This is a genomic window from Pseudoalteromonas sp. 2CM39R, from assembly GCF_023161845.1.
The window spans coordinates 1-57,671 of sequence record NZ_JALNTM010000021.1; the positions used below are offsets into that span (position 1 = coordinate 1).

51 protein-coding genes (1 of these 51 running past the window's edge) are annotated in these 57,671 nt (G+C 41.6%); 26 read left to right on the top strand and 25 right to left on the bottom strand.

All coding sequences use genetic code 11. The annotated features are described in order from the left end of the window. Window positions 1-157, top strand: a 157-nt coding sequence (locus MTF66_RS38670) for a pentapeptide repeat-containing protein (protein WP_374237610.1), incomplete at its 5' end; no start/stop codon positions are given. Between the two features lie 67 nt (window positions 158-224). Here MTF66_RS38670 and MTF66_RS30880 read toward each other — a convergent pair. Together MTF66_RS30880 and MTF66_RS30885 are read right to left on the bottom strand one after the other, a co-directional pair. Then, window positions 225-2,342 carry a TonB-dependent siderophore receptor gene (locus MTF66_RS30880; protein WP_248529549.1) on the bottom strand — a complete coding sequence of 706 codons (2,118 nt, stop codon included), beginning with the start codon at window positions 2,340-2,342 and terminating at the stop codon, window positions 225-227. Window positions 2,343-2,534: 192 nt separating this feature from the next. Next, the gene (locus tag MTF66_RS30885) at window positions 2,535-3,701 is read right to left on the bottom strand and encodes a DcaP family trimeric outer membrane transporter (RefSeq protein ID WP_054560892.1); all 1,167 of its coding nucleotides are present in this window, start codon (window positions 3,699-3,701) and stop codon (window positions 2,535-2,537) included. 282 nt (window positions 3,702-3,983) lie between these two features. Between MTF66_RS30885 and acs the strand changes: the two genes are divergently transcribed. Together acs and MTF66_RS30895 are read left to right on the top strand one after the other, a co-directional pair. Further along, window positions 3,984-5,924, top strand: a complete 1,941-nt coding sequence (gene acs / locus MTF66_RS30890; protein WP_248529550.1) for an acetate--CoA ligase — start codon at window positions 3,984-3,986, stop codon at window positions 5,922-5,924. 96 nt (window positions 5,925-6,020) lie between these two features. Beyond that, window positions 6,021-6,671, top strand: coding sequence for a response regulator transcription factor (locus MTF66_RS30895; protein ID WP_054551155.1), 651 nt, complete (start codon window positions 6,021-6,023; stop codon window positions 6,669-6,671). A 52-nt stretch (window positions 6,672-6,723) separates the two neighbouring features. Here the strand turns inward: MTF66_RS30895 and purU are convergent, their stop codons facing one another. Continuing rightward, window positions 6,724-7,554: a formyltetrahydrofolate deformylase gene (purU, locus tag MTF66_RS30900; RefSeq protein ID WP_248529551.1), complete on the bottom strand. Its 831-nt coding sequence runs from the start codon at window positions 7,552-7,554 to the stop codon at window positions 6,724-6,726. Between the two features lie 340 nt (window positions 7,555-7,894). On the opposite strand from purU, the gene MTF66_RS30905 reads away from it, so the two are divergent. Both MTF66_RS30905 and MTF66_RS30910 read left to right on the top strand, forming a co-directional pair. Then, a complete protein-coding gene (locus MTF66_RS30905; RefSeq protein ID WP_248529552.1) occupies window positions 7,895-9,256 on the top strand; it encodes a hypothetical protein in 1,362 nt (453 codons plus the stop codon). Window positions 9,257-9,361: 105 nt separating this feature from the next. Then, complete coding sequence (locus MTF66_RS30910; protein ID WP_248529553.1) at window positions 9,362-11,965, top strand: DUF2339 domain-containing protein; 2,604 nt, start codon at window positions 9,362-9,364, stop codon at window positions 11,963-11,965. Window positions 11,966-12,001: 36 nt separating this feature from the next. Here MTF66_RS30910 and MTF66_RS30915 read toward each other — a convergent pair whose 3' ends face one another. Further along, window positions 12,002-15,442: a PAS-domain containing protein gene (locus MTF66_RS30915; protein WP_248529554.1), complete on the bottom strand. Its 3,441-nt coding sequence runs from the start codon at window positions 15,440-15,442 to the stop codon at window positions 12,002-12,004. Window positions 15,443-15,829: 387 nt separating this feature from the next. On the opposite strand from MTF66_RS30915, the gene MTF66_RS30920 reads away from it, so the two are divergent. From MTF66_RS30920 to MTF66_RS30975, 12 genes are all read left to right on the top strand, one after another. Then, window positions 15,830-16,093: a DUF4212 domain-containing protein gene (locus MTF66_RS30920; protein ID WP_054551160.1), complete on the top strand. Its 264-nt coding sequence runs from the start codon at window positions 15,830-15,832 to the stop codon at window positions 16,091-16,093. A 10-nt stretch (window positions 16,094-16,103) separates the two neighbouring features. Continuing rightward, a complete protein-coding gene (locus MTF66_RS30925) occupies window positions 16,104-17,828 on the top strand; it encodes a sodium:solute symporter family protein (protein ID WP_062564846.1) in 1,725 nt (574 codons plus the stop codon). 119 nt (window positions 17,829-17,947) lie between these two features. After that, window positions 17,948-19,786, top strand: a complete 1,839-nt coding sequence (locus tag MTF66_RS30930; protein ID WP_248529555.1) for a DUF294 nucleotidyltransferase-like domain-containing protein — start codon at window positions 17,948-17,950, stop codon at window positions 19,784-19,786. A gap of 8 nt (window positions 19,787-19,794) precedes the next feature. Further along, window positions 19,795-20,418, top strand: coding sequence for a 3'-5' exonuclease (locus MTF66_RS30935; RefSeq protein ID WP_054560884.1), 624 nt, complete (start codon window positions 19,795-19,797; stop codon window positions 20,416-20,418). After that, complete coding sequence (locus MTF66_RS30940; RefSeq protein ID WP_248529556.1) at window positions 20,415-20,876, top strand: isoprenylcysteine carboxylmethyltransferase family protein; 462 nt, start codon at window positions 20,415-20,417, stop codon at window positions 20,874-20,876. The genes MTF66_RS30935 and MTF66_RS30940 overlap by 4 nt, the downstream gene beginning before the upstream one ends. 300 nt (window positions 20,877-21,176) lie before the next feature. Continuing rightward, entirely contained in the window at window positions 21,177-22,193 is a 1,017-nt protein-coding gene (gene epd / locus MTF66_RS30945; RefSeq protein WP_054551164.1) for an erythrose-4-phosphate dehydrogenase, read from the top strand. A 42-nt stretch (window positions 22,194-22,235) separates the two neighbouring features. Next, on the top strand, window positions 22,236-23,411 hold the full coding sequence (locus MTF66_RS30950) for a phosphoglycerate kinase (RefSeq protein WP_058585757.1): 1,176 nt from the start codon (window positions 22,236-22,238) through the stop codon (window positions 23,409-23,411). Window positions 23,412-23,608: 197 nt separating this feature from the next. After that, on the top strand, window positions 23,609-24,673 hold the full coding sequence (fba, locus tag MTF66_RS30955; RefSeq protein ID WP_054560883.1) for a class II fructose-bisphosphate aldolase: 1,065 nt from the start codon (window positions 23,609-23,611) through the stop codon (window positions 24,671-24,673). 399 nt (window positions 24,674-25,072) lie between these two features. Further along, complete coding sequence (locus tag MTF66_RS30960) at window positions 25,073-26,023, top strand: porin (RefSeq protein ID WP_248529557.1); 951 nt, start codon at window positions 25,073-25,075, stop codon at window positions 26,021-26,023. Window positions 26,024-26,169: 146 nt separating this feature from the next. Next, window positions 26,170-26,859: a phosphate regulon transcriptional regulator PhoB gene (gene phoB, locus MTF66_RS30965; RefSeq protein ID WP_054551169.1), complete on the top strand. Its 690-nt coding sequence runs from the start codon at window positions 26,170-26,172 to the stop codon at window positions 26,857-26,859. A 56-nt stretch (window positions 26,860-26,915) separates the two neighbouring features. After that, complete coding sequence (phoR, locus tag MTF66_RS30970; protein ID WP_248529558.1) at window positions 26,916-28,247, top strand: phosphate regulon sensor histidine kinase PhoR; 1,332 nt, start codon at window positions 26,916-26,918, stop codon at window positions 28,245-28,247. A gap of 91 nt (window positions 28,248-28,338) precedes the next feature. Beyond that, on the top strand, window positions 28,339-29,307 hold the full coding sequence (locus MTF66_RS30975) for a PstS family phosphate ABC transporter substrate-binding protein (protein WP_054560880.1): 969 nt from the start codon (window positions 28,339-28,341) through the stop codon (window positions 29,305-29,307). A gap of 52 nt (window positions 29,308-29,359) precedes the next feature. On the opposite strand, the gene mdoH is transcribed toward MTF66_RS30975, so the two are convergent. The 10 genes from mdoH to sfsA form a co-directional block, all read right to left on the bottom strand. Continuing rightward, a complete protein-coding gene (mdoH, locus tag MTF66_RS30980) occupies window positions 29,360-31,342 on the bottom strand; it encodes a glucans biosynthesis glucosyltransferase MdoH (protein ID WP_248529559.1) in 1,983 nt (660 codons plus the stop codon). Continuing rightward, complete coding sequence (locus tag MTF66_RS30985; protein WP_248529560.1) at window positions 31,314-33,032, bottom strand: glucan biosynthesis protein; 1,719 nt, start codon at window positions 33,030-33,032, stop codon at window positions 31,314-31,316. The genes mdoH and MTF66_RS30985 overlap by 29 nt, the downstream gene beginning before the upstream one ends. A gap of 346 nt (window positions 33,033-33,378) precedes the next feature. Continuing rightward, window positions 33,379-33,618 carry a hypothetical protein gene (locus MTF66_RS30990; RefSeq protein ID WP_058585751.1) on the bottom strand — a complete coding sequence of 80 codons (240 nt, stop codon included), beginning with the start codon at window positions 33,616-33,618 and terminating at the stop codon, window positions 33,379-33,381. Between the two features lie 57 nt (window positions 33,619-33,675). Then, window positions 33,676-34,527, bottom strand: coding sequence for a pantoate--beta-alanine ligase (panC, locus tag MTF66_RS30995; protein ID WP_248529561.1), 852 nt, complete (start codon window positions 34,525-34,527; stop codon window positions 33,676-33,678). After that, entirely contained in the window at window positions 34,528-35,322 is a 795-nt protein-coding gene (gene panB / locus MTF66_RS31000) for a 3-methyl-2-oxobutanoate hydroxymethyltransferase (RefSeq protein ID WP_248529562.1), read from the bottom strand. A gap of 29 nt (window positions 35,323-35,351) precedes the next feature. Beyond that, the gene (gene folK, locus MTF66_RS31005; protein ID WP_248529563.1) at window positions 35,352-35,840 is read right to left on the bottom strand and encodes a 2-amino-4-hydroxy-6-hydroxymethyldihydropteridine diphosphokinase; all 489 of its coding nucleotides are present in this window, start codon (window positions 35,838-35,840) and stop codon (window positions 35,352-35,354) included. A 2-nt stretch (window positions 35,841-35,842) separates the two neighbouring features. Then, window positions 35,843-37,129, bottom strand: coding sequence for a polynucleotide adenylyltransferase PcnB (gene pcnB / locus MTF66_RS31010; RefSeq protein WP_248529605.1), 1,287 nt, complete (start codon window positions 37,127-37,129; stop codon window positions 35,843-35,845). A 292-nt stretch (window positions 37,130-37,421) separates the two neighbouring features. Continuing rightward, a complete protein-coding gene (gluQRS, locus tag MTF66_RS31015; RefSeq protein ID WP_248529564.1) occupies window positions 37,422-38,366 on the bottom strand; it encodes a tRNA glutamyl-Q(34) synthetase GluQRS in 945 nt (314 codons plus the stop codon). Window positions 38,367-38,386: 20 nt separating this feature from the next. Further along, window positions 38,387-38,830, bottom strand: a complete 444-nt coding sequence (gene dksA, locus MTF66_RS31020) for an RNA polymerase-binding protein DksA (protein WP_058585746.1) — start codon at window positions 38,828-38,830, stop codon at window positions 38,387-38,389. Window positions 38,831-39,082: 252 nt separating this feature from the next. Continuing rightward, the gene (gene sfsA / locus MTF66_RS31025) at window positions 39,083-39,802 is read right to left on the bottom strand and encodes a DNA/RNA nuclease SfsA (RefSeq protein WP_248529606.1); all 720 of its coding nucleotides are present in this window, start codon (window positions 39,800-39,802) and stop codon (window positions 39,083-39,085) included. Window positions 39,803-39,951: 149 nt separating this feature from the next. On the opposite strand from sfsA, the gene pepB reads away from it, so the two are divergent. Both pepB and MTF66_RS31035 read left to right on the top strand, forming a co-directional pair. Continuing rightward, on the top strand, window positions 39,952-41,247 hold the full coding sequence (gene pepB / locus MTF66_RS31030; protein ID WP_054560873.1) for an aminopeptidase PepB: 1,296 nt from the start codon (window positions 39,952-39,954) through the stop codon (window positions 41,245-41,247). Between the two features lie 199 nt (window positions 41,248-41,446). Further along, window positions 41,447-42,013 carry a phosphoribosyltransferase gene (locus tag MTF66_RS31035; protein ID WP_054560872.1) on the top strand — a complete coding sequence of 189 codons (567 nt, stop codon included), beginning with the start codon at window positions 41,447-41,449 and terminating at the stop codon, window positions 42,011-42,013. Between the two features lie 216 nt (window positions 42,014-42,229). On the opposite strand, the gene MTF66_RS31040 is transcribed toward MTF66_RS31035, so the two are convergent. Beyond that, window positions 42,230-44,158 (bottom strand): hypothetical protein, encoded by a 1,929-nt coding sequence (locus MTF66_RS31040; protein WP_248529565.1) that lies wholly within the window; start codon window positions 44,156-44,158, stop codon window positions 42,230-42,232. Between the two features lie 361 nt (window positions 44,159-44,519). Beyond that, on the bottom strand, window positions 44,520-45,176 hold the full coding sequence (locus MTF66_RS31045; protein WP_054560870.1) for a Crp/Fnr family transcriptional regulator: 657 nt from the start codon (window positions 45,174-45,176) through the stop codon (window positions 44,520-44,522). A 268-nt stretch (window positions 45,177-45,444) separates the two neighbouring features. Between MTF66_RS31045 and MTF66_RS31050 the strand changes: the two genes are divergently transcribed. Next, on the top strand, window positions 45,445-45,675 hold the full coding sequence (locus MTF66_RS31050; RefSeq protein ID WP_054560869.1) for a YgjV family protein: 231 nt from the start codon (window positions 45,445-45,447) through the stop codon (window positions 45,673-45,675). A 12-nt stretch (window positions 45,676-45,687) separates the two neighbouring features. Here the strand turns inward: MTF66_RS31050 and MTF66_RS31055 are convergent, their stop codons facing one another. The 5 genes from MTF66_RS31055 to MTF66_RS31075 form a co-directional block, all read right to left on the bottom strand. Further along, window positions 45,688-47,328, bottom strand: a complete 1,641-nt coding sequence (locus MTF66_RS31055) for an amidohydrolase (RefSeq protein WP_248529566.1) — start codon at window positions 47,326-47,328, stop codon at window positions 45,688-45,690. Between the two features lie 93 nt (window positions 47,329-47,421). After that, window positions 47,422-47,655 (bottom strand): EF-hand domain-containing protein, encoded by a 234-nt coding sequence (locus tag MTF66_RS31060; RefSeq protein ID WP_054560867.1) that lies wholly within the window; start codon window positions 47,653-47,655, stop codon window positions 47,422-47,424. 4 nt (window positions 47,656-47,659) lie between these two features. After that, window positions 47,660-47,923, bottom strand: a complete 264-nt coding sequence (locus tag MTF66_RS31065; RefSeq protein WP_308200273.1) for an EF-hand domain-containing protein — start codon at window positions 47,921-47,923, stop codon at window positions 47,660-47,662. Between the two features lie 68 nt (window positions 47,924-47,991). Continuing rightward, window positions 47,992-48,219 carry a hypothetical protein gene (locus MTF66_RS31070; protein ID WP_054551189.1) on the bottom strand — a complete coding sequence of 76 codons (228 nt, stop codon included), beginning with the start codon at window positions 48,217-48,219 and terminating at the stop codon, window positions 47,992-47,994. A gap of 9 nt (window positions 48,220-48,228) precedes the next feature. Beyond that, complete coding sequence (locus MTF66_RS31075; protein WP_248529567.1) at window positions 48,229-48,456, bottom strand: EF-hand domain-containing protein; 228 nt, start codon at window positions 48,454-48,456, stop codon at window positions 48,229-48,231. 312 nt (window positions 48,457-48,768) lie between these two features. On the opposite strand from MTF66_RS31075, the gene MTF66_RS31080 reads away from it, so the two are divergent. The 4 genes from MTF66_RS31080 to MTF66_RS31095 are packed head-to-tail and all read left to right on the top strand — an operon-like array spanning window position 48,769 to window position 52,610. Beyond that, complete coding sequence (locus tag MTF66_RS31080) at window positions 48,769-50,226, top strand: HAMP domain-containing sensor histidine kinase (protein ID WP_248529568.1); 1,458 nt, start codon at window positions 48,769-48,771, stop codon at window positions 50,224-50,226. A gap of 1 nt (window position 50,227) precedes the next feature. After that, window positions 50,228-50,755: a hypothetical protein gene (locus tag MTF66_RS31085; RefSeq protein ID WP_248529569.1), complete on the top strand. Its 528-nt coding sequence runs from the start codon at window positions 50,228-50,230 to the stop codon at window positions 50,753-50,755. A gap of 2 nt (window positions 50,756-50,757) precedes the next feature. Next, window positions 50,758-52,101, top strand: a complete 1,344-nt coding sequence (locus tag MTF66_RS31090) for a sigma 54-interacting transcriptional regulator (RefSeq protein ID WP_248529570.1) — start codon at window positions 50,758-50,760, stop codon at window positions 52,099-52,101. An 8-nt stretch (window positions 52,102-52,109) separates the two neighbouring features. Next, window positions 52,110-52,610 (top strand): DUF1543 domain-containing protein, encoded by a 501-nt coding sequence (locus MTF66_RS31095; protein ID WP_058585737.1) that lies wholly within the window; start codon window positions 52,110-52,112, stop codon window positions 52,608-52,610. A gap of 164 nt (window positions 52,611-52,774) precedes the next feature. Here the strand turns inward: MTF66_RS31095 and MTF66_RS31100 are convergent, their stop codons facing one another. The 4 genes from MTF66_RS31100 to pdsR form a co-directional block, all read right to left on the bottom strand. Next, complete coding sequence (locus MTF66_RS31100; protein ID WP_054551195.1) at window positions 52,775-52,984, bottom strand: hypothetical protein; 210 nt, start codon at window positions 52,982-52,984, stop codon at window positions 52,775-52,777. A 50-nt stretch (window positions 52,985-53,034) separates the two neighbouring features. Continuing rightward, window positions 53,035-53,205 carry a hypothetical protein gene (locus MTF66_RS31105; RefSeq protein ID WP_156426462.1) on the bottom strand — a complete coding sequence of 57 codons (171 nt, stop codon included), beginning with the start codon at window positions 53,203-53,205 and terminating at the stop codon, window positions 53,035-53,037. 113 nt (window positions 53,206-53,318) lie between these two features. Beyond that, window positions 53,319-55,445: a proteobacterial dedicated sortase system histidine kinase gene (pdsS, locus tag MTF66_RS31110; RefSeq protein WP_248529571.1), complete on the bottom strand. Its 2,127-nt coding sequence runs from the start codon at window positions 55,443-55,445 to the stop codon at window positions 53,319-53,321. Next, a complete protein-coding gene (pdsR, locus tag MTF66_RS31115) occupies window positions 55,445-56,134 on the bottom strand; it encodes a proteobacterial dedicated sortase system response regulator (protein WP_248529572.1) in 690 nt (229 codons plus the stop codon). The genes pdsS and pdsR overlap by 1 nt, the downstream gene beginning before the upstream one ends. Window positions 56,135-56,353: 219 nt before the next feature. Between pdsR and pdsO the strand changes: the two genes are divergently transcribed. Both pdsO and MTF66_RS31125 read left to right on the top strand, forming a co-directional pair. Further along, window positions 56,354-57,091, top strand: a complete 738-nt coding sequence (pdsO, locus tag MTF66_RS31120; RefSeq protein WP_248529573.1) for a sortase-associated OmpA-like protein PdsO — start codon at window positions 56,354-56,356, stop codon at window positions 57,089-57,091. 26 nt (window positions 57,092-57,117) lie between these two features. After that, on the top strand, window positions 57,118-57,671 hold the beginning of the coding sequence (locus MTF66_RS31125) for a marine proteobacterial sortase target protein (RefSeq protein ID WP_248529574.1). The gene runs 1,447 nt beyond the window's last position; only the first 554 of its 2,001 coding nucleotides appear in the window; the start codon lies at window positions 57,118-57,120; its stop codon lies beyond the right edge, outside the window.

Genomic DNA, 57,671 nt, shown 5'->3' on the forward strand with positions numbered 1-57,671 from the left:
AGAAAGAGTAAAGTTAGAAAGAGTAAAGTTAGAAAGAGTAAAGTTAGAAAGAGTAAAGTTAGAAAGAGTAAAGTTAGCGAGAGTAAAGTTAGCGAGAGTAAAGTTAGCAAGGGGAAAGTTAGAAAGGGTAAACTTTACTCTTGCAACTATTACATGAAAAAGCCGCATATGATGCGGCTTTTTATGTACTTAAAGCTTAAAAATTGTAGCTTCTAGATCAAAACTTATAGCTGCCAGTTGAAAGACACTGAGTAACTACGCGGTGCGCCGTAATAACCTTGCTCCCAGAAAAGACTGTGGATGTACTTTTCGTTGGTTACGTTATTAACGTTTAAGTTAACGCTCATGTGGTCGTTAATATCGTATGTTGCCATTAGGTTTAATAAGCCGTAAGCATCTTGCTTGGTAACCGGAACAACCCCTGACGCTTGTGTAGGTTGTACGCGTTTTGTATCGTCTTGCCAGCGGTAATTTAAGCCAAAGGTTAAACCATCAATCTCAGGTACTTTATGAGTTACAGCAAGTTTGTATTGGTTTTCAGGTGTGTAGTTTTTTACTAATTCATCACCATCAATGTTTAGGTTACTGTAGCTAAAGCTCGCACTCAGTGTTTCGTTGATTTGACCACTAAGTTCTACTTCAATACCGTCGCTGTTAATGCCATCTGCGCCATAGTAGCGAGTGTCATCAGGTAATGAATCTGGTATGGCAACAGCAAGGCCAACTTGTTTAGCGTCAAAGTAAGCAACTGTTACAAATAAGTCGTCATCAAGTAGCTGTGCTTTCACACCAATTTCACTGCTTTTACCTGTGATTGGATCTAAGTAATCACCATTGATGTCACGCTCAGTTTGCGGCACGAAGGTTTCTGTGTAGCTTGCGTAAGTTGAGAAGTTTTCGTTGATATCATAAACAACACCGAAGTATGGCACTGTTTGGTCGCTGTCTTTGTCTTTAGCAACGCCATATGAATCACCTTCAGTTTCCCAGTTAACTTGGCTTACACCCGCTAAAATACTGAAAGCGTCAGTTGCGCGAATGCGAGTTGAAATATACGCTGAGCGTTGACGACTAGTGATATCAGCTCCTGTTAAACCATCAGTAAGTGTTGGTACTGGCGCAACACCGTCCCAGCCACCTAGCTCAGGCATTGCAGGAAAACCATTGCCTGTAGTGTAGTCATATAATGATTTATCTTTGTTATCCATATCTGCTTGGTTTACACCAAATGACAGATCATGTTCCATACCAAATAAATCAAATTTACCTGTTGCGTAGATATCTAAAATGTCGTGCTTATCTTTGTGGTCATATTCACTGGCATAACCAGTTAGGCCAAGACCTGTTTCTCTGTCTGGTGTGCCGTAAACATAGAAAAGCTCTGAATCTTGCTCATTTTCTAAGTGCGCGTAGCTAGCTTTTAAGAACCAAGTATTGGTGATTGCTTGCTCAATTGATAAGAACAGCTGCTCAGTTGTGTTATTCCAGTATGACCAATCAGACGCTGTGCTAGTTGAAGCGTCAAAGTTTGTTGCTGAACCATCGCTGTAATAAAGCGGTAAGGCACCCCACAGTGGGCTATCAGCATCTTTCTTTTGATTTACATAGTTTGCAGTTACTACTGTGCTATCAGTTAGCTGGCCTTCGTAGGCTAGGTAATAAATTGTTTTATCTTGCTCGTAACGGTCAAGGTATGACTCAGTTTTGTGCTTGGTGAATACAGCACGTACAGCGTGGTTTTCGTTGATAGCAGTTGAAGCGTCAAGCTCTAAACGCTTGTTGTCCCAAGAACCATACGATACAGATGCATTTACTTGCGTTTGATAAGTAGGGCGCTTTAGAACCATGTTGACTGTTGCTGATGGGTTACCAGCACCTGTCATTAAACCATTGGCACCACGTACAATTTCAACACTATCGAAAATAGAAGTATCTAGAGTACCTTGGATTGAACCGTTGTCTTGCGGCATACCCATGCCATTAACTTGGAAGTTGGTGATCTCAAAACCACGAGCTTTAAAATAAGTACGGTCAGTTTCGATTTGCTCAACAGTGACACCCGGTGTGCTTTCAAGTACAGCGTTTAAATTATCGAGTGAGAAGTCATCCATTAGCGCACGTGATACAACAGAGATTGACTGTGGTGTCTCTTTAATTGTTAGCCCTAATTTGGTTGCTGACTGTGCTTCTTCAGTGATGTAGTTTTTATGATGCTGGCCATACACGGCAATTTTTTCAATTGCTTGTTCTTCTTTTTGTTGTTCTGCAAAAGCGTGGCCACTTAAAAGTGCTGACGTCACAAGGCTTAATTGAGATAAGCGCAAAAATTTTGTTGATGACATGCAAAGTTCCAATTAGTTCAATGAATAGTGAAATTAATGCGTAATTTAATCTAAATGAAAATAATTTGCAATTAGGTCTTGCTGTTTTGGTGAGTAATTGTTTGCAAAAAAGTTTAAAGGGCACAGAAATATAAAAAGGAGATATAAAAAAAGCGGCCGAAGCCGCTTCAGGAAGTAAAATAAGTTTAAATCTTAAAACACGTATTTTGCAGAGAACTGTAGACGGTCCATATCACCGTCTGCACCGCTTTCTAACTCACGCTCAGCATGTTTAAACTCAACACCAAATGTAAGCTTTTTAACAGGCGAATATAAAAGGTTGGCACTATAGCTTTGGCTCATTTCTGTAGGGTCGCCAGTCACAGCAAGTAAATCTGTGTTGTTATCTGCTGAAAAGAATGAATAAAGGAAAGTTGAGCGCCATTGGCTGTTCCAGTGTTGTTGATAGGCAATAAAACCTGATGTTGAATCAATTGCATCTAAATCATCACCATCAAGCACAGCACCATGAGCGACATTTAAACCAACATAACGGCCTAAGCCTGTGCCTTGAGTTAGCATGAATTTAAGGTTATTTTGTCCAAAATTTACTTTACCAGATGCACTGATACCGAACGATGATGTATCTGCATCAATGCCATTTTGTTTATAAGTTAACTGACGAGCAAGACCGGTAAATACTAATTCACCCCAGTCAGCTTTATGTGCGTAACGTGCTGTAAAGTCAGGCATTGATGCATCATCAGTGGCTACACGTGCGCCGCCAACTGTGACTGTGCTCTCTGGGTTTTCGATAGAGAATGACCAATTACCGGTAGTGTAACGTGCCTGTGCTTGACGTACGAACACAGTACCTTCTGCAGGACCAACGAAGTCGAGTGTTTCTGGTAATGCACCTACGTTTTGAAAGTTTGACCAAGCTTGACCAAATAACCAACCATCATAAGTCACAAATGCTTGACGAATACGAGGCGCGTAAGAGTTACTAACACGCTCGTTACCGCCTGGCGCTGAAGCAATAAAGTCTATTTCAATTTTAGTTTTGATGGTTTTACCATCGTCTAATTTTGTTGCTGTACCTAGGTTAAAGCGAGATTGGCGTGCATGCATGTCAAATACTGCATCGCTGTCGCTGTCTGCGCCTACCGGTGTTGTACCTGGTACATAGAAGTCACGGCCAATGCTGCCGCCAGCTGGTACGCCTGCAGAGTAATCACTCCACATAGCATCAAGTTTTACATAGCCACCATAAGAGACGTCAGTGTTACCAATGGTTGCGGCGTTAGCGGTACCTGCAAGTGCACATAAAACAGCTGAAGCTGTGAGTGTTTTTAATGCGGTTACTTTTGTTGTTGTCATAATGTGTATTCCTGTCGAAGCTACTTGTTGATTGCATTAATGTTGTTGTATCACTGTTGTTTAAGAAATGACTTCTCTCAATTATCTATTGGTCTATTAGACTAAGGTGGAATGGGTAGTTAAATCGCATCCAACCTAACATTGGACTAGATTATAGAAGGCAATTTCGAAGTTTTTTGTTAAATGACAAGATATACAACTAAGGTCTAATACTTTCAGGGGCTTTGCTGAGTGATCCTTGAAGCAGGCCGTAGGCAAGTAATTAAAATGGAGACGACAACAATGTCAGAAAGTATCTATCCAGTACCAGCGCATATCAAGAATGCAGCACTAGTTGATAACGATAAATATAATACACTGTACAAGCAATCTATTGATGACCCTGAAGGATTTTGGCGAGAGCACGGTAAACGCCTTGATTGGTCAACTCCTTATAACAAAGTAAAGAACACCTCATTCGACAAAGGCCACATCAGCATTCGCTGGTATGAAGACGGTCAACTTAATGCATCTTACAACTGTATTGACCGCCACCTTGCCACTAAAGCCGATAAAACAGCCCTCATTTGGGAAGGCGATAACCCTGAACACAACGAAAATATTAGCTACCAACAGCTTCACGACGAAGTAGCTAAACTGGCCAACGGCCTTAAAAAATTAGGCGTATCAAAAGGTGACCGTGTTGCTATTTATATGCCAATGACACCGCAGGCTATTTACGCTATGCAAGCGTGTGCGCGTATTGGTGCTATTCACTCTGTAGTATTTGGTGGTTTCTCTCCATCAGCGATTGCTGACCGAATTAATGACTCAGGCGCCAAAGTGGTAATTACTTCAGACGAAGGTCGCCGTGCTGGCAACTGTGTACCACTTAAAGCAAATGTTGATGAAGCGGTATCACAAGACTCAGTAACCACCGTTGAGCACGTTATTGTTCATCAGCTAACGGGTGGTGAAGTTGAATGGAATAGTCATGATGTTTGGTGGCATGAGCTTGTCGCTGACTTACCAGCTGAGTGCGAACCAGAGCCAATGAATGCAGAAGATCCGCTTTTCATTCTTTATACTTCAGGCTCAACGGGTCAACCAAAAGGTGTGGTTCATACTACCGGTGGTTACCTTGTTTATGCATCGATGACACATGAATATGTGTTTGATCTTAAAGAAGAGGATATTTTCTGGTGTAGTGCCGATGTGGGCTGGATCACAGGTCACAGCTACATTGCTTATGGCCCATTAGTGAATGGCTGCACACAAGTCGTATTTGAAGGTGTACCAACTTACCCAACAGCGGGCCGTATGGGTGAAGTAATTGATAAGCACAACGTGACTATCCTTTACACAGCACCAACTGCTATTCGTGCTCTAATGGCGAAAGGCGATGAGCCAACAGCGACTTCAACTCGTAAAAGTCTTCGTGTTATGGGTTCTGTAGGTGAGCCAATTAATCCGGAAGCGTGGGCATGGTATTACGAGCACATTGGTAACGAAAACTGCCCAATCGTAGATACCTGGTGGCAAACAGAGACTGGTGGCATCATGATCACACCATTACCAGGTGCGACAGATATGAAGCCAGGCTCAGCAACACGTCCATTCTTTGGTATTGCACCAGCACTATTTGATGCTGAAGGTAATACACTAGAAGGCGCGGTTGACGGTAACCTTGTTATTTTAGATAGCTGGCCATCACAAGCACGTACAGTTTATGGCGACCATGAACGCTTTGAACAAACTTATTTCTCAGCATACCCTGGCGTGTACTTCACAGGTGATGGTTGTCGTCGTGATGAAGATGGCTACTACTGGATCACAGGCCGTGTAGATGACGTACTTAACGTATCAGGTCACCGCCTAGGTACTGCAGAAATCGAAAGTGCATTGGTTGCTCACGAAGCAGTAGCAGAAGCTGCAGTCGTAGGTTACCCACATGATATTAAAGGTCAGGGCATCTATGTTTACATCACTCCAAATGAGGGGATTGTAGTAAGCGATGAACTAACAAAAGAGGTACGTAACTGGGTTCGTAAAGAATTAAGCCCAATTGCTTCACCAGATATGATCCAATGGTCTCCAGGTTTACCGAAAACTCGTTCTGGTAAGATCATGCGTCGAATTTTACGTAAAATTGCGGCAAATGAGCACCAACAGCTTGGAGATACTTCTACACTAGCCGATCCGAGCGTTGTTGATGAGCTAATCGAAAACCGATTAAATCGTTAAAATCGCGTTAAAAACTTGATTAGAAGTTGATTCTAAACGTAGTATATCGGCTGTCACTTAGAAATAGGTGTCAGCCGAATTTATTAGGAGTGAACCATGAGTCAGTTTTTAATAGCGGACGATCATCCGTTATTTCGTGAAGCGCTGAAAGGGGCATTGAGTGCTAAGTTCGCTGATTTAGAAGTGTTTGAATCGGAAAACTTTGATACCACCTTGCAGGTGCTGAGCGAGCAAGAAGATCTTGATATCTTACTACTAGACCTTCACATGCCAGGCAATGGCGATTTATACGGCCTTATTCGCATTCGCGAAGACTATCCAAGCTTACCAATAGCTGTTGTTTCTGGCAGCGAAGACATCAACGTAGTTTCTAAAGTAATGGGTTATGGTGCGATGGGATTTATTCCTAAATCATCTTCATCAGATGATATTGCGCTGGCAATTAACCACATTCTTGAAGGCGATGTTTGGCTTCCACTTGAACTTAAAGATAAAGTGGCTGCCGTAGATGGCGAAGACAAGGAAATCGCAGCGCAAGTGGCTTCACTGACGCCGCAGCAATACAAGGTGTTGCAATACTTACACGAAGGCTTGTTAAACAAACAGATTGCTTACGAGTTACATATCTCTGAAGCAACAGTCAAAGCACACATTACAGCAATTTTTAGAAAGCTAGGTGTGTATAACCGTACTCAAGCGGTATTAATTGCCTCTAAGTTACAATTAGAGCCTATTGAGTCGGCATAACAAAAGATAATAAAAACAATAAAGAGGCCATTCAGCCTCTTCATTTTATTGCTTAAGCGAACACCACGGTTCGATTACCATTGATAAACAGTTTATGTTCAGATGCGAGTTGCAGCGCTTTGCAGAACACTGTTTTCTCAACATCTTTACCCATTTTTGCCATCATCTCTGCGGTATCAGCATGACTGACATGCGTCACATCTTGTAAAATAATCGGCCCTTCATCGAGCTCATTATTAACAAAGTGAGCGGTCGCACCAATAATTTTTACACCGCGCTCAAATGCCTGATGGTAAGGCTTTGCACCAATAAAGGCAGGCAAAAATGAATGGTGAATATTAATAATTTTACCTTCAAAGCGCGCCACAAATTCAGGGCTTAAAATACGCATATATTTAGCAAGGCCGATGATATCAGGCTGATAGCTAGCAATTAAATCACCAACTTGTTGATCATGCTCGGCACGGCTTAAGCCTTCGTGCGATACCACATGAAATGGCACATCAAAGCCTGCAGCCAGTGGCGCTAAGTCGGCGTAGTTGGCAATCACAGCCAGTACTTCGATGTTTAATGCTTTTTCGAATTGCTTTAGTAATACACCACCTAAACAGTGCGCTTCTTTGGTGGCAAGCAATACCACTTTCGTTTTTTCGCTGCTATGCAGGGCAAGCTCTGCGCCATCAGGAAGTAGATCAGCAAGACTTGGTAAAAAGTCATCTGAAATAACGCCGGTTAACTCTGTACGCATAAAAAAGCGTTTAGCATCTTTATCTACAAATTCGTTATTACGTGTAATGTTTAAATTATGCTGATGACAAAGGCCGGTGATCTTGGCAATTAGACCAACATCATCATCGCATTGTGTGGTTAAAATCGTGTTCATAGTCCTCATTCTAATCCCGTTTGTGTGAACACCATTATTTGCTAATTTTTTTGTGCTGCATAGCGCAAATTTAACTATCTAATAATTTATCTGATTTGATTGCATAAGCGCCTTAAATGTAATCAATATTTACTTTTCGTGTAAAAGTAAGCTGCTTTCACTATAAATGTGATTTTCTGTCCATAATTATGATTAACTAAGTGCTTTTCTACATTATTTCCTACACTTTTTAACCTTATCGTAAGTAACTGTAAGTTAAGGTAATAGTTTGTAAAACATAGAATTTTTTCGCACTATTCGAGTCAGAATGGGGTATTACAAACAATAAGGAAAAAATTCCATGAAAAGCACTCTGCTTAAAACAATTGTTGCCTCAAGTTTGCTTTCGGTACTGGCTGCCTGTTCAAGCGATGACAGCAGCAGTAGCAACAGTGGCTATGTGCAACTGTACAATGGCTCTTACAACAGCCCATACACACGTTTATTTGTTGATGACACTGAACGTTCGGGGGCAGATTTTGGTGATGTATCAACTCGTCATAACTACAGTTCGGGGGAGTATGATCTCAGTTTTGAATATGTTGATGCCAACGATAGTTATATCACCATCGACGAAGAAACCATCAAAATTAAAAATGATCAAACTCAGTTGCTAGTAATGAATGGTGATTTTGCTGAACCAATTTTTACTGAGCTCAGTGTTCCGACGTCAAGCGATGAAGATGAATTCAATGTTGGCTTTTTTAATATCGTTGGCGAAGATAACCTTTACGATGTATACGTTGCTACTGATGACGGGTTATTTGATACCGCTGAGTTATTAATGACTTCGCAATACCTCGTTGAGCCAGAATTAGCGACGCTTGAGGAAGGTTATTACACTATTTATATTACCGCTAGCGGCAGCACTGATGTGATTTTTGAATCACCAACCGTGTACTTTAATGATGAAGCAACGTACATGGCGATGATCCGCCCAAGTTATGCAACAGAAGAAGATGGCATTACGCTTGATGTTGTGACGGCTAGTAGCTCAGTAACACAACTAAACCACCAAGACGCGCAAGGTCAGCTGCGTTTTATCAATACCATCGATGATTACACACAAACCCAGTTTAAAGTAACCCGAGGCACAACGGCGACCAACACCGAAGTTGTTAGCAACGATACTTACTCAGAATACATGAGCATGTCGCCAAATAGTTATAGCGTCGCAATGTTAGATGAAGCGGGTGACACAATTGTCGATAACTTCTTAATGACATTAGAGCGTGAGCAAAGTGCGGTTGGTCTTTTCTACAATGATAAAGATTATGGCCCTCGTATGATGACCATTGAAGAAAACCTAACTCCAAGCAGCTACAGTCACGCAGTTACTGTGGTTAACTTAATTGATAGCTATGCAGGGCAAGAGATTGACGAAGTTGATGTGTACTTCACCCTCAATGGTGAAACGGTTGAAGATACCAGCAATGTTGTTGAAGGGTTAGATCAATACGACCAACAAGAACAGGTGGTTGATAACGAAGTTTATACTACTTATGTGGTGTTTGAAGATAACGGTCAACAGATTGTGCTCTTGCAACAAAGCGATATGGACTTTACCGAAGAAGGTAACTATATCTTAGTGATTGAACACGATGAAACCACAGACTCAGGTTTTAAAATGACCTTAGAGCGTACGGTGACTGAACAGTCTTAACCGGCTAAAACGCAATATCGTTGTTTATTTACTCTTGCTAAGTGTTTATTGTATAAACAATTAAGGCTTTTGCTTTTTTGTTTAAAGCGTACACAAGGAGAGAGTATGGATGGCGGTATTGCGTTACTAGTATTACTAGCACTAGTTGTTGTAGGTGGCTCCATTGCGGGTATTTTTGCCTTTTTTCAACTCTCCAGTTTAAAGCGAGAAGTAGCTGCTCTTCGAGTCAAACTTAACGCGACATATTCCCATAATCCACAAGCAAATACTGCAAACCAGTTTGATAATTCAAACGAAAATCTGACTGACACAGCAAAATTTGAACCAGAGCCTGTAATCATTAGTAAGCCGATTGAGGCTATCCCTAAAAAGCCAGAGCAAACAAAACCCATGCCTGCGACTTTAAATCCGCTAGTAAGCCAACTCGTTACACAAATCAAAGCTAATTGGTTAACTTGGGTAGGAGCGGTTGCACTTGCCTTTGGCGGTATCTTTTTAGCCCGCTATTCACTGGAGGCAGGCTTATTATCCGAAACCATGCGACTCACGCTTGGCGCTATTTTTGGTTTGAGCTTAATTGTTGCGGCGGAGGTTTTACATCGTAAAGGTATTATCTTTGATGGGTTTAGCAACTATATTCCCGCGGCGCTGGCAAGTGGCGGCTTTATTAGTTGTTTTGCATTGACCTTGCTGGCCTACAGCCATTATGGCTTACTGCAAGCTTTACCAGCATTTAGCATTTTAACCTTAGTTTCTGTAGCAGCCAGCTGGATGGCACTGCGTTTTGGTCCTGTGCTTGCGGTCATTGGTATTATTGGCGCCTACAGTGTGCCGGTTTGGGTCAATACCGGGAGCAATGACTTTATAGCACTGCTAACCTATGTTGCGTTTGTCAGTGTATCGGCTTCGCTAGTCGCGCATTACGTAAAACGGCATTGGTTGTGGTATCTGTTATGGGCAGGTCATTTAGGCTGGTATTACTTAGTTGCGATGAGTGCAGCTAAAAACCTGCATTGGTTTATTAATCTTTATGCTCTATTTAGCATCGTATTGTTAATTGCGATTCCGCGTCTCGGACTGAGTATTAAGCAAATTGAACACCGCCCACACCGCTTTAAAACGCTACTGAAACAACTGCCCGACAACCCTCTGTTGATAGCTGTAGTCGTGCCACTTTACCTTTTACTCATCAGTCATAATGATCTGCTTACTTGGCAGCTTAGTATATTGTCGTTAGTGGCTTTACTGTTATTTTTGGTATTAAAAAACAGTGCATGGGATCACTGGCTGATACTAGCTGTCGTGAGTGTAATGTGTTTGCTTACAGGGCAATATAATGCTGTTGACTACTCTGAGCAGCTTTTTGTATTTCGGCAAAATTACGGAGCAGGGCTGTTTTTTATTGCTTTGTTTGCGGGTTATGGGTTTTTGTTTGGTCGTAAATACCCCAAACGCTTAGGTTTTGCTTTACTCGATTCACTTTCAAGTTTTGTAATTATTAGCTGCTTATATGTCATCACTCCCGATCATGCCTTGATGACGGCGTATCCGGTTTGGTGCTTTGTATTACTGGCACTGTCTGCTTGGTTATTTAAGTTATCAATCAATAGCACAAACCTAATGCGAGTATTTAGTTACTGGCTTGGCGGCAATGCCAATATTAGTTTAGCGTTAACCATGCTACTTGAAGGCAGTAGCTTAACCTTAGCGCTTGCTGCGCAAGTGTTGTTGATCAGTTTTTATGTCAATAAACAGTCACTCAGCATTCCTACTTGGCCGCTTAAGGGCTTAGTTGGCGCTTTACTTGTAAGGTTAAGTTTTGCGCCTTGGTCAGCTGAGTACAGTGATGCGCTGCTGCTCGGTGTGCACTGGAGTTTGGTTGTATACCCAGTATGCGTTTGCTTATTTTACTTGGCAGCGAGGCACTGGCAGCAGCAATCTGTTCGGGTGTGGCTAGAAGGTGCAACGCTTCATTGCATTGCTTTATTTATTACCACAGAGACGAGCTATCAGTTGGTGGGGCAATACCCTGACTTTGAGAACTTGTCTGTGTATGAGCATATTTTATTAACCTGTAACTGGGGTATATTAGGTTGTGTTTATTTACTGCGTTCACGCTTTACTGCGCAATTGGCAAAACTCTATCAAGTAGCAGGTTTTGCGTTATTAACACTGAGTGGCTTACTAATACTGAAAAGCTTTACCGCTGTAAATCCGTTTTTTGAGCCGATAAATATAGGCAGTTGGCCGATTATTAACTGGTTACTATTACTTTGGTTAGTCCCCGCCTGTATTGCAATTTGGGCAAGCAAACTGACCAAGTCTCATCACTATTTACAAAAGCTGTTTACAGCACTTGCAGGTGTGATGAGTGTTTTATATATCAATGCGGAAATTCGTCATAACTGGCAAGGCGAGTTTATAAACCTTGCTTTGCCGACCTCAGATGCCGAGCTTTACAGTTATTCTTTAGTTTGGCTTGTTATCGGTGCCTTGGTGGTTGTGGTGGGGCAGTTAAGAACCATTACGGTATTACAAAAGCTCGGCCTTGGCTTATTGGCGTTGGTGGTGCTAAAAGTGTTCTTGATTGATATGGCAAACTTAACCGGATTGCTGCGGGCTATTTCGTTTATCGGCTTAGGCTTGTCGTTAGTTGGGCTTAGTTGGTTGTTCCAAAAATTTAAGGCAAAGCCTACTGCTTTGCCTTAAATCGATGTTGTTAAATACGTTGGTTAAGCACTATTGTTAAGTACTGTGGTTAAGCAGTGCTTTGAGTTTTGCGGGCTTAACGGGTTTACTAAGGTAATGAATTTGCTCTTCTTTGGTTTGCTGTTTTAGGGCTTCATCACGCACCGCTGTGATTAAAATGGCTGGCACTGGGCTTTGCCAAATTTCTCTTAGGGTTTTAATAAGCGTTATGCCATCGCAATCATGACCCAACTGGTAATCCATTAAGATAACATCGGGTGCTCGGTGCTCTTTGGCATAGGCCATCACGGTTTCAACTTGATCAAAGAGCTGATAATTGGCCTGCCACTTTTGCAATAGGCTTGCCATGGCATTAAGGTTTTCAGGGTCATCATCCACTGCAATAATGTTCATCGCACTGCGGTTCTCAACCCCTTTTTTAGGCGTATCTTTTTGTTGAATAAATTGGCTTTCACCATAAGGTACTTCAATACTAAAGCGGCTACCTTTGCCAGGCGTTGATCTTACATCTAAACGTAAAGAGAGTAAGTCGGCCATTCGTTTTACAACTCCTAAGCCAAGGCCAACCCCTTTGTTATCTCCCGCTTCAATACGGTAAAAGTCATTGAAGATTTTCGCTTGCTCTACTTCTGTAATGCCGGGGCCTGTGTCCCATACTTCAATCCGTAAATGATGTTTGCGTTTGCGACAAGCAATTAAAACTCGGCCACTATCGGTGTATTTAACCGCATTTGACACCAAGTTTTGAATAATTCGTCGTAAGTAAGTGATATCACTGTGAACGATAACTCCCTTTGAACGCACTGTCAGTTTTAAGCCTTTTTCGCTCGACATAATGGCGTATTCATTTTTCAGCGGGGCAAGTATGTCATCAATACTAAAGTGACGTGGGGTAGGGGTCATTGCTCCTTGCTCGAGCTTGGCAATTTCTAACAGCGCCGACATCAAATGCACCGTTGAATCTAAGCTTGCACCCAGCTTTTCAAAGTTATTTAAGTTGTTGCTCGAAAGGGTTTTATCATCAATAGCTGCAAGATATAGGCGCGCCGCATTCAGCGGTTGTAAAATATCGTGGCTTGCTAAGGCTAAAAATCGCGTTTTACTGTCATTAGCTTGTTCAGCCTCTTTTTTAGCTAAAGTAAGTGCTTGCTCAGTTTGTACTCGGCTATCGATTTGTGCTTGTAAATCTTTATTGATAGTACGGATTTCTTGAGTACGCGCTTCAATGCGGTTTTCAAGATCCATGTTTACTTCTTCAAGCGCATTTTGCGTTTCGATATGCGTGGTAATATCAGAGAAACTTGTCACAAAGCCGCCATCTGGTAGTGGGTTACCAATCATTTCGAACACTTGGCCATTACGGCGGTGGCGAATAAAGTGATGGGGCGTGCCGTTTTTAAGATGCTGTACACGCTTTTCTACATGGCGCTCAACTTCACCGGGGCCACATTCACCGCGTTCGGCATTGTATCTAAGCACATCTTCAATTGGTTGGCCTACTTCGAGAAAGTCATCTGGGTAGGCAAACATCTCTGCGTAGCGCTTATTCCACGCCACTAAATTAAGCTCTTTATCAACAACCGAAATACCATGGCTGAGGTTTTCAAGAGAGGTAAATAATAAGTTTTGGTTAAATTGCAGGGCTTGTGTGGTTTCATCAAAAAAGTTAACCACTTCTTCAAAGGCCATGCGTTTACCAGAAGCAACCGTGTGGATCAGCGCTTGTGCTGAAGATGCGCCGAGTACACCAGTTAAGGCGCGCTCACAATAAGCAATAAACTCGGGCTCAGGGTGCGCGTTGTTATCATCTAAGTTATTCGATAACGCAAAATGAGCCAGCACTTGCTGCGAGCGCTGCACGCCTAAGAAGGTTTGCAGCAGTACTTTAAAGTCGTAAACGGTGGCTTTAACGTTTTTATTTAAACGTCTGGCGAATACGGCTTGCTCTTTTGGATTTACAAAGGCAGCTGCCTGAATTTTATCAATTAAACGCTCATCTGCACCGAGCGAAAAACTAATGTAACAGCCAATATTGGCAAACAAGGCGATTAGGGTGCCACGAGTAATAAGTGTTTGTTGCAGCTCTGCGTTTAAGGTATTGCCTGCATCTAAAATAGGCAGCATTAAGAATAAGACCCAGCAAATAAAGCCTGCTAATAACCCGGCATAAACCCCATACGCATGGCCTTTTCGCCAATAAAGACCACCTACAATAGCTGGGAGTAATTGCGATACCAAAGAAAAGGCCACTAAACCCATACTAGCCAGCGCTTTACCATGGCCAAACCATTGCTGGTAGAAATACGACAAAATCAAAATGCCAGCAATTGTGAAGCGTCTCACTAACAGGATTTGCGACTTATAGCTGCTAGTAATCAGGTTACGTTTAAACTTACGACGCAGCATTAACGGCAACACTACATCGTTTGAAATCATGGTACTGAGCGTGAGTGTGGCTACAACAATCATTGCCGTAGCCGCTGATAGACCCCCGATAAATACAAAGGTCGTTAAAAAGGCGTTTTCGTGCATCAGCGGTAGAGCTAATACAAAACTATCTGGTGAGAAGCCACTGCCAATGCCTGGGTGAATAGCTGCCGTTGCAATAGGGAAAATCATTGCAGCAGTTAGTAACAAATACAGGGGGAATGCCCAGCGGGCTGTATAAAGGTGGCGTTTATCTTGGTTATCGACCACAGTTACGTGGAATTGCCTAGGTAAACAGATGATGGCTGCTGCTGCCATTAATGACTGGCCGATAAAGTTAAAGCTAAAAAAGTCGAAGTTCTGCCAATGTTGCCAAATTGAGCCCGTTAGCTGCTCGGTCTGCACCGTTGTTAAATTAAATAATGTGTATAAAGCAAGCCCCGCTACGGCCGCCAAAGCTAATAACTTAATCATAGATTCAAAGGCGACAGCGAGCATTAGCCCTGAGCGATATTCGGTTACATCGACTTTACGAGTACCAAAGAATATCGCAAACATTGCCATAATGAGTGTCGCCGAAAGGGCCAGCATAGAGCCTGAAATACGATCGTCGTTTTGCAGTAGTAAGAAGCTGCTACTCAGTGCTTTTAATTGCAGCGCGATATACGGGATCGTCGCCAATAAAGCGATAATTGTTACCATAATGGCGGTGGTTTGCCGTTTACCATAGCGAGCTGAAATAAAGTCGGCGATGGTCGTGATGTTTTGCTTTTTACTGACCAGTACTAATTTACGTAAAAACCCTTGGCCGAAGAAAAAAAGCAACGCAGGGCCAATTAAAATAGGTAAGTAATTCCAACTGCTGGTGGCTGCTGTACCAACTGAACCATAGTAGGTCCAAGACGTACAGTAAATCCCTAATGAAAAAGAATAAACAAATGGGTGGTGACTAATTCTTTTAGCAAGAGGAGTGGTTTTGTCTCCCCAATTTGCCAACCAAAACAACACGCCAATATAGGCGAGTGCAACAAATAAAAGCGCAGCTGTCATGTTTAAATTCAGTAATTATTGTAATAACACTACCTTACCAGAATTATGCGCGATTTCGATGGCAAGATTTTTTGCAATAATAATTAATGAAATACAAGTTATTGAAAATTAATGAATAGTACTGTTTTATGTATCTTTATTAGACTAATGTCGCAGATCATTCGTTTTTACTATTTTCGTTATTTCGTAAATTTATCTTTGTAGGTTAAGTTGTTGTTAAATATTGTTTTTTACTATTCGTTAACAAATGGTGTTTTACAGTTTACGTAAACGTAAACTGGCTGTTACGACTATGGTCTCAATTCCATAAATCAGAACCCTTGCTAACTTAGTTAATGACAACTAATACCACTCATTACTTTCTTGTAATGCATAAGGGGATAAAAAATGGCTTTTAAAGATGAAGAACAAGCAAAAGCTTATTGGGCGGAAAACCTCGCACTGCTATTTAAATTATTAGCAATTTGGTTTGTCGTGTCATTTGGCTTCGGCATTTTACTGGTAGACGTACTAAATGAGATACGTTTCTTTGGGTTTAAACTCGGCTTCTGGTTCTCCCAGCAAGGCGCTATTTACACCTTTGTTGCTTTGATTTTTGTTTACGTTTTCAAAATGAATACGTTAGATAAAAAATACGGCGTAGACGAATAGGAGCTAAGCAATGGATGTTCAAACACTCACGTTTATTATCGTCGGTTTAAGCTTTGCGCTTTATATCGGCATCGCAATCTGGGCTCGTGCTGGGTCTACAAATGAATTCTATGTTGCAGGTGGTGGTGTTCCGCCGCTAGCGAATGGTATGGCAACCGCTGCTGACTGGATGAGTGCGGCATCGTTTATCTCAATGGCGGGTATTATCTCGTTTGCGGGTTATGACGGTGGTGTATATCTAATGGGTTGGACAGGTGGTTATGTACTACTTGCACTTTGTTTAGCACCTTACCTACGTAAGTTTGGTAAGTTCACGGTGCCAGATTTCATCGGTGACCGTTATTACTCACAAGCTGCACGTGTTGTTGCAATTTTATGTGCCATCTTTATCTGTTTCACATACATCGCAGGTCAAATGCGTGGTGTAGGTGTGGTTTTCTCTCGCTTCTTAGAAGTAGATATTGAGACCGGTGTTTACATTGGTATGGTGATTGTATTCTTCTACGCTGTATTAGGCGGTATGAAGGGGATTACTTACACGCAAGTAGCTCAGTACTGTGTACTAGTATTTGCTTACCTTGTTCCAGCAATCTTCATTTCAATGATGATGACAGGTCACTTCTTCCCACAAACAGGTTTTGGTGCAACGCTTAGCGATGGCTCAGGACAGTTTGTACTCGATAAACTAGATGGGCTCAGTACGGAGCTTGGCTTTGCGCAGTACACCGAAGGCTCGAAGAGCATGATTGATGTATTCGCAATCACAGGCGCGTTAATGGTTGGTACTGCAGGTTTACCGCACGTAATCGTTCGTTTCTTCACTGTTCCACGTGTTAAAGACACGCGTATCTCAGCTGCATGGACACTTGTTTTCATTGCAATTGTTTATACAACAGCACCAGCAGTAGCGTCATTCGCTCGTGTAAACATGATTGATACAATTAACGGTAAAGACGGTAGCGGTACAGAGTACGCTGAAGCACCAGCTTGGGTTAAAAACTGGGAAAGAACAGGCCTAATCACCTTTAATGATAAAAATGGTGACGGCAAAATGTTCTACTCAGCAGGTAAGATTGATGATCCAAACAGCGCAAACGAAGTTAAAGTTGACCGCGACATCATGGTACTTGCAAACCCTGAGATTGCAGACTTACCAGCATGGGTGATTGCATTAGTAGCAGCAGGTGGTATCGCAGCAGCGCTATCAACAACAGCAGGCTTACTATTGGTGATCTCGACCTCGGTATCGCATGACTTATTAAAACGTACCTTAAAACCAGATATAAGTGACAAACAAGAGCTACTTGCAGCGCGCTTAGCTGCGATGATAGCGATTGTGATTTCAGCTTACTTTGGTATTAATCCGCCAGGATTCGTGGCCTCGGTTGTTGCCTTCGCCTTCGGCTTAGCAGCGGCGAGCTTCTTCCCAGCTATCATTATGGGTATCTTCTCTAAGAAGATGAATAAAGAAGGTGCGATTGCGGGTATGGTGACAGGTATTACATTCACAGCGGCTTATATTATCTACTTCAAGTTCGTAAGCCCTGAATTGAACGCACCTGCAAACTGGTTATTTGGTATTTCACCAGAGGGTATCGGTCTAGTCGGTATGATTGTTAACTTTGTGGTTGCAGCTATCGTACTTAAACTAACGGCTGAAACACCAGTTGAAATCCAAGAAATGGTTGAAGGTATCCGTAACCCTAAGGGTTCGAGCGCAGCACACGCGCACTAATAAAACCATTTTATAAGAACACACTCTTGAAGTTCAAAAGCCCGACTTAAGTCGGGCTTTTTATTTATTTCAAACAGGGGTAGTGTAGATATTGTCTCTATTTTATAGCGAGAATGACCATGAATACCGAGCAACAGGAAGTCGCCCAATTTGTGATGCAGCAAACGCCATTTAATCAGCTAGATGGCGCTGCTAGTGAGTATTTTGTAAACCATCTCGATATTATTTACCTAACCCGTGAGAATCAAAATCAGTGGTTAAGTTCGGATAATCTAAGATTATTTTTAATTCGCTCTGGCGATTATGATTTAGTCGACCCAAAAGGTGATGTGATCACTAAGTTATCGAGTGGTGATTACTTTGGTTTTCCTTCACTGTTAACTGGCGAAGCGATTCAAAATAGCATTTCAGTGCAAAAGGAAGGCATTGTTTACATGCTAAACCAAGTGGCATTTGATTACTTACGGCGTGAGTATAAAGTGTTTGAGCAATACTTTGTTCGCGCCCACAAAAACCGTTTATTGTCGTCTCATTATAAAAGTCAAAACGACAGTTGGTCGGAGAAGAAAATTTGTGAATTGATGAATCGCAAAGCCGTTACCTTGGCACCAGATGCAAGTATTCGTCAAACCGCTAAAAAAATGAAACAACAGGGTGTTTCGTCGATTATGCTAACTGAACATGATCGCCTCGTTGGGGTTGTCACTGACAGAGACTTGCGCAATCGCGTATTGGCCGATGAGGTTGACCCACAAGAGTCAGTAAGCAGCATCATGACGTGTAAACCCAAGTTTATTTTTGAAAATAACCGCGTGTTTTCGGCGCTGCACTTAATGCTTAAGCACAATATTCACCATTTACCAGTGCTTGATGAACATCACAAACCCCTAGGTATGCTCACCAGTACTGATTTACTGCGTCAGCAAAAAAGCGACCCAGTACAATTGATTGGGCGAATATACAAAGCGCACAGCGTGGTTGATTTAAAGCGTTATTCGCAAGAGATACCCGGCTTGTTAAAAGGCTTTTCGAACAATATTGATGATATCTCCTTGATTGGTAAATTATTAAGTGGCTTAACCGATGCACTGACTTCGCGTTTGATCCGTTTGTTTCAAGAAGATAATGGCGCGGCACCAACCAGCTTTAGTTTTATTTGTTTTGGTTCACAAGCAAGGGAAGAGCAAACGCTGCATTCAGACCAAGATAATGGCCTGTTGCTACCTGATGATTTAACAGAAGAACAACACGATTACTTTAAGCGCATGGGCGAGTATGTCTGTGAGAATTTAATTGAGTGCGGTATAAAACGTTGTCCTGGTAATATTATGGCGAGCAATGCAGCGTGTAGAATGGGCATTAACGATTGGACAGAAAAGTTTCATAAGTGGATCACCTCACCTACACCAGAGGCGATGCTCAATTGTAAGATATTTTTTGATCTACGCTTTATTGAAGGCTCAACCACCTTATATGCGCGCTTTTGTGAGCAGCTAAAGCGCATTTCTAAAAATGACTTATTCTATGCAGCTATGGCGAGTGACATTAAAAATACGCCAGTGCCCATTGGTTTGTTTAATCAATTTAAATTAGAAACTGACGAAAAACAGCATAAGTACCTCGACTTAAAAAAACGTGGTGTGGTGATCATCAACGACATAGTACGTTTATATTCCCTTAAAGCGGGTATTCAGCGCGCTAATACGCAAGAGCGTATTGATGCGTTAATGAAATTTTCGCTACTCAACAAAGATGACTTATATAACCTAAAAGACTGTTGGCGCTTTTTAACTCAGCTGCGTTTAGGCACGCAAATTAACGAAGAGGGATTGCCTAGCAACTGTATTAACCCAAATGCTTTGAATTCATTAGAGCGACATCAATTAAAAGAAGCATTTTATTTGGTTAAACAGGCACAGCAAGCCGCCGCCTTTAAGTTTGCTCGTGGTAGTTTATAGGAGGCGTTATGGTTAAACGCTGGTTAAGTCGGTATTTAGCGCGCAAGCAACTTTTGGCAGCCGATGCTTATAAAGAGCGCTATGTAGTGATAGACATGGAATTAACGGGCCTTGACCCTCGCCAGCACGAAATTGTCTCGGTGGCGTGGGTAATGATTGAAGATCAGTGCATCAAACTCAGCGGTGCGCAGCACTTAATAAATAAAGACGTGCAAAGCTTAGAGCAAAGCCCGATTTATCACGGTATTGCAAAACAAGACATAGATACTGGTGAAAGCCTCGAAACCATTCTTGGCAAGCTGCATCAGCATTTTGGTGAGTGCATTTTAGTGTTTCATAACGCGGCACTTGATTGGGGGTTTTTAAAACAGGCCTGCAGAACGCTTGGCTTAGATGCAAAAGCGCGTTTAATTCTTGACACCTTTGTTATTGAAAAAAAACGCCTGCACCAGCAAGGCCACGAAATTGGCCACGATGATTTAACACTTAGCGAATGCCGTAAACGCTACAACTTACCGCATTACAGCTCGCACCATGCCCTTACTGATGCCATGGCAACGGCGGAGTTATTCTTAGCCCAGTGTCATCAAATTAGTCGTGGTAAGGCATTGAAAGTAGGGGAGCTTGTGTGAATCAGTTAGAATTAAAAATTCCTCCTGTCGCGCTGCTGCTGATCATTGCGTTGATGATGTGGGGCATAGCAGACTTGTTTATGAGTTTTATCTTCTCGTTTTTCGCATCATCTTTTGTAGCACTACTCATTGCATTTTTAGGTGTGGTGTTTGCTTTATTAGGTGTTTATCAATTTCGTAAGCAAGGTACGACTGTTGACCCTCGAATTCCAGAAAAGTCGGCGAGCCTTGTTACAAGTGGTGTTTATCAATTTAGCCGTAACCCAATGTATGTTGGTATGTTATTAATGCTAGTTGGTTGGGGAATTTATCTTGGTAATATTGTGAGTTTTATAATGCTGCCGGTATTTATTCTCTATATGAATCGATTTCAAATTATGCCAGAAGAAACGTTTATGGCAGATAAGTTTGGGTCAGCATACCAGCAATACCAAAAATCTGTTCGTCGCTGGCTATAAAGTAATACAGAAAGCTATATGAGGTCGCTAAAGCAGTTTTACTTACCTTGCCCTCTTATAATAATGTGTAAGGTCGATTACCAAAACTGCGCCATCTAAAACATACTAAGCAATTTTTATTTTGGCTGGCCTCTTATAAAAACTTCAAAGGTCGATTACCAAAATTGAGCCATCTAAAACACGCTAAGCAATTTTTATTTTGGCTGACCTCTTATAAAAACTTTTCAGGTCGATTACAATACCGCCATCTAAAAGGCAGCTGCCTTTATCTGCAAGCAAATAGAGTGGATTTTCTTCTTCATGGCAATCAAACTTGCAATTAATGGTTTTGGTCGAATCGGGCGCAATATCGTCCGTGCACTGTATGAATCAGGGCTTGAAGATCAAATCAAAATTGTCGCTATTAACGAATTAGCCGACCCTAAGGGCATTGCCCATCTCCTTAAATACGATACATCTCACGGCCGCTTTTCATTTCCAGTTAATCTTGGCGAAGATACTTTAACGGTTGCTAACGACTCTATAGCCTTATTTGCAGAAGAAAACCCTGCAGAACTACCTTGGCAAACTCTTGATGTTGATGTGGTTCTTGAATGTACTGGGGTGTATCACTCTCGTGAACATGCAGAACTACACTTAGCTGCTGGTGCAAAAAAAGTATTGTTTTCACAGCCTGCAGATGCTGATGTTGATGCCACAATTGTGTATGGTATTAACGATGATGAGCTAAAAGCTGAACATACGATTGTTTCAAACGGTTCATGTACCACAAACTGTATTGTGCCAGTGATTAAAGTGCTGGATGACGCATTTTCGATTGAATCTGGAGCTATTACAACGATTCATGCCTCGATGCATGATCAGCAAGTGATTGATGCGTATCATCATGATTTACGTCGTACTCGCGCTGCAAGCCAGTCTATTATTCCGGTAGATACAAAGCTTGCTCGTGGTATTGAGCGTATTTTGCCTAAGTTTCATAGTCGCTTTGAAGCCATTGCTGTTAGGGTACCAACTATCAATGTGACGGCGATGGATTTAAGTGTAACTGTGAATACCGATGTGAATTTAGCGACTGTCAATCAAGCACTTAAGTTAGCTGCAAAAGACCGCCTTGACGGTATTTTAAGCTACACAGAAGAGCCATTGGTATCGGTAGATTTTAATCATGACCCACATTCTTGTATCATAGATGGCACTCAGACACGTGTTAGTCATAAACGACTGATAAAGTTGTTAGTGTGGTGCGATAATGAGTGGGGCTTTGCGAATCGTATGCTCGACACTGCGCGTGCGATGATGGCTGTAAGCCAATAATTTATAAATATAATATTAGTATCGTTAACTAAGGAGAAGTCCATGTCGGTCATTAAAATGGCAGATTTAGATTTAAACGGCAAACGCGTGTTAATTCGTGAAGATTTAAATGTGCCTGTAAAAGAAGGTAAAGTGACCTCTGATGCGCGTATTCGTGCAGCATTACCAACTATCAAATTAGCGTTAGAAAAAGGCGCTAAAGTAATGGTGATGTCACACCTTGGCCGCCCTACGGAAGGGGAATATGAAGAAGCGTTTTCACTTGCCCCTGTGGTTAATTATTTAAATGATGCCCTTGAGCAAACAGTTCGTCTTGAAAAAGACTACCTAGAAGGCGTAGACGTTGCTGATAACGAAGTGGTTGTTTTCGAAAACGTGCGTTTTAACGCTGGCGAAAAGAAAAACGACGAAGCACTGTCTAAAAAACTAGCTGCATTATGTGATGTTTACGTAATGGACGCATTTGGTACGGCTCACCGTGCACAAGCATCGACTCACGGTGTGGGTTTATTTGCTGATGTTGCATGTGCAGGTCCACTACTTGCGGCAGAGCTAGACGCACTAGGTAAAGCGCTTGATAACCCAGCTCGTCCTTTGGTTGCTATCGTTGGTGGCTCTAAAGTATCGACTAAGTTAACTGTACTTGATTCACTTTCGAAAGTGGTTGACCAACTTGTAACGGGTGGTGGTATCGCTAATACCTTCATCGCAGCGGCAGGTCACCCAGTAGGTAAATCTTTATTTGAAGCTGATTTAATTGATGAAGCAAACAAATTAAGTGCTGCGGCAAAAGCTAATAACGGTGAAATCCCGGTACCAACTGATGTTGTTGTAGGTAATGAGTTCTCTGAGTCTGCAGTGGCAACATTAAAAGATGTGAATGAAGTAACAGACGAAGACATGATCTTCGATATTGGTCCTGATACAGCAAACCAATTAGCAAAAATCATTGCTAATGCGGGCACTGTTGTATGGAATGGTCCAGTTGGTGTATTTGAATTTGACCAATTTGGTAACGGCACACGTGCTATTGCTGATGCGATTGCTAACTCAAGTGCATTCTCGATTGCTGGTGGCGGTGATACGCTTGCAGCGATTGATAAATACGGCATTGCCGATAAAGTTTCTTACATTTCAACCGGTGGTGGTGCTTTCCTTGAATTTTTAGAAGGGAAAAAATTACCAGCAGTTGCTATGCTTGAAGAACGTGCTAAGTAATTAGTGCGTATACCAGCGTAGTTATTAGGTAATTACGCTGGTTTGGCTGTTAATAAAATACCTCTCACCCTCGTTTTATTTACAGCTGTTACGGTAGGCGCGAGCTTTTCGTGATGCAGTGATGCATCAAAAAAATAACTTATCCGTTCAAACTAGATAGTAGGGAACTACTGTCGATACAATTTGGAGAATACCAAATGGCTTTAATCAGTATGCGACAACTTCTTGATCATGCAGCTGAAAATGGTTACGGCGTACCTGCGTTTAACGTTAATAACCAAGAGCAAATGCGTGCAATTATGGAAGCGGCTGACAAAACGAACAGCCCGGTAATTGTACAAGGTTCAGCAGGCGCACGTGCCTATGCTGGTGCCCCTTTTATTCGTCATATGATTTTAGCAGCCGTTGAAGAATGGCCTCATATCCCAGTTGTAATGCACCAAGACCACGGAACTTCACCAGGTGTATGTCAGCGCTCAATCCAGTTAGGCTTTTCATCAGTTATGATGGATGGCTCATTAATGTCTGATGGTAAAACTCCTTCAAGCTACGAATACAATGTTGATGTAACACGTCAAACAGTTGAAATGGCACATGCTTGTGGTGTGTCTGTTGAAGGCGAGTTAGGGGTTTTAGGTTCTCTGGAAACAGGTGAAGCAGGTGAAGAAGACGGCGTTGGTGCAGAAGGTAAATTGTCTACTGATCAAATGCTAACAGATCCTGAAGAAGCCGCTGATTTCGTTAGTAAAACTAAGGTTGATGCACTTGCTATCGCTTGTGGTACATCACATGGCGCGTACAAGTTCACTCGTCCACCAACAGACGATATCTTAGCGATTGATCGCATTAAAGAAATCCACGCGCGTATTCCTAACACACACTTAGTAATGCATGGTTCTTCTTCTGTTCCACAAGAGTGGTTAGAAGTGATTAACCAATACGGTGGCGAAATCCCTGAAACGTATGGCGTGCCTGTAGAGCAGATCATCGAAGGTATTAAATATGGTGTTCGTAAAGTTAATATCGATACCGATCTTCGTTTAGCATCAACAGGTGCAATTCGTCGTCACTTAGCTTTAAACCCAGCTAACTTTGATCCACGTAAATACTTAGCTGAAGCAACGAAAGCAATGACAGAGATCTGTGTTGCTCGCTACGAAGCATTTGGTACGGCAGGTCAAGCTGGTAAGATCAAGCCTATCTCTTTAGATGATATGCATCTTAAATACTTATCAGGTGAACTTGATCCACAAATCAAGTAATTGACAATAAGTTGAAAAAGCCGGCTTTATGCCGGTTTTTTTATGATTCGATCAAGGCGGATCAGCGATATACTTACTCGTGTTTATCAGGATCACTGTTTTACTAACCTTAGCTTTCACGGATCATTATTTTACTAGTTGTATACTGATCACAGGCTTTTCTTTGCTCATCTTTTAAACGAAACGCTGAGCGTCTTAACATTAAATCAACAAGTTATCTTATTCTCTAAGTAAAAAACTGATCTGAAGTTGATCTTCTTAGTAAAAATCTGATCCTGATCTGATTAAGTTGGTAGATCAGTGATCCGTGATTTTTATGTGAAATATCTCCTCCTCGCCTTGACCAAAAGCTCTTTATGTTCGATTTTTAAGTTATTGCTTAAATTGAGGATCGCTACCATGAATAAACCTGCCATGATGTTGTCGAGCTTTGCAATGTGCATTATTTCTTTTCATAGTGCTGCCGAAGCTGTAGATGTGTATGGTCGGGCCCATTTAGGGGTTGCTAATAGCGACACTGGCGATGGTAATGAAACTTCTATTGAGAGCTATAACTCACGTATGGGGATCAAAGGCAGCGGTGAAATAAGTGATGGTTTAAAAGCCGTATATAAGTTTGAATTTGCAGTAAATGCGGCTGATCAAGATAGCGATGGTAAAACAGAAGAGAATATTACCGCTCGTAATCAATATGTTGGTCTACAAGGCAGTTATGGGCAGGTAGTACTTGGTCGACACGATACCGCGTTAAAAAAATCGCAAGGTAAGGTTGATTTAATGAACGACTTTAATGGTGATGTTAAAGCTTTGTTCAATGGTGAAAATCGCCTTGGCGATGTGGTTCATTATAGTTCGCCAATTGTCGGCAATATGCAATTTGTGGTCACTTACATTGCTGAAGATAACTCCAAACAGGATGAAGAAACCGGTGTTTCTGCGGCATTTATGTATGGTGATAGTAAATTTAAGAAAACGCCTTACTTTGTTAGTGTTGCCCACGACAGTAAAGTAGCCGGTTATGATACAACGCGGTTTACGGCGCAAGGTAAATTAGGCGATTTAACCTTAGGCGGTATGTATCAACAAAGCGAAAAAGTTACAGGTTCCGATAAAGAAGATGGCTTTTTAGTGAGCGCATCTTACAAAATCGATAAATATAAATTATTGGCGCAATACCAAGATACTGATGGCAGCTTTGGTAAGTTGAAAGATTCAGGGAGTGGTACTTCTATTGGGGTTGAACGAAGCCTGTCAAAACAAGCACGTATGTATATGTGGTATACGCAATTTTCACTAGATAATAATGATGATGAAGATCATCTTGCAGTCACTTTAAGGTATGACTTTTAATCCGAAATTTACTATTTAAGCGTAAAAAATAGCTATTTTTGCATTGATTCTTTTGCGCTTTTTCAATTACTCGTTAGACTTTCATAAAAATGTCATACTTAGTCATAATAATGAAACCAGTTCGCTAACGAAAGAGATAAATTGGAATGTCACGTAAAGTACTAGTCGTCGATGACGAAGCGCCTATCAGAGAGATGCTGGTTTTTGTTTTAGAGCAAAATGGTTTTCAAGCAATTGAAGCAGAAGATTATGACTCTGCGATTGAAGCTATGGTTGAACCATACCCAGATATGGTTTTATTAGATTGGATGTTACCTGGTGGTAGCGGTATTCAAATTGCTAAGAAATTTAAGCAAAACGAATATACTCGTCAGATCCCTATCATTATGCTGACTGCTCGCGGTGAAGAAGAAGACAAAGTACGCGGCCTTGAAGTAGGTGCTGATGATTACGTAACCAAACCATTTTCTCCTAAAGAATTAATGGCGCGCATTAAAGCGGTTATTCGCCGTGTTTCACCAACCTCATTAGAAGAAGCCATTGAAGTTCATGGCTTACGCCTTGACCCAATCTCACACCGTGTAACATCAGAAGGTAGTGAATTAGATATGGGGCCTACTGAATTTAGATTACTACATTTCTTCATGACGCATCCTGAACGTGTTTACAGCCGTGAACAATTACTTGATCATGTATGGGGAACAAATGTATATGTAGAAGACCGTACTGTTGATGTACATATTCGTCGTCTACGTAAAGCGATTGCACCATTAGGGCATGACCGTTTAGTGCAAACCGTTCGCGGTGCAGGCTATCGTTTTTCAAGTAAATTATAAGTGTCATAGCAATGACCTTAACAAGCTAATTTACATACTTAAGGTAAAGTGAGTGTATGTATCGAGTAGTGAATAAACAGGCGTTAGCAAAACGCCTGTTTATGTATTTCTTACCCTTGTTATTAGTTGGCGTACTTGTAGGTGCGCCTTTTTTGCTTTTATTTTTAGGCTCTTTTGCACTTTTAATTTGGCATTATCATCAATTATATCGCCTCAGCGATTGGCTTCTGAATCAACGTAGTTTTAACCCACCCGAAGGGGAGGGAGCCTGGGAGCAAGTCTTTGAAGGGATCTATCATTTACAACATCGCAACCGTAAAAAACGCAATGAATTGGCTGATTTAATACGCCGCTTTCGTGATGGCGCCGAGGCTGTACCTGATGCGGTTGTCGTATTACAAAAAGATCTTAGCATCATTTGGTGTAACCAATTGGCTTTAAAAGTTTTAGGGTTACAGTGGCCTACCGATCATGGGCAACGCTTAGATAATCTTATTCGCGATCCTAAGTTCGCAAAGTACATGCATAAAGCCTGTTTCGATGAACCGCTCGAGCTTGATGGTGGCCACAGCTACGATCAAACCTTAGAGTTTCGTGTTATGCCCTATGCAAGTTCACAGTTGATGATGGTGGTGCGTGATGTTACTCGCTTAAAGCAACTTGAGCAGATGCGTAAAGACTTTGTGGCCAATGTTTCACATGAGCTGAGAACACCGCTTACTGTGGTAACCGGTTACTTAGAAATGCTTGATTCAGGTAGCTTACCACCTCCTGCAATGTGGCAAAAAGCGCAAACAACCATGCTCGAGCAATGTAAGCGTATGGATAGCTTGGTCAATCAATTACTGTCGTTGTCGCGTATTGAAGGGGCACGTCGTCAAGATAACGATAAGCCTGTCAATGTGCCGCAGCTACTTACCTATATTCAAACCGAAGCACAGTCATTGAACCAGGACAAAGGCCATGAGCTTATATTTAATGTTGATACGAGTTTAGATATTAAAGGGGCCGAAGACGAATTACGTAGTGCCTTTTCTAACCTTGTTTTTAATGCCATTCATTACACCAAGCCAGGAGGCAAGATTGTGGTTGATTGGCAACTTAAAGATAACCAAGCCGCATTTAGTGTGACCGATAATGGTGATGGTATTGCCGCAGAGCATATTAACCGTTTAACCGAGCGTTTTTATCGTGTCGATAAAGCTCGTAGCCGTACGACAGGTGGGTCTGGGCTAGGTTTAGCAATTACAAAACATGTACTTACAAGGCATGATAGTCGTTTAGATATCAGCAGTAAGTTAGGACAAGGCTCGACCTTTGCGTTTGCATTTGGTAGCGAAAAAGTCGTGCGTATTGCAGAAAAAATTGAAAAAACTGCAAAGTCATAAAAATGTCATTTAAGAGTAATCTAACTGTCATCTAGTGTCATTAGAGTAGACCGCAGTTAGGAAATGGGACGAACAAATCGGAGTAACCCCTATGAAATTCAAAAATCTCGTTGCCGCAATGGGTGTGGCTGTAACAACATTTGTATCAGCACAAGCAGCTGCAGTTGATAAAGATATGCCTGAGTACACTAAAACAAGTGGTATCTCTGGTAACTTCTCATCTGTAGGTTCTGACACTCTTGCAAACATGATGACGTTCTGGGCAGAAGAGTACAAACGCTTCTATCCAAACGTAAATATTCAAATCCAAGCAGCGGGTTCTTCAACTGCTCCTCCAGCATTAACTGAAGGTACAGCAAACTTCGGCCCAATGAGCCGTCGTATGAAGTCAAAAGAAATCGAAGCATTCGAAAAGCGTTACGGCTATAAGCCTACTGAAGTACGCGTTGCAATCGATGCTCTAGCTGTATTCGTACACAAAGATAACCCAATCAAAGGTTTACGTATTGACCAAGTTGATGCGATTTTCTCTTCTACACGTAAATGTGGTGCAAGTGAACAAGTTAATCGTTGGAGCGAAGTAGGTCTTGAGGGTGATTGGGCTGCAAAAGATATCCAGCTTTACGGTCGTAACTCAGTATCAGGTACTTACGGTTACTTCAAGAAGAAAGCACTTTGTAAAGGTGACTTCCGTAACAACGTAAACGAACAACCTGGTTCTGCATCTGTAGTACAGTCAATCTCTTCTTCAGTGAACGCGATTGGCTACTCAGGTATCGGTTATAAAACATCAGGTGTACGCACAGTTCCACTTTCTAAGAAAGGCGACAACTTTGTTGATGCAACATTAGAAAACGTAGCAACAGGTAAATACCCACTATCTCGTTTCTTATACGTTTATGTGAACAAGCACCCTAACAAGCCGCTTTCACCAATCGATGCAGAGTTCTTAAAAATGGTTCTTTCTGTAGACGGTCAAAAAATTGTTGAGAAAGATGGTTATGTGCCACTTTCAGGCAAAATGGCAATGGCTGAACTTAAAAAGCTAGGCCTTCTGTAACAACCATACAGACATAGATGAAAAAACCGCTCATTGAGCGGTTTTTTTTCGTTTAGCTTTTGGCAAATAATTTTGCCTTTATGCGTTGCTGAGCAATACGTACTTGCTTGCGCTTTTTACCCGAGGGTGCCTTAAAGCTTTGAATAGGCATTACCGTTTGGAATTCATTAGGTAGTGCAGGCACACTAAAGTCGGCGTGCTCATCTTTTGGCAAGCCAATTTCTTGTTCATGTACACGAAGTGCCGCTAAGGTATCATCGTTTTCAACTTCACTTGGGCATAAAAATAAACCCATTTCACGCATTTTCACACCTAAGCCGATGCTGCTTGAATAGCGTACAATTGGCGCTGCTAAAATAAGGCCTACTAAAATAGGTGATAACCACCAAAAGAAAGTCGGTGTGTAGTAGTAGGCAACTGAGCCCCAAATAATCGCGGTAATAGTCGAAAATAACGTATAACCAATCGCTTCTTTCCACGGCACCATTCTGCCTTCTCGAGGCTGTGCATCCCAGCTAACTTTTTTACCTAAAAATACGCACACGACAAAATAGCTATGAAACACCATCATTAAAGGAGCAATCACAATCGCAAAAATAGTTTCGATGAGTGAACCGGCAATTAACTTCATCGTACCGCCAAAGGCTTTATTACGATGTACTAAAGTCACAATAACACCCATCAATTTAGGCAGTAACAACAATACAGCAGTAATAAATAACAGCGAATCAATTAAATCCGTTTTGGCTATTTGCCAGGTTGGGAAAAGTTGATAAGCATGGTTAAAGTACACGTCGCTATTAAGTGCACGAGTTACTGCATCTAAGGTACTTAATGCCAACATAGATAACCAAATCAACGATGAAATATACGCTGTGGCACCAAATAAAAAGTGCATTTTACTCATTAGCTTAAGACCTGATTTAGGCAGTAAACCTAAATGCTGGATATTACCTTGCACCCAGCGTCTATCACGAATCGCGTAATCGAGAATGTTACTTGGTACTTCTTCGTAACTGCCTTCAACATCGCTAAGCAGTAATACATCCCAACCACTGCGGTGTAGCAGAGAAGCTTCTACAAAGTCATGACTTAAGATCTCACCACCAAATGGGGCATTGCCTTTTAGAACAGGTAGGCCGCAGCACTTTGTGAATGCTTCAACGCGAATAATCGCATTGTGGCCCCAGTAGTTTGCTTGGTTTGTTTGCCAAAAAGCAGAACCAGTTGCCAACATTGGGCTATATAAAATTGATGCAAACTGTAAAAAGCGACCAAAAAACGTGTCTTGGCGAACTGGAATAGGGATCGTTTGGATCAAACCTGATTTTGGGTTGCTGATCATGCTAGAAGTCAGTTCAAGCATACATTGACCTGTCATTATGCTATCGGCATCAAGCACAATCATGTGATCGTACTGGCTACCCCAACGTTCACAAAAATCAGTTAAGTTACCCACTTTACGGTGTTTATTATCTTCACGGCGACGATAAAAAGTATGCTTTGCTAAATCACCTAAGCGCTCAGTAAGTGCATTCCACGCTTTAAGTTCATTACGTGCAATTTCAGGGTCTTGCGTATCACTTAGCAAGTAAAAGTCGTAATGTGGCATTTGCCCTGTTTTAGCCAGCGAGCGTAAACTTACTTCAAAACCGGCGATGACACGCTCTGTATCTTCGTTGTAGATAGGCATAACAATGGCAGTTTTAGTTTGGCTCAAGGCATGCTGATTAATCTCGATTGGCTTTTGACGTTTTAAGGTCAACGGGTCAATACGAAATAATTGCAGGATGAAGCCCATACAGCCACTACAAAAGGCTGTAACAATCCACGCGAAGGTAACTGTAAATAATGCCAGTAAAGCGTACTCAAGCGGTGTCATGCCGTTAGAATTTAAAATATCGAACATGATCCACACGCCATAGGCGGTGATGGCAAGTGCTAGGCTCGAAAAAAGCCAAGCGCGGGTTTTCTTAAATGGCATTGCTGTTGCCTTTAATGCTTTACTATTGGACGTCGTTTGGATACCAGACATAGCTCCATACCTCGCTGATTTCTTTATCACGTAGTTTTAACAATAAGCGCATATCAACAGGCTTATCTCCCTCTGGCGCCACTTTAAATGCTACGCGCCATCCTTGATTGTTTGGTAACTGCTGTACCGTTTTATCGCTTATTTTCCCAGCTGAGAGTGTAAGATCCGCCTGCATGGCAAAATTAGCTGATAGTTGATTAATCGTTTCGCCACTAAAGTCAACGGTAAATTGGCGGTGGCTTTTTGGTGGTGGATTGTCTTCACCAGGTAATGCAGCGCTACCAATTCGGGTTCTTAACACACTCGCTTTATCTTGAGTTGCAAGCGTGGCATTGAAAGTCGACAGCTTGTAACTAAAACTTAAGCTGTCACCAGCTTTCATTGGCTGCTCTGGCACCCAGTAGCTAACAATATTGTCGTTAGTTTCGGTATCTGTTGGGATCTCTACTAACTCAACACGCCCTTTACCCCAATCACCCTCTGGCTCTATCCACATGCTCGGACGGTTATGATAATGCGCTTCGGTATCAAGGTAGTTATTAAAATCTCGATCTCGCTGTGCTAAACCAAAGCCTTTAGGGTTCTCGTAGCTAAACGAAGTCACGCTCAATTTCTTCGGGTTATTGAGTGCACGCCAAATCCATTGACCTTGTTCTGATTGCATTAATAGGCCATCAGAATCATGTACTTCAGGGCGGTAATCATCAAAAAACTTAGTACTATTTTCACCGTGGTAAAACATACTTGTTAGCGGGGCTATACCAAGCTTTTTAATGTCTTTACGGGCAAAAATTTGCATCTCGGTTTTTACTTCAGTGTTAGTAGAAGGTGTTAGTTCAAAGCGATAGGCTCCCGACACTGAAGGGCTATCTAATAATGCATAAAGCACGATGGTAGTATCTTCAGGTGCAGGTTTTACTAACCAGAACTCTTTAAATACAGGAAATTCTTCGCCTGAGCTCAGTGCTGTATCAACTGCAAGACCTCGAGCTGACAGACCATATACTTGATGCGGGCCAACTAAACGAAAGTACGAAGCACCTTGGAACACCGCCACTTCGTCTTTGTACTCATTGTTATTCAGTGGGAAATGCAGACGAAAGCCAGCATGGCCAAGTTGCGTATTGGCAATAGCAGTACTGATCTCTTGCTCTAATGGTGCAGCGGTTGCATCGTAACGATAGTAATCCGTTTTAAAAGGTAAACTTTTTACTTCGGCATTTTGCTCAAGAGTATTAATTGCAACCGGTGAGCGATATAAGAAACCTGGGTGAAATAACTGCACCTCATAAAGGCTTTGATCTTTCCAAATTGCTTGCTCAGTACGAAAACGAATCGCACGGTAGTCCTGATAACCAATGCTAGTTAATGCTTCAAGCTCTAACTCTTTAGGAGCTATATACGGCTCAGAGGCTAATTTTTTCGCACGTGCAGTAATAACTTCAAATAGCTTTTCTTCTGGAATCGTGATCATTGCAGGCTTAAGCTCAACAGCAGCAGTATCCTTTACTTGCTGTTTTTCATTTTCGGATGCTTGAACCTCTGCGGCTGTTTGTTCTGTTTCAGTTGCTTTTGGCTGCTCTGGGTCTTCAACTGCGTAACTATGACCTGCGCTCATGGCTAATAATACGCCCAAGAAGGTCTTCTTTTTAATAGCGCTGAAGAGCTTAATTCGGGTTTCTGGTTTCATTCAATTTTCCTTTAGCCGTAAATCACGTTAATTCTTTCATATCTCATAGCAATTGCTGGACCCAAAATAAAAACTAATAATCTCAATGGCTTTGAGTTGGTGCAGCTAAATGCGAAGAGTAAAATTTTGAAATTAGTGAGAAACAATTACACAGTTGCAGTTGTTTATTCGTCACCAATATGGAGAAGTTTAATGAACGAAAGCTTGCCCTAATATGAATAGCTTAAAGGATAAACAAAAATATGAACAAAATTACCAGAGGCTTAATTGTGAAAGCGAAATTGTAATCGGGAGGGGGAGTGCAGGCACCGAATAGGTTTTCAGTGCCTTAAAAAGCGAGTCGTTTTTATTTAACTTCACCTAATTTTTCTGCATTAGCTTTACATTGGTTGTAAGCTTCAATGCACTTGTTGCTACAGACTTTATGAACTAAGCCATCAGCAGTGCTTTGTTGTTCACAGCTTGCTTCGCATTGATAGTTTTGCTGAGCACATTGCTGCATTTCTGGGTTGTCAATTTTGCTTGAGCAGGCAGACAGTAATGTCATAGCAAACAATGTTGCTGCAATTGCTGGTAGTTTTTTCATGCTTATCCCTAGTTTATGTCTTTTCTTTGCAATCCATCTTACCCAGATTGTTGCTATTTAATCCAGCTCAACTTGTAAATTGTCAATTAATCGTACTGAGCCCAAATAAGCAGCAGCTAAAATAACAAGTTGTTTATCAGCCGCGGTGGCTGGTTTTAGTGTTGAGCGTTCAGCAATCGAATAATAGTCAGGTTTTAGTCCAGCCTTTTCAAGCTGTACTTTTGCATCTTCCTCAAGTGCTGCAATGTCTGCGCTGCCTTGTTTAAGTGCAGTTGCAGTATTATTTAGTGTAGCAAACAGTACTTTTGCGGTGTCTTTTTGCTCATCAGATAAATAGCCATTACGAGAGCTCATTGCTAAACCAGAGATTTCGCGGCAAGTAGGTACGCCAATAATTTCAACTGGAATAGATAGGTCGCGCGTCATGGTTTTAATAACCTGTAGCTGCTGAAAATCTTTTTCACCAAAACAAGCAAAGTCAGGTTGTACTAAATTAAATAGCTTAGTGACAACGGTTGCAACGCCTTTGAAGTGACCAGGACGCGAGCCTCCACAGTAACCCATAGAAACACCCGGTACATCGACAAAGCTTTGCTCGCCCAAACCATTTGGGTAAATCGTTTCAACGGATGGGGTAAACACGATATCAGTACCAAGATCTGCTAAACCTTGTTTATCTTCGTTTAGTGTACGCGGGTAACTATCAAGATCTTCATTGGCACCGAATTGCATCGGGTTCACAAAGATACTCACAACCACTTTGTCAGCCAATGTTTTGGCTTTTTCAACAAGTGAAAAGTGACCTTGGTGTAAATTGCCCATGGTAGGCACTAGCGCGATGCTCAGGCCCGCTTGACGCCAAGCTTTGATTTGGCTGCGTAACGATTTGATTTCAGTGATTGATTGCATTTATTTAAACTCGTGTTCGGTACTTGGGAAAGCACCACTTTTTACATCTTCACAATACTTTTGCACTGCTGCTGGCATATTGCCGGTTTCTAATAAAAAGTTCTTTGAAAACTTAGGAATATAGCCTGCCGAAATACCAACTAGGTCGTGCATTACTAAGATTTGCCCATCAGTTTGATTACCTGCACCAATACCAATGGTAGGAATGCTCAGTTCATCAGTAATGCGTTTAGCAAGCTCGCTTGGAATACATTCTAAAACAAGTAACTGTGCACCTGCCGCTTCAAGGGCTTTCGCATCGCTCACCATTTTATCGGCTTGAGATTGCTCACGACCTTGAATTTTGAAACCGCCAAATACATGAACAGACTGAGGTGTGAGGCCCAGGTGACCACATACTGGAATACCTTGTTGGGTCATTGCACGAATGCTGTCGTGTAGCCATTCGCCACCTTCAAGCTTTATCATGTTTGCCCCAGCACGCATAAGCTCTGCTGCATTTTTACAGGCATCAGTTGGGTTGGCATAGGTCATAAATGGTAAATCAGCAATCACAAATAATTCGCGGCTACCCGCACGCACACAACGTGTATGATAAGCAATATCTGTGTTGGTTACTGCTAATGTGTCATCAGCACCTTGCAATACCATGCCTAGTGAGTCACCGACTAAAATCACCTCGACGCCATTATCATGAAACAATTTTGCAAAACTGGCATCGTAGGCCGTTAATGCGGTGATTTTTTGTTGTTCTTGTTTCATTTTATTCAAGGTTGAAACGGTGATTTTAGACATAATTTCCTCTAAGGCTTAGCCTTGGTTGATTACTGCTGAGGGAGTTGTTGTAAATCGTTTAAAGGCAACGTTTTTGTTATATCAGCAAGTGATTGATTATTCGGTAGTACAAGTGTTGGTGCAATTTCCAACAAGGGATAAACAACAAACTCTCGCTCTGTTAGTCCATAATGAGGCACTGTTAAGCGAGGAGTGTTTATCACGTCATTACCGAACAATAAAATATCTATATCAAGGGTACGCGGACCCCAGCGTTCTTCTTTTCTAACACGGCCATGCTTAAGTTCAATGGCTTGAGTTAAATCAAGCAACTGCTCTGGTTCAAGAGCAGTTTTAACACATGCCACCGCATTTACATAATCGGGTTGATCTTGTGGCCCCATTGGTTTGCTTGCGTAATCATGTGATACACAAACAAACTCAACATCTTTTAATGCTTTTAGGGCAGTGACAGCAGCATGAATTTGTTTACGTGGTGTGTTTAAGTTGGCACCTAAACCTAAATAAACGGTATACATACTTAGTCTACTTTTTTCTTGCGTGGGCGACGACGGCGCTTAGGGCCACCTTGGTGTCCTAAGTTTTTAACCATCTCTTTTTGGCCATTGATGTCTTGGCTTAGGTAGGTTGTCCACCAATCAGCAAGCTCTTTTTGCTGCTCTTCGCCAGCTTGCACACGCAGTAATAAGAAATCATAAGCGGCTTTGAAGCGAGGCTGTTGAGTGAGCCTATAAGCGCGCTGACCACCTCGTTTATCAAGGCGTTGCTGAATATGCCAAATATCACGTGCACCCAAAGTGAAGCGTTTTGGTACTGCTACATGTTGCGCGTTTTCACTCAGCACTTTGTTCATCGCTTGTGCAAATGCATCGTACTCTGAAAGTTGGTCGCGTTGTTGTAACTTCTTCGCAATGCTCTGCAATGGGAACCACAATAAGGCTGCAAAAATAAAGGCTGGGGTGACTTTTTTATCAGCATTAATACGTTTATCGGTGTTTTTAAACATTTGCAGGATAAACGTATGCTCAAAGCCTTCAGGGTTGGCATCTAAGATTTTATCAAGCGCAGGAAATAATGCTTTGAATAAACCATACTGGCGTAGCATTAAGTAGTTTTCTTCAGCTTTGCCGTTTAAAAACAACTTAAGTGATTCTTCGAATAAACGAGCAGGCGGAATATGATCAAGTAAATTAGCAAGGCCTTTAATTGGCTTTTCGGTGCCAGGTGCAATGCTCATTCCGAGTTTAGTGGCAAAACGCACTGCACGTAACATACGCACAGGGTCTTCACGGTAACGTGTTTCTGGGTCGCCAATTAGCTCAATTTGTTTTGCTTTTATCGCGCTAATGCCATTGGCATAGTCATAAATACAAAAATCGTTAATTGAGTAGTAAAGTGCATTAATCGAAAAGTCGCGGCGCTCGGCATCTTCTTCGATACTGCCATAGACATTGTCGCGCAGGAGTTGGCCGTGTTCACTTGATTGACTAATTTGATTTTTGCTTTCTTCAGCTTCGTGATGGCCACGCATGGTCGCCACTTCAATAATTTCTCGACCAAACACGATATGGGCTAAACGAAAACGGCGACCAATTAGGCGACAGTTACGAAATAGCTTTTTGATTTGCTCAGGGGTTGCGTTTGTTACAACGTCGAAGTCTTTTGGTTGTTGGCCTAACAATATATCTCGAATACAACCACCTACAAGGTAGGCATCAAAACCACCTTCTTTAAGGCGGTACAATACTTTGATTGCATTTGGGCTAAATTGTTTGCGCGAAATACCATGTTCACTGCGCTCGATCACCAAAGGTAACTCGCTCGTTGGCAAAGCATCACTTGATGTCGTGGCATTTGGGCCAATAATCTGCCGACAAAATTGAAAAAGCTTAGAAATAATAATCTGTCTCCTACGACGCGGACTTTGCGACTCATCAAGTATAGCGTTTGTTTGATACTTCGCCGATGTGAGATTGACGTGTAATCAGTGTGTTTTAAATGGCGCTAAATTAAGGTGTTGATGATTCGCACACTTTGGGTCGCTATCATATACCAGCAGGGCTGAAAAATTAAGTTACTCGGCCTTTAAAATTGGCAATTTATTTTTCAATAGTAACAAAGTTACAAAAAGGAGAGTTTGGATCCTCGCTAACTTGTATTTCTTGCACCTTTGGTATGTGTTCAAGGCGGTAAGTTTCAATAGCCCATGCTAACATCTGATCGATATTTAACGATAAAAGTGAGCTTTCTGGCTTTAAGCCTAAAAAGCGCAAGGCATCGAACAACGCAGGCTTTGGATCTGATTTTGCTATAGCCGGAGCGTAATTTTGCTTTGATAGCTTAAAACCAGGTTTAGCTACCGCTAAAGGAAGGTGGGCGTATTCTGGGGCCGGTTTATTTAGTTGCTTAAACAAACTGAGTTGTCGAGCCGTCGGTTCGAGTAAATCAGCTCCGCGAACGACTCTTGTAATACCTTGTGCAATATCATCGGCGACTACGACCAGTTGGTAAGCAAATAAACCATCGCTGCGTTTTATTAGGTAATCTTCTTTGGCAAGTTGGCTATCAACATACACTTCACCTTGAATTAAATCATGGTAGTGACTGGTTGCAAATTGCTGAGTTAAACGTAGCGCTGAATCAGTTAAAGCGTGGTTTTTATACCGGCAGTGGCCTTGGTATATTCCACCGATTGCTTTAATTTCTTTGCGCGTGCAATGACATGCATAAACAAGGTTTTGCGAAATTAACTCGTCAACAATGGCTTGGTATTGCTCATGACGCTGGGTTTGGTATATGACAGGCTCGTCCCAGTGCAGGCCGTAAGCCTCTAAGGTATGTAATATATCGTCGCTAGCACCGGATATAACACGTGTTGTATCGATATCTTCAATGCGTACTAACCATTTTCCTTGATTGGCTTTTGCATCAAGGAAGCTACCCACAGCCGCTATAAGTGAGCCAAAATGTAATGGCCCTGAAGGGGATGGCGCAAAGCGGCCTCGATACTCACGCAATGGCGTGATAACGGCTGTGGTAGACATGGGCTAATTAAAGGATGTAATTAACCGCGTCCAGATTGCTTTTCTTTAATTTCTGCAAGCGTTTTACAGTCTACACATAAATCAGCTGTAGGACGTGCTTCTAAGCGGCGAATACCAATTTCGATACCACACGATTCACAGAAACCAAACTCATCTTCTTTGATTAATAGAATCGTTTTCTCAATTTTCTTGATCAGTTTACGCTCGCGGTCACGAGTACGAAGTTCTAGTGAGAACTCTTCTTCTTGTGCTGCACGGTCTACTGGATCTGGAAAGTTAGCTGCTTCGTCTTGCATGTGCGATTTAGTACGGTCTACTTCGTTACGTAAATCGTTACGCCAAGCTTCTAAAATTTTTTTAAAATGAGCACGTTGTGCTTCATTCATATACTCTTCACCTGGCTGTTCTTGATATGGTTCCAACCCGGCCTGAGCCAATAACCCTAGTCTTTTTTGGTCTGGCATAACTTTCTCCTAAATCCTTAATATTTTGCCCAGCATTAGCCGGCGGCTATAAATAGCAGAATCATTAGACTGAGGCAAATTTATTTTTAATTAATCCTCTTGACCTTGCGCTAATGATTGCTCAAATAATTATGGGCGGTTTTGTAAGCCCTTAACTATCCATAAATTTTTTAAATTTGCTAAGTTATATGGGCAAAAAAAAATAATACAACTAAAATAGTGCTTTTATTGTCGTTTTAGTAAAAGAGTAGCTTAGTTCAGAAAATCACATTTTTCTTGCAACTTAATTTCTTCTGCCGAAATTTTTGCTTTATAAGCAATCACTTCAACACCATTATCTATAGCTTCAGTTAAAAGTTTGGCGTATTTTGAGTCGATATGTTTTGCCGCACTCACTTGATTGATACCTTCATGTAAAACTGCAAAAAATAGCACTGCACGATGCCCTTGTTGCACCATCTCTATTAGCTCTCGCAGATGTTTTTGGCCTCGCTCAGTTTTTGCATCCGGAAAATACCCTTGCCCAGATTGTGGTTCTGTTTGCGAAAGCAATGTCACAGATTTTACTTCTACATAGCAATGGGGTTTATGTTTATCTGTTAATAAAAAGTCGATACGGCTATTTTCTTGGCCGTATTTTACTTCTGCAGCAATTGTTTGATAGTCAACAAGTTCTGCAATCGCGCCTGCATTTAAGGCTTCTTGCACAACTTTGTTTGCAATCGCGGTATTAACACATATTAAGTGATCGAATTGGTTCTGAGTTAATTGCAAGGATTGAGGGAACTTACGTTTAGCATTATCACTGGTTGAATAAAAAGCTTTAAACCCAGGCTCTGCACAGCCCGTCATTTTGCCGGTATTAGCACAGTGAGCTGTAAACTCTGCGCCATCGGCAGTTTTTAAGTCGGCTAAAAAACGTTTGTAGCGTTTAATTAAGGTAGCTGTTTGTAATGCGGGAGTAAACTTCATGGCTTTTATAAATTCGTTTTTCTTTATTGTAAGTGATTCATTACGAGGATTGAACCACATCTCATAATGCTATTTATCGCAAGCTGTTGGGAACTGACGTTGGCTGTAGTAAACTCGAGCAACATTTTTAGCGCAAAGAGTATTCTAACATGTCAGAAAAATTTCTAGTTCAACTTAGCGAGCAGGGCGCTGCCGCACATTGGGGCGAAAAAGCCGCTCTTTCTTTTACTGAACAAGGCGCAACTGTTCATTTAACTGAGCAAGATACACTTAAAAACGTACAAAAAGCAGCACGTACGTTAGCTAATCAAGGCTTAAAAAATATTGCCTTAGTGGGCGATGTTTGGTGTACAGAAACACAATGGGCTTTCTACCAAGGCTTTGTCTCACCAAAGAATTTAGATGCTATTGAGTTTGTTGAAAATGCAAAAACAGACGGCAAAGAATTGGCTTCTTTAAAGCAAGCTGCGACGTGGGCTCGTCAAATGATCAATGGCACAGCTGATGATATTTTCCCAGAGAGCCTAGCTGGTAAAGCAGCTGAGTTTATTCAGTCACTAGCACCTGAGCACGTAAGTTACCAAATTATTAAAGGTGATGCTTTATTAGAGCAACAATGGATTGGTATTCACGCGGTAGGCCGTGGTAGTGAGCGTCCACCGGTATTATTAGCATTAGATTACAACCCTACAGGTGATGAAAATGCCCCTGTTGCGGCTGCTTTAGTTGGTAAAGGCATTACGTTTGATTCAGGTGGTTACTCAATCAAAGCAAGCGAAGGCATGTTAGGCATGAAATGCGACATGGGCGGCGCAGCAACTGTGACTGCAGGTTTAGCACTTGCTATTAGCCGTGGTATCAACAAACGCATTAAGTTGTTCTTATGCTGTGCTGAAAACTTAATTTCAGGCCACGCCTACAAACTTGGCGATATCTTAACGTATAAAAATGGTACAACGGTTGAAATCGTTAACACTGATGCTGAAGGTCGTTTAGTACTAGCTGATGGTTTAATGGCAGCAGGTGAGTCTGGCGCGCCATTAATCATTGATGCTGCAACGTTAACAGGCGCTGCACTTGTTGCTGTTGGTCAAGAATACAATGCACTGTTCGGTCTTGATAAAGAGCTCGTACGTGACGTACAAGACTTTGCAGAGCAAGAAATGGAAGCTGCATGGCCACTACCACTAGAAAAGTGGCACCAACAAAATTGCCCGTCGCCATATGCTGATACGGCAAACAGTCGTCCACAAAAAGGTGGTGGCTACGGTGGTGCTTCTAATGCGGCTGGTTTCTTATCACGCTTTGTGCCAAATGAAGGCAAAGGTTGGGTCCATATTGACCTTGCTGCAGCATTTAACATGGGTAGCACAAGCGAGTGGGCTGCAGGCGCAACAACACAAGGTATGCGTACCGTTGCAAGAACATTACTAGAAAAAGCGTAAGCAATTATCTTTTTCATTAAGCCCCTTAACTTTATCTAAGTTAAGGGGCTTTTTTGATCTAAAGGGGAATTTTACAAACTGATACAAGCTTTTTTGAGTAAATTAGTATAAAATCACGCCCCACATTTTCTCATCCTGTGGTTAGTTTTTATTAAATTAGCTACACTTGAATGATCATTTCACACTGGGGTCTCTATTTATGTCAGATAAGTGCTATATCACTGCGCAGCAGCTTCTTGAAGATTCATTTCGTGTTGCGGCACAAGTTTATGAAGATGGTTTCCGTCCTGATTTCATCATTGGTATTTGGCGTGGTGGTGCTCCAATTGGTATCGCAGTACAAGAATATTACGATTACAAAGGCATCGAAACTGACCATATCGCAGTACGTACTTCGTCATATTACGGTATTAACCAGCAGTCGAAAGAGATCAAAGTTCACGGTTTGCATTACATCATTGAAAATGCCAATGCAGATAACTCATTACTAATCGTTGATGACGTGTTCGATTCTGGCCGCAGTATTTTTGCATTAAAAGAAAAGCTTTCGGAGTTAATGCGTTTAAACCTACCACGTGATATTCGCGTTGCATGCCCATACTACAAGCCGAAGAACTCAAAGGTAGACATGGTGCCAGATTACTTCATTCATGAGTCTGAAGAGTGGTTAGTGTTCCCTCATGAACTTTCAGGCCTAACGCCAGACGAAATTATCGAAGGTAAGTCTGATTTAGCGAACATCCACGACATTTTACTTGAAAAGTAATCTTGTTCAGATGTTTCATAAAAGGCTCTTAGTGAGCCTTTTTTATTGCCTGAAATTAAGTGCGTAAAACTCCCTATTGATAATAGGGTAGTTTAAGCTGCACAAATGCATTGATGCTTATCACAAAAGAGAATATTGGTGTTTATGTATAGTTTTAAATAGGCAATAAAAAACCGCGCACAAGCGCGGTTTTAAAAGCTTTGTTAGCGTTGTGGACTAGCCACCGTTACCAGAACCACCAGTACCACCAGTACCACCAGTACCACCTGTGATTGGTTGCTCAACAACTTCACAAACTGTAGGAATATCAAGAGTTACAGGTGTTGTGTTTACCTCTAAATCTTGAGAAAGCCATTGTCTATTACCATAGTCATAATATCTAATTGAATAGCTTGAACCTTCTTCTAAAGCAACATTAAATGTAGCACCTTCTCCATAGTAAGTATTTACAAGTGCATTACCTGAGAATAGACGAGAATATGTAGGTGTAGGAACTGGATCAGTGTTAACATCAAAGTCTTCAGTGTTACTACAAACTAACTGAGTAGTAACTTGCTTAGAAATAATGCCAGGGTTTGGAGTAATTAGCTTTAAAGTTTCGCCATCTAAATCACAAATATTACTAACGCTCAATTTCGTAGCAGTAGTACCCGCATCACTTGCTAAACCGGCTAAAACGTTCGCACCATTTTGACGTATTTTCAATGTTACAGGGAAGCCAGGAGGATTAGCTATATTAGCTTGTGAATAATCGCCTCTATTAGCTCTTAAATTACGAACATTACGGCGGAAACCGTTATTCTCAATTACTAGACTATATCGGCCTGCATTTGGTTGCTCGTTACTGTCAACAATATCGAATGATACGCTAGAACATTGATTGTTGTTGAAGTAATCTAAGTTCCAATAAGATAAGTGATTAACGTCTACAGAAACGTCAAACGTGTCTGCACTACCGTTATCTGTAACTTCACCATAGCTTTCAAAAGACCACTTACCAGCGTCTTCATCATAACTCCAAACTGGGAATACATCACCTACAGCGATTTTACGAGCTGTTGGAGAAGGTAACGTACAAACACCCATGCTGTAGCCATTAGCTTCTGCATATGCCGAAAGGTCAGTTGTACCAGCCGGAACTGAAACTGGACATGGGTTTGAAGTATTCTGATCTACCTGCATTGCAACAGTAAGAGAGTTTCCTTCACCGAATGTTTTTACTTTATTACCAGCATCATCAGTAAGCTCGATTGCAACGAAACCACCTGATGTAAATGAACCAGAAACATTTGAATCTGAGCCATCAGGGTTTGCAACAGAAAGGGCTAAACCACCAGGAAATGCATCAAGAGATGAATTTTCAACTGTAGCGCTATCAGCTTCAGTTTCATTACGTGTTGCTTCGTTAGCAAAGTAAGCCACAGTGATTTCAGGCACTGTTTCTAAAGCTGTACCGTCAGCAGTTAAAAACTGAGTACCGTTTTTAATTTTAACAGTAGTACCACCAACAGCAACGCCAGCTTTGTTTACAGATTGAGGAAGTTCAATTTCGTCTTTATCACCAGAAACGCTTAAACCGGTCGTAGGGTCATAAGCTACAGTTGTATTTTCACCTTCAGGTACTAAAGATTCTAATGACTTTGTTTCCGCAACAATAGGAACATCAGAATCAGCTAAATTACGTGGCGTTAGTCGGATTTCATCAGCTGCTACGTTTTCAGTAGTTGTTACTGTGAATGAGCCAGAATTATTTAAGTATCCTTCAGCAGAAACAACATAATCGTAAGTTACGCCATCAGCAGGGATCGACTCAAGAGTAAAGCTGAAAGCTCCATCTGTAGTTGACTTGTCTTCATCAGAAAGTGCATCACCAGCAACACTTAGTAAGCCATCTTCAGAAGATGTAAATGTGATGGTTGCCGTCACTGATTCATCAAGCAATTCTCCTGTAGCATCAATTAAGCTAACAGAGATAGCACCTGCTTGAGTCTCAGCTGCCGTAGGTGGAACTGCTACATCTTGTGTTGGAACTGGTGGCTCAGGCACTGTGTCGTTTTTGTCGTCATCACTCAAACAACCACTTAAGCTTAAAGTGACACCTAACGCTAGCGCTAGCTTGGTTAGTTTAAATTCATTGTTTCCCATAATCGTTACCTTTCTTTCCTTTCTCGTAAAGTAATCAGACTTTTATTAGAGCAAATAGTACCGGTTTGTGCACCGAAAAAACGCCACACATGGTTATCTGTTATTGAAGGATAAGCGTACATTATATATACGTCAAGTGAACATTATATATACTTTCATTAATAAAATAAGAAAGTTCTGTCTTATCTTTCAAGTGCAACAGCTGATAACAAACCGCTTTGCTAAATTGTAATATAGAGTCTTACTGTTAAGAAGCTTAACTCTATGAATATTTATAGATTATCCAACTGAACTTGTGCTGACTTTGCTTTTCAGTTTGGTAATATTATTTTAAAGCATTTAAGAAAAATTTGTAACACATTTATAACTGCGCAAAACTTTCTACGTAGTCACTAAGCTTGTCGATATCTACCACTTGTAAACCTTGATTGCTTCGTTGCACTAAGCCTTTTTCAACTAGTTCTGTAACTACTCGTCTATAAGCTCTTTCTGTGGTGGCAAAGCGTTCTGCTTCGGCATTTACGGTAGGGTAAGCACGCAGTAACGTTGGATTACTGTTTTCAGCTCTTAATAAGCAATCTTTAGCTATATTGTAGCTAAGTGGTAATAGCAGCTTATCTAAGTTTATTTTTTGGTTTTCTTGGAACTTAGCAGCAATAGTTTGCGCTGTGTATAAGCTTAACTCAGGCTTTTCTAATAGTAGTGCGCGCCAATGTTTAAGCTCAATTAGGTTGTAACTTACATCGCTAAAGCACGTAACTGTGTAAATACACGGGTAGTTATTCAGAGCTTCAATCTCACCAATCAGTGTGTTGTTACAATCAAGCTGGCCCAAAAGAAGGCGTCGGCCATTACCCACGTCATAGCTGAACGACACTGTGCCGCTTCTAACTAATACGAGTTTTGACAAAGGTTGATCTTGGTGGATCAGCACTTCTTTTTTAGCTTGTTGAAAACTGCTGCCAGCAAATGTCAGCAATTGGTCAACAAGATAGCTTGAAAAATGATATTGAAACATTAACGCCGCTCTTCGGACAATTGTCCTATTTATTACATCTTAATGACGCTAGCATTAAGATTCTAAGAATTTACGCTAACTTGCTAGTAAGGTGTTTCACGTTACTGATACCTTCATTTCCCGTGTAATGATTTTAAAGCTAAGATTATTCTTAAGCTTTACAAGGTTTTTAGTAAGTTAGCTTTTTTATTTTATTGTCAAAGTAGCACTGAGTGCGTCAAAAAAAATGACAAGCTCCAATGCTAACCTAAAGCCTAGGAGAGAACAATTGAGTTGGGAATATTTAGGCTATTTAGCGTCAGCACTGTTGGTTGCTTCTTTGACAATGAGCGATGTAGTAAAACTACGCTGGCTCAACCTCGCAGGGTGTATTGCATTTACCTTCTACGGGCTGGCAATTGGTGCCGTTCCGGTAGCCTTTACCAATGGCTTACTGGCGTTTGTGAATATTTACCACATCATTAAATTAAAGCGCCAGCAAAAAGCTGACGCCGAGTAACACTCAGTAATATTATTTCTCTTTTTTATATTTCAGCTCGCCCGCAATCCAAGTTTGTGTCACCTTTATATCGTGGATCTCAGAAACTGGGGCTTTGTAATAGTCTTTATCAATCAAAATAAAGTCAGCCCACTTTCCTTGCTCTAAACTACCTACCTTAAATTCTTGATGTGCAGCATAAGCACCACCTAAAGTAAAAGCACGCAAAGCTTCATCACGCGAAAGTAGCTCTTGTGGTCGCCAGCCACCTTCAGGAAGTTGATTATGATCCATTCGTGTAATGGCTGAATATAAGCCATCAAACGGATCAGCAAGCTCTACAGGAAAGTCAGAACCTGCAGCAATTACTGAGCCTTGGGCTAAAAAGGTTTTCCAAGCATACGCCCCTTCAAGTTGTTTTTCAGTTAGGCGCTGCTCTGCCATATGCATATCAGAGGTTGAATGAACAGGCTGCATTGATGGAATAATTTTTAACGTTTTAAAACGAGGGATATCTTCAGGAGTCACAATTTGTGCGTGTTCAATTCGATTACGCAGTAAAATCCCACCGGTTTTTTTAAACACATTTTCATAGGCATCGAGTACAACATGATTGGCTTTATCACCAATGGCGTGGGTGTTCGCACTAAAACCATGAGCAAAACTTAGGTTAAATAGTTGCTCAAGTTTTTCTTGGGTTTCAAGCATTAAGCCGTGGTGATTTTTACGATCGGCGTATTCCTCTATAAGGGCTGCGCCTCGACTTCCTAAAGCACCATCCGCATACACTTTGACACTTCGAATCGACAGCATGTCATTCATGTCTTTATATTTGCCCGCTTTGAGCATGGTTTCTAGCTGAGGATCGGCTGCACTTAGCATGGCAACGATTCTAACCGGAAGGGACTTTTGCTCAGAGCGCTGCTTGTACACTTGCCATGTATCATAATCGATACCAGCATCATGGGTTGATGTAATACCCAAACTCAGCAAGTGTTCACCAGCATTATCTAATGCTGTATTTATGCTGGCATGACTTGCTTTTGGTACATGCTGGGTAATAAGTGTTTCAGCTTTATCAATAAATACCCCTGAAGGTAAGCCAGAATCTAGCTTTAAAATTTCACCGCCGGCAGGAGAGGGAGTTTGTTTGGCAATACCTGCAAGTTCCATGGCTTTTGAGTTAACCCACACAGCATGGCCATCAACGCGAGAAAGCACCACAGGTTTGTCTTTTACATATTTGTCTAAATTAGCGGCAGTTGGAAATTCACCGCCAGGCCACTGCTCTTGGTTCCAACCGCGACCAATGATCCAACCTTGTTTATCTTTGGCAAACTCAGCCAGCATTTTGCCAACCTCATCTGCCGAGCGCGTATTCCTGACATCAAGTTGTGAAAGATTATTACCTAAACCAATTACATGGCCATGAGCATCGACTAAACCAGGTAACAACGTGGCTTGCTTACCATCAATTGCGGTGGCGTCAGGGAAGCTGTTTTTAATTGAGTCAGTGCCTGTTTTTACGACTTTACCGTCTTTAAAAACCAGTGCAGAAAAGTGTTGGGTTTCACCTTTGTAGGTAGGCGTGTAGCCATTTACATTGTAAATAACAGTGGTGTTGGCAAAGCAGCTAAGTGAAGCTGTTGCCAGTAAGCTGATGATGAGTTTCATAATCTTCTAATAGTTTTTATTGATTTATGAAAACAGTATCAGAGTTGCAGTAAACTGCAACTCAGCAGCAAGTAAATAATTAACTGTAACTCTTTATTTGCTTGCGTAGACCTTAAATTCACTGAGCGATAATTTATTATCTTTATCGCTGTCGTAGTTTTTAAAACGAGACCACAGAGCAGGATCTCTCGCTGACTCTGAGCGAGTCAGGTAGCCATCGTCATTACGATCAAGTTGTTTAAATTTTTCACCAATACTATCTGCAGCAAAACTTATTGTGCTAAATACACCACATAAAATTAGGCTGGCAAAGGTTAATTTTGACATTATTTTAACTCTTGTTTGTTAAATAGTGTTTAAATTCAAGGAGCGAGATTTGATGATCTTTATCTGTATCCCACTGCGCCATGCGTTTTTGCAAGTGCGGTTGAGAAGACAGTTCCTGCACAGATAAAAAACCATTTTTATCTTTATCGAGATGATCAAATCGTTGTTTTACATCCAATGCTAAGCTATTGAAGCTTATAGTAATTAAGGTACATGAAGCAAGCCAGAAAATTCTCATAATTACTCTCCAAATAAAAGTGCTTGCCATAATTTAACTCCCATAATTTAAATCCGTTTACACATTCCCTCTGGGATTATGGCAAGCACTTTAAGCCGTTAAGGTTTGAATTTTTCAAACTCTTGTTCAGACAGAACCTGATCGCCGTTTTCATCCAGATCGGCAAATTGCTTAAGTAAGTTATCGTGTTTGGTTGCTTCAGTTAATGAAATCTCACCGTCGGCGTTTGTATCAAATTTAGCAAATCGAACATCCATCTGTGATGCTAAAACGGTGGCGCTGATAACTAAAAACATCAGCGAGAATGCAGCTAATAGTTGTTTCATTACAATCTCCTATTGAATAAACGACTGAAACTCAGAAAATGAAATTTGGCCATCTTGGTCACTATCAATTTGAGTAAAGTTGCCATGTAATAATGCATCTTCAGATGCTTCTGCTTCACTCAAAAAGCCATTACTGTCTTTATCAAGCTCGTTAAACGTTGTTTGCAAATCTAGTGCATAACTACTTAGCGAGAAGATGCTTATAAGTAGGGTGGCTACCTGGGCCGTTACTTTCATTTTGTGTCCTAAATAACTAATTTGCTTAGTACTAATCAAAATCAGTGCCAATGTTAAAAGGTTCTAATTATCAATAGTTTATGGTTTTTATGTGGTTTTGAATGCGAAATAGTTACAGGGTGTTGTGTCTTTTTTGCAACGATTTTCAGGTGTTAAAACTTTATCCATTTTATTTCAATGAGTTAGCCTGTTGCCAAATAGCAACTTTGTATCGGTTTTTGGGTAGAAATCAGTACTTTTTAAGGTCGGATTCAGCGAGTGTCTAAGTTTGTTCACTAATAATCAGCATCTGAAATTATGTTGAGAGTGAATATGCAAAATACAGTAGCGATAAAAATAAAACAGTTACTCAATTGGCGACCTAGTCTTATTGGCCAGTTCGTCTGTAGCATTTTGCTGTCTTTACTACCGTTATCTTTGGTGGTGATTTTATTTTTAAATGCGCTTAATAAGCAGCTAGCGGTGACTCAAGAAATCGTCGGTGACAATTACGAAATCACTAAAGCATTTAATAACCTCAAACAAGACTTAAATAGCTTAGAAAGGGCAACTCGACAAAATTGGGTGCTTAAAAGTGAATCCCTCGATAGCTTGATTGCCAATAAGTGGCAATCTTCACTGCAAAGTATTGATGAACTTATATTTTTAAGCCCAACCGCTGATTATGTCTCACAGTGGCGGCAACTGGCTGAGGTATTACAATTTGCACAACAGCACTTGTTGATAGAGCAAAAGCAAGATGGTGAACTGTTTGCACCTGCCAGCAAGCTTATCAGTGAGCAAACAAATTGGCTCAAAGAGCAAAATGAATTACGCATCACAAAAAATCAGCAGCAATTAAAAGCACTTCAAGCTTCATTTATTAATTGGCTAGTTGCGTTAATTCCACTCACGTTAATGGTCGGGGGCGGGTTTCTTTGGCGGATCAGCGGACGACTCAGAGAACTCACACATGTAATTGATAAACTAGGGCAAGGCCATTGGCAGCAAAAAATTCAAGTTCGCGGCTCGTCAGAGTTAGTTGAATTAGGTAATAAACTTGAGTGGGTTCAAGCGCAGTTACATATGCTTGAGCAGCAAAAAGATACGTTTTTACGCCATGTGACACATGAACTAAAAACGCCCCTTGCTTCGATGGTTGAAGGCACAGACTTACTTGCAGATGAAATTGTTGGCCCAATCAATAGCGAGCAACAAGCTGTCCTTGAGTTAATAACACAAAGTATGGTGCGACTCAGAGCCATGATTGAAAGCTTATTGAGTTACAACGCGATTCGAACGAGTAAGCAAAGCCTAAGCGAGCTTAACTTTAACTTGATGATGAATAAAATTGAGCGTCATTTTGAGCACCGATTATCAGCGCGTGATTTATCCATTACTTGGGTTAACGAGTTACCAAATAAAGCCTTGTTTATCTCAATTGAGCTACTTGAAATGGTGCTTATTCAGCTTACCTCAAATGCGCTGAAGTTTTCGCCGGAACATGAGTCAGTGACAATAAAAGCAAGCTTAAAACAGGGGCAGTTAATTTTGAGTGTCAGCGACTTAGGAGTAGGGATAGAAGATACTGAAAAAGCCGCTGTGTTTGGGGCTTTTTACCAAGGCAAGAATGCAAAACAACATACTGAAATGGGCAGCGGACTTGGTTTAACTATCGTTAAAGAAACTGTTGAACAATTAAACGGTAAGCTCTCTATTACAGATAATGAGCCACAAGGGTGTGTATTTACAGCCATTTTACCAGTTCAATTAACCCAAGGAGTTAACTGATATGGGCTTAGCGAATAAAGCCAGTTTTATGCTTGTTATAGGCACGCTTTTTATAACAGGGTGCACGATCACGCAAAAGCATGTTGAGCCAAAGCAAGTAGAGCCGACAAAAGGTGTGAAACCTCAAGGGCAACCTAATCCAAAGCCTCGGCCGAAAAGTGAGCCGCTATACCCGCCTGCAAGTACAGTCATTGCTTGGCATGCTGCCAAGTGCGGTGGCTTTAAAGCAAGCTCTGATAAAGCAAATTATGTTGGCGAGAATGAGCTAAAGCGTCTGTTTGAGTCGATTTGTTTACTCGCAGCTTCTGAGCCAGAAAAAGCCCTTAATCAGCTTGAAAAAAGTGACCATGCTTTTTATTGGCCAGATGATATTAAGCAGTATCTATGGTTACAAAAGCAATATTTACAACAGAATTTAGCGGCAAAACAAGCTAAACAAGCGCTAAGTGATGAAATGGAAAAAACCTTATCGTCGCTTGCGACTATCGAACAACAACTTCTGCTACGTGAAGAGACCAAGGAGCAGTAACCATGAATGAAGTAACAAAACCACGGGTTCTATTAGTAGATGACGATGCGAGTTTATTAAAGTTACTGGCAATTAGAATTGAGTCAAAAGGCTATTTGGTAAGCACAGTCGAAAGTGGCATTGAGGCATTACAAACACTAAAAAACCAAACCTATGATGCGGTGATCACTGACTTAAGAATGGATGAAATGGACGGCATGGCTCTACATCGCCAATTACAAAGTCGTTACCCTTCGATGCCGGTGATTATGATGACAGCACATGGTTCGATACCTGATGCCGTGGAAGCGACTAAACAAGGTATATTCGCGTTTATTACCAAACCGGTTGATAAAGATGAGCTGTTCGACAGCCTTGCTAAAGCTATTGAGATCCATGGTGTACACGGTGATGAAACACCGACACAAATGAATATTGTCACCCGTAGCGGCGCGATGTTGCATTTACTTGAGCAAGTTAAATTGCTTGGTCCAACGCAAGTGAATGTGTTGATCTCAGGTGCCAGCGGCACAGGTAAAGAGCTGCTTGCACAAGCAATACATCAACACAGCCATGTTAGTGGCGGGCCATTTGTGGCAATTAACTGCGGCGCTGTGCCGGGGGAGCTTTTAGAGTCTGAATTGTTTGGACATAAAAAAGGCGCGTTTACAGGTGCAGTCAAAGACCATCAAGGTTTGTTTCAACAAGCACAAGGTGGTACCCTTTTTCTGGACGAAATAGGTGATATGCCGCTAAATTTACAGGTCAAACTGCTGAGGGTTTTACAAGAGAAAACCATTCGCCCTGTGGGCTTTCAAGAAGAGATCCCAATTGATGTGCGGGTGGTGTCGGCGACTCATAAGAATCTTCCTGAGGCAATCAATAACCAGCAGTTTCGTGAAGATTTATACTACCGATTAAATGTGGTGAACTTAAAACTACCTCCGCTTTGTGAACGCCGAGAAGATATAAGTTTGCTTGCACAGCATTTTGCAGGTCTAATTGCTAAACGTATGGGGCAAGAGCAAAAGCAGTTTGCTAATGATGCGATGCATGCGCTGGTGCGCTATGACTGGCCGGGTAATATCCGTCAGTTACAAAATGTGATAGAGCAGGTAGTAGCCCTTACACCTGGTAAAGTGATTGCAGCTCAGCTAGTCGAGAGTGCCTTAAACAGCAATGTTAGTATTGCTGAGCCACTTTCGCTAAATGATGCAAAAAAAGAATTTGAGCGAGATTACTTAATTAATATGCTGAAAATGTCTGCAGGTAATGTTGCTGAAGCTGCAAAGCTTGCGAAACGTAATCGCTCAGATTTTTATAAATTAATTAAAAAGCACAACATTAATGTTGAAAGCTTAATATAAGGAAAAACATGGCGCTTTTTTTAGTCTATCTGGGCGGTCGTATTCAAGGCTGCCACATTGAAATGCACGACGTTCGATTTGTCGTAGGCGATAACATTGAACAAACCTATTCAAAGCTAAAAGCACAGTGGGTGGGTGATAAAAGCAATGTGCACATGGATAGCTACATGCAAATTCAGCACATTGATGGTTATCAGGTCGAAGTGGTTGATACTGCGCATCACCAAGCTGAAAAACTGTATTTTGTGAATTTAGGTGCCTATCGAGCAGATAGCCTTGCTGAGCAACATGATTTTGCATTGTACGTTGCCCGTAGCAGTGAAGAAGCAAAGCAACGCGCTAAAGAGTCTTTATTAGCTGGAATGACTCATCTTCATAAAGATGATTTACACGATGTAGACGATTGTTTTGCGATTGATTTGTTAGATAGCAACTTATCAATAAAATTAACGCCAAGCGGGCAAGCACAAGCAATGAAGCCCGATTGGTTTGGCTATCACGTTCTGTAATACCAATCCGCAATAATACTTAATCATTTTGAGGGATTAAACCTGTCGCTACCTGCGTTAAAAATTTCTGATTTAGAACAACTAAATAACGAAATGTTTGCCTTGCTATCAACGAGGTTTTCTTGCCTCAAAATAGACCACTTAATTAAGCGAATTGGTATAAGCTATTCTTGGTTATCGTTTTTACTGGCAACTTTAAAGGCGATAATCACCAATCCAAACAAGGCAAATGGCAGTGCAGCGAGTAAATACTCAACGGTATGGCTGTCTTGGTAGTTGGGCTGGAGTAGGAAGTGACCTGCAACACAAAGTAAAATAGCCACGAATAAAACGGGCAGTAAAATCAGTTCTTTTTTAGGTGAGTGTTTTTTCATTACAAGGCGTTATATTCCAAAGGTGCGCCATTGTAATGATCTCGCCTTACTCAGGTCAAATAAGTTGCTTTGTAGTTTGCTTTATATTGCGCTGTATCAACTTTTTTAGTGTCAGCTTTTACAGGCTGCTTTTTTGGGGCCGCTGGTTTATCGGTTGCTTCATTATAGCTAAATAGCCCCATAATGAACTCAATCTCTTCACGTTGTAATCCAGATCGCATGATGCCCTCCAAAGTATAATTTGCCTTTTGTATTACAAATATTACGTCCTGTAATCTGAATTATCGGTGAATACCCAGTCATTAAACTGTAATCATATGTAACGCAAATATGCTTATTTAATAGGCAGCTCCACAGTGAACACAACACCTGTGCCATCATCCAAATTTTCTGCCAATACTTTACCGTGATGGTAATCGCAAATAAGCCTTACAATATAAAGACCTAAACCCAAGTGGGGCTGCTGTTGATGTTGCTGACTTCTCACCGAGACCATTGAGTCGAAAATATGTTCAACTAAACCGTCAGGGAGCAAAGGCCCTTGGTTGCTAATTGTTAATAATGCATGGTGCTCTTGCTTGGTTAAGCTGACTGAAATTGTGCTTTGCGGGGTTTTAAACTCCAGTGCATTGTTGATGAGCTTATCGAGTAATTGCGCAATAAACTCAGGAGCGCCACTAACATTTAACGGCTCTTTACAAAGTGACAAGGTAAACAGGCTTTCACCATAGGTTATTTGATAGCCTTGCATGCAGCCGGTGATCACTTTTGTCAGGTCAAACTCTTCTGCCTCGGCGCTTTGAATACTTTGTTCAAGGCGCGTTGCTTCGCTCATGGTGGTTATTATTTTGCCCAACCGTTCAACCCCTTCACTAGCACGGTCGAGGTATTTTTGACTCAGTTCAGATTGCGGCTGCATTTGTAAGTTTTCAAGTGATGAGCGTACAACAGCCACAGGCGTACGCAGCTCATGGGAGAGTCGTGATGACATATTTTCTAAGTAATCAGTATAACCACTTAAACGGCTAACAATGTTGGCAAAGCTGCGAGAAAGGTCGCCAATTTCGTCATTCGAATCGGCATAAGTAATTTTGCCGGTGATCCGCCCTTGGGCATCAATGGCTTGCTCGGCATTGTCACGTAAGCGGCGAATACGGCTGGAAATTCTTGAAGCAAAAAAGAATAGCGTCACAGTACCAACAAGCATCACCGCTAAAATGACATTAAATAGTTTCTCTAACGATTTATTACGTAGGGTGCGCACGCCGTTGGTGGTCTCTTCTGCGATTACTGCACCAATGACTTTATCTTGGATCCAAATAGGGTAGGCCGCCGATAAAATAACGGCTTTGTTATCTGGGGTTAAGCGCCATGATGATGCAGGTTTACCATTTAAAGCACTGGCAATATGAGTACCTTGCATCGCAGCGACATCATGTAAGGTATCAATGAACTCATTTTCTGGGCGAGTTAAAATTTTATAGTAAATAGGGTGTAAGTAATCTTGCTCAAAGCGTTGCCACCATGTTGTTGCCGGCGCATCTTTTAGGCCGTCTGCCCAAACGCCATCGGCATGATGAATTGAGCCTGATTGCGCAAGTACACGGTGGTGGTTATCGACGACCCAAATTCGACTGCCACTGTGGCCCATGCCTTTCAAAATACGGTTAATTTCTGGTGAAGGCACTAAAACTGAGCCGATATCATTGGGGTTTTGTAGGTTTGAGGTCGACATTAGCTGAGGCTCAACCTTGTCTTCATCCCAATCTTCAATCGCAAAACCAAGCTTATTACCTAGCATCGAAAGCGGAAAACGCAGCTCTATGTTGTAACCCGTGTCGGTGCTTTTAAAATAGCCTTGGATTTTAGTGACTGGCTCTTGTGTTGTGGCGTCAAAGGCATTAACCCAACCATCTTGGCGGGCGGCCACCACATAACTTTTAAATTCACCTTCAGGTGTTTTTAACATGATCTGTAAGTGATCATTACGGGTAAAGCTAAGCACATTTTTAGCACGATACACCAGTGAGCTGTCAGTGACTTTAAATGCCGCATAAAGGTAGTTTTCGTACTTGCCTACCATGTGATCAAAACTTAGATCACTTTCTTGATGCTCATTGCTTAGCCCCTGTAAGTAGCGTTTGTCATAATGCCAAAATAAGCTTTGATAAGGCTGCCACTCCGACAATTTACCATCAAGTTGAATGGGGTTATTTAGGTTATAGGCATATAAATCTCGGCCTTTTACAACTTGATCTAAAAAGTTGGTTTGCGAGTCAAACAAAGCGGGGCGCTCATGTAATGCGGTTGCGAGTGCGCGGGTGGTGCCTACTAAGGTTTTTTCTTGCCCTTGTCTTAAGAACTTTTCCATTTCCCACACATATTCATAGCCAAGCCAAGGCAATAAAAATAAAAAGCAGGATAAGAAAATAAACTTTGTTCTAAGCCCCAAACGCAGCATTAAGCTTGCTCCCAGCGATAACCCATACCGTAAACGGTATCAATGCAGTCAAATGTACCATCTAAAGCAATAAATTTTTTACGAATGCGTTTTACGTGTGAAGTAATAGTGCTGTCATCAACATAAATCTTGGCATCACTCATTAATTCGTTGCGGCTTTTTACATGGCCTGGGCGCTGTGCAAGCGAATGTACCATCCAAAATTCTGTCACAGTTAAATCAACCAGTTGCTCTTGCCAAAAAACCTGCATGCGCTGAGTATCTAACTTTAACGGGCCGCGATGCAAAAGAGCGGTTTGATCGGCAGGTTGGTCAAAGGCATCAAGGCGTCTAAACAATGCGCCAATTCGAGCAGCAAGGTGCGCCATACTGATGTCTTTGGTTAAGTAGTCGTCTGCTCCCATGCGCAGCCCGCATACAGTATCAATTTCGCTATCACGGGCGGTTAAAAATATAATCGGTAAGGTTTTAGAAAGACTGCGTAATGTTTGGCAAAGTAAAAAACCACCATCCACTTCATGGCCAAGGCCAATATCAACAATGGCTAAATCAGGTAAAGATTGACTAAATGCCAGTTCAGCACTGGCTCTGTCAGCAAAGCCTACAACCTGATAGCCCTGAGCGCTGAGCATTTCAGTGTAGTTTTCTCGGATTGCTGTTTCATCTTCAACGATTGCTATTTTCTTCATTGTTAATACTTACTTAAATTCTTTCTATAGCGAACTATACCTAATTTTTTGCCTTGCGTACTGGCAAAAACGCGATTGCCATTTTTCTGCCACAATTGCTCAGCAGTTTGCCTTTTTTGATCCTCTTTATTGCCATTTCGACTTGTTTTAATAGCTCCATACCAAGTTCGCAACACCAACCAATGTTGCCAAGCAATTAAGTAGAAAAAGGATTAAACCATGAAAAAATTAATTATTGCCGCTGTTATTACATCTGCTGTATCTGTAGCCCCTTTTGCAGATGCTGCGAGTCAAAGTAAACAAGAAACACCAAAAGAAACAGCCATTGGCTTAGGTGCTGGCGCAGTTGTTGGCGGCTTAGTCGGCGGCCCTGTAGGGGCATTTATTGGCGCGTTTGCTGGTGGCTTAATTGGTGAAAAAGAAGCGGCAGACAACACCATTGATGAACAAGCTCACGCATTAGTTGTAATGAAGGAGCAAACCGCTGATTACCAACAAGTGATTGCTGATAACGCCGCCCTAAGTGAGCAGCTTGAATTATTAGCTGACGAAAAAGAGCAGTTACTACAAGCCCAATTGAACACCCTATTGGCGATGACGGTGCAGTTTAAAACCGGCTCTAGCGAAATTGCCCCACACTTTGCTAATCAACTCGACAAAGTCGCGCAGTTATTGATTGCCCAGCCAAATTTGGCTATCGACTTAAATGGCTTTGCAGATCAGCGTGGTGATGAATTGGCTAATTTAATGCTTTCAAAACAGCGTGTAAATGCAGTGCAAAGCTACTTAATTAAACAAGGTGTGCCTCATACGCGCTTAACCGCAACTGCCTTTGGTGAGCAGCAAAGTGTTGCCGATTCAAATAACTACGAAGACAACGTGTTTGACCGCCGTGTAACCTTAACGACACGCCCTGTGTCACAAAGCAGCTTACGTACAGCACAAAGTAACCACTAATTCATCTGTCGATGGAGTGACATATTATGTTGAGTAACCGTACCAAAAGGCTCCTTTTTGGGAGCCTTTTTATCCTCTTATTAGGTTATGCAGTTAATCCTGCATTTGCGGCCAATGCCAGTGCCGAACTGCGTTTTTATGATGACTCAAATAGCCAAGTGTCGTCGGGCTTATTAGTGAAAAACGATGTCACAATGACGCTCACTGGGCTTATTAATCATGTTGTTGTTAAACAACGTTATCAAAACCCGCACCCGTTTGCAGTCAATGCCCGTTATGTCTTTCCGTTACCTGATGAAAGCGCAGTTCATGCCATGCAAATGCAAATTGGTGAGCGCATTATCACCGGTAACATTGCCCTTAAACAGCAGGCTGAACAGCAATTTGTGCAAGCTCAAAAACAGGGAAAACGCGCCGCTTTAGTTCGTCAGCAACGTGCAAATATTTTCTCTACTGATGTGGCAAACCTTGGAGCAGGGGAAGAGATTGAAATTACCTTGCAATACCAAGAGATAATCGGTTTTCGAGATGGTGTGTTTTCACTGCGCTTTCCAACCACTATTACGCCGCGCTACGAACC

Excerpts from the sequence above, each read along its gene's own strand:
- MTF66_RS30880 (WP_248529549.1), bottom strand. The coding sequence starts at position 2,342 with ATGTCATCAACAAAATTTTTGCGCTTATCTCAATTAAGCCTTGTGACG.
- MTF66_RS30885 (WP_054560892.1), bottom strand. The coding sequence starts at position 3,701 with ATGACAACAACAAAAGTAACCGCATTAAAAACACTCACAGCTTCAGCT.
- acs (WP_248529550.1), top strand. The coding sequence starts at position 3,984 with ATGTCAGAAAGTATCTATCCAGTACCAGCGCATATCAAGAATGCAGCA.
- MTF66_RS30895 (WP_054551155.1), top strand. The coding sequence starts at position 6,021 with ATGAGTCAGTTTTTAATAGCGGACGATCATCCGTTATTTCGTGAAGCG.
- purU (WP_248529551.1), bottom strand. The coding sequence starts at position 7,554 with ATGAACACGATTTTAACCACACAATGCGATGATGATGTTGGTCTAATT.
- MTF66_RS30905 (WP_248529552.1), top strand. The coding sequence starts at position 7,895 with ATGAAAAGCACTCTGCTTAAAACAATTGTTGCCTCAAGTTTGCTTTCG.
- MTF66_RS30910 (WP_248529553.1), top strand. The coding sequence starts at position 9,362 with ATGGATGGCGGTATTGCGTTACTAGTATTACTAGCACTAGTTGTTGTA.
- MTF66_RS30915 (WP_248529554.1), bottom strand. The coding sequence starts at position 15,442 with ATGACAGCTGCGCTTTTATTTGTTGCACTCGCCTATATTGGCGTGTTG.
- MTF66_RS30920 (WP_054551160.1), top strand. The coding sequence starts at position 15,830 with ATGGCTTTTAAAGATGAAGAACAAGCAAAAGCTTATTGGGCGGAAAAC.
- MTF66_RS30925 (WP_062564846.1), top strand. The coding sequence starts at position 16,104 with ATGGATGTTCAAACACTCACGTTTATTATCGTCGGTTTAAGCTTTGCG.
- MTF66_RS30930 (WP_248529555.1), top strand. The coding sequence starts at position 17,948 with ATGAATACCGAGCAACAGGAAGTCGCCCAATTTGTGATGCAGCAAACG.
- MTF66_RS30935 (WP_054560884.1), top strand. The coding sequence starts at position 19,795 with ATGGTTAAACGCTGGTTAAGTCGGTATTTAGCGCGCAAGCAACTTTTG.
- epd (WP_054551164.1), top strand. The coding sequence starts at position 21,177 with ATGGCAATCAAACTTGCAATTAATGGTTTTGGTCGAATCGGGCGCAAT.
- MTF66_RS30950 (WP_058585757.1), top strand. The coding sequence starts at position 22,236 with ATGTCGGTCATTAAAATGGCAGATTTAGATTTAAACGGCAAACGCGTG.
- fba (WP_054560883.1), top strand. The coding sequence starts at position 23,609 with ATGGCTTTAATCAGTATGCGACAACTTCTTGATCATGCAGCTGAAAAT.
- MTF66_RS30960 (WP_248529557.1), top strand. The coding sequence starts at position 25,073 with ATGAATAAACCTGCCATGATGTTGTCGAGCTTTGCAATGTGCATTATT.
- phoB (WP_054551169.1), top strand. The coding sequence starts at position 26,170 with ATGTCACGTAAAGTACTAGTCGTCGATGACGAAGCGCCTATCAGAGAG.
- phoR (WP_248529558.1), top strand. The coding sequence starts at position 26,916 with ATGTATCGAGTAGTGAATAAACAGGCGTTAGCAAAACGCCTGTTTATG.
- MTF66_RS30975 (WP_054560880.1), top strand. The coding sequence starts at position 28,339 with ATGAAATTCAAAAATCTCGTTGCCGCAATGGGTGTGGCTGTAACAACA.
- mdoH (WP_248529559.1), bottom strand. The coding sequence starts at position 31,342 with ATGTCTGGTATCCAAACGACGTCCAATAGTAAAGCATTAAAGGCAACA.
- MTF66_RS30985 (WP_248529560.1), bottom strand. The coding sequence starts at position 33,032 with ATGAAACCAGAAACCCGAATTAAGCTCTTCAGCGCTATTAAAAAGAAG.
- MTF66_RS30990 (WP_058585751.1), bottom strand. The coding sequence starts at position 33,618 with ATGAAAAAACTACCAGCAATTGCAGCAACATTGTTTGCTATGACATTA.
- panC (WP_248529561.1), bottom strand. The coding sequence starts at position 34,527 with ATGCAATCAATCACTGAAATCAAATCGTTACGCAGCCAAATCAAAGCT.
- panB (WP_248529562.1), bottom strand. The coding sequence starts at position 35,322 with ATGTCTAAAATCACCGTTTCAACCTTGAATAAAATGAAACAAGAACAA.
- folK (WP_248529563.1), bottom strand. The coding sequence starts at position 35,840 with ATGTATACCGTTTATTTAGGTTTAGGTGCCAACTTAAACACACCACGT.
- gluQRS (WP_248529564.1), bottom strand. The coding sequence starts at position 38,366 with ATGTCTACCACAGCCGTTATCACGCCATTGCGTGAGTATCGAGGCCGC.
- dksA (WP_058585746.1), bottom strand. The coding sequence starts at position 38,830 with ATGCCAGACCAAAAAAGACTAGGGTTATTGGCTCAGGCCGGGTTGGAA.
- sfsA (WP_248529606.1), bottom strand. The coding sequence starts at position 39,802 with ATGAAGTTTACTCCCGCATTACAAACAGCTACCTTAATTAAACGCTAC.
- pepB (WP_054560873.1), top strand. The coding sequence starts at position 39,952 with ATGTCAGAAAAATTTCTAGTTCAACTTAGCGAGCAGGGCGCTGCCGCA.
- MTF66_RS31035 (WP_054560872.1), top strand. The coding sequence starts at position 41,447 with ATGTCAGATAAGTGCTATATCACTGCGCAGCAGCTTCTTGAAGATTCA.
- MTF66_RS31040 (WP_248529565.1), bottom strand. The coding sequence starts at position 44,158 with ATGGGAAACAATGAATTTAAACTAACCAAGCTAGCGCTAGCGTTAGGT.
- MTF66_RS31045 (WP_054560870.1), bottom strand. The coding sequence starts at position 45,176 with ATGTTTCAATATCATTTTTCAAGCTATCTTGTTGACCAATTGCTGACA.
- MTF66_RS31055 (WP_248529566.1), bottom strand. The coding sequence starts at position 47,328 with ATGAAACTCATCATCAGCTTACTGGCAACAGCTTCACTTAGCTGCTTT.
- MTF66_RS31060 (WP_054560867.1), bottom strand. The coding sequence starts at position 47,655 with ATGTCAAAATTAACCTTTGCCAGCCTAATTTTATGTGGTGTATTTAGC.
- MTF66_RS31065 (WP_308200273.1), bottom strand. The coding sequence starts at position 47,923 with ATGGCAAGCACTTTTATTTGGAGAGTAATTATGAGAATTTTCTGGCTT.
- MTF66_RS31070 (WP_054551189.1), bottom strand. The coding sequence starts at position 48,219 with ATGAAACAACTATTAGCTGCATTCTCGCTGATGTTTTTAGTTATCAGC.
- MTF66_RS31075 (WP_248529567.1), bottom strand. The coding sequence starts at position 48,456 with ATGAAAGTAACGGCCCAGGTAGCCACCCTACTTATAAGCATCTTCTCG.
- MTF66_RS31080 (WP_248529568.1), top strand. The coding sequence starts at position 48,769 with ATGCAAAATACAGTAGCGATAAAAATAAAACAGTTACTCAATTGGCGA.
- MTF66_RS31085 (WP_248529569.1), top strand. The coding sequence starts at position 50,228 with ATGGGCTTAGCGAATAAAGCCAGTTTTATGCTTGTTATAGGCACGCTT.
- MTF66_RS31090 (WP_248529570.1), top strand. The coding sequence starts at position 50,758 with ATGAATGAAGTAACAAAACCACGGGTTCTATTAGTAGATGACGATGCG.
- MTF66_RS31095 (WP_058585737.1), top strand. The coding sequence starts at position 52,110 with ATGGCGCTTTTTTTAGTCTATCTGGGCGGTCGTATTCAAGGCTGCCAC.
- MTF66_RS31100 (WP_054551195.1), bottom strand. The coding sequence starts at position 52,984 with ATGAAAAAACACTCACCTAAAAAAGAACTGATTTTACTGCCCGTTTTA.
- MTF66_RS31105 (WP_156426462.1), bottom strand. The coding sequence starts at position 53,205 with ATGCGATCTGGATTACAACGTGAAGAGATTGAGTTCATTATGGGGCTA.
- pdsS (WP_248529571.1), bottom strand. The coding sequence starts at position 55,445 with ATGCTGCGTTTGGGGCTTAGAACAAAGTTTATTTTCTTATCCTGCTTT.
- pdsR (WP_248529572.1), bottom strand. The coding sequence starts at position 56,134 with ATGAAGAAAATAGCAATCGTTGAAGATGAAACAGCAATCCGAGAAAAC.
- pdsO (WP_248529573.1), top strand. The coding sequence starts at position 56,354 with ATGAAAAAATTAATTATTGCCGCTGTTATTACATCTGCTGTATCTGTA.